The sequence below is a fragment of the Pseudomonas sp. P135 genome (assembly GCF_020312125.1).
GTDB classification, from domain to species: Bacteria; Pseudomonadota; Gammaproteobacteria; order Pseudomonadales; family Pseudomonadaceae; genus Aquipseudomonas; species Aquipseudomonas fragariae.
Map to the genome: position 1 here is coordinate 230687 of NZ_JAGPYR010000001.1, position 57317 is coordinate 288003.

Sequence of the window (57317 nt, forward strand, 5' to 3'; positions counted from 1 at the left end):
GCGTTGAGAAGACCGACGCTGATCGCGACGCTGGCCGAATAGATGGCTGCCGCCATTTCACCCTTGGCGATACGCGTCGACAGGCCCTTGAGCACCAGGCTGGTAACGCCGAACGCCAGCAGTTGCACGACGGCGGCGATCACTGCCCAGACGACCACGTCCAGAATGCTGATGCTGTAGCTGATAATGTTACTGGCCGGCAGCGCGAAACCGATCAGCGAGCCACCGAGGGCAACTGCCGCTGCGCTGTTATTCTCGCGAATCAGCGCAAATTCCTTGTGCGGCGTGATCCGGCTGTAGATGAGCTGGAACAGCGCGAACAGAATCGCCGCCACCAGGATGTACATGACGAAGCCGAATACAGCAGTGGCATTGAGCGACATACGCAGCGCGTCGATCATGAGGATTTCCTTGTCAAAGAACGTTGATATCAGTGGATTGCAGCGTTATGCCGACCGCCGTGGTGAGCGTGATGCTGCCCTCCTCGTCTTCCTCTACGGAAAACAGCAGAAACTCACGGCGGTTGATCAGTCCTGTTTCGCGGGCGTACAGCATGCTCAGGTGCTTGACACGATAAGTCGCGTCAGGACTGACGATGTTTTCATCGAGTGGCGTCAGCTCGGTCTGGCCGGGTGAAGTCCCCCATTGCCGCTCGAAGACCTCGCCATCGTGCTCGTAGGTCGGCAGGCCGATCTTCGACGACGGGCCGGTCAGGCGCAGCAACTCATCCTCGCTGGTGATCGGCTCGGCGCCGTAGTAGCCGAACAGGATGATGTCCTGTACGTCTTCCGGGTTGGGGCCAGTGCTGACCACTTGCAGAAAATAGTCCTCGTTATCGAGGTAGAAACGATGCAGCGCCATGGACTGGCCGAGATCGATATGCCCCACGGACCAGACCTTTTCATCGCCCGGAACGACCACTTCCGAGTGACCGTCGAGCAACAGTTTCAGCGAACTGTCCAGGCACAGCATCCGTCCGGACGCCAGCCCCAGCGGACTGACCGTGCTGACCGGTTGTGTGCCGTCCCGGCCTGATGCCTTGGGGGCTTCCAGGCCCATGGCCCGTTTGAACCAACTCATAATCCGTTTCCTTGCAGTGACGGGTGACGATATATAACGCTCTTCAAGCGCAACAGGCGCACTGCCTGCGAGCGCGAGACTGACTCATTTCTGCGCCAGCAATGCCCTGGAATGCATCAGCCAGGCCACACAAACGCCTGCAAGTGCACCCGCGATATGTGATTCGAACGACACACCGGCCACCGGAACGAAGCCGAACACCAGCCCGCTGTAAGCGGCCAGCACCAGCAGCGCGATCAGCACACTGGCGATACTGCGCTGATACCACGCCCGCGCCAGCAGATAAGCCCACAAACCAAAAATCAGACCGCTTGCGCCGACATGAATATTGCTGCGACCGAAGCTCCAGACCAGCAAACCGCCCAGCAGGCAGACCAGCCCGGCGACCCATGCATACCGCCTGACACCCTCGGTCGCCACCAGCCAGCTCAGCACAATGAACGGCAACAGATTGCTGAGCAAGTGCTGAATCGACCCGTGCAAAAAGGGGGCAAACACAATGCCGCGCAACCCGGTGAGGCTGCGCGGCATGATACCGAACTGCAGCAGACTGTTGCTGGTCATCGAGTTGATTGCCTGTACCGCAATCAACACGGCCGACAGGACGAGGATGACCTTGAGTCGTCGGGAAAACGCCATGCACCACCCTCGCCTGCCTTGTTGCAGCGCTTACTGAGCCGGCGTCTGACTTTTAGCTTTCAGGCGCGCCAGTACATCTTGCGCACCGCCGCTTTTGGCACCGATTCCGGCATCCTGCAGACGACGCTCCAGATCGCTGCCGCTGGACTGGGTGGCCAGCTCTTCAGCCGCTTCGAGCTTGGCGTCCTGTTCATCCTGGCGCTGCTTGAGACGTGCCAGCGAGCCGACTGCGGTTTCGACGGCGCCGCTGGCACCACCGGTTGCAGTAGCCGTTGCAACGCGGGCCTTTTGCACGGTTTCACGGGCCTTGGCCATCTCGACCTGCTGCTTGAGGCTCTTGATTCGCGATTCGGCCTTGATCACCTGATCCTGCAGCAGGTTGACCTGCTTGCTGAACTGGTCGGCCAGTTCCTGCTCCTGATCACGCAGGGCTTCGATTTCGGCGATCTTGTTCGCGCATTCTACGGCCAGGGCTTCTTCACCCTTGTTCAGGGCCTGCATGGCGCGGCCTTCCCAGTTGGCAATGCTGGTAGCGTGCTCTTCAAGACGCTGTGCCGAAAGTTTGTGCTTGGCCTTGATGGTGATCAGCCCGTCGCGGGCCTTGACCAGCGCGTTCTCGGCGTCGCGGATTTCCTGGTCCAGAATGCGGATGGCATTGGCGTCGGCAATCGACTCGCCCACTTCGGAAGCGCCGCCACGAACAGCGGTCACCAGTTTTTTCCAGATACTTGTAGTCATGAATGTTCTCCGCCTGACAGCGCTGTTCAGTAGATGAAATGATCTTCAAAAGCATCGGCCGCACGGATCACGTTGTCCGCGAGGGTGAGAATTTCCTGCACCACGACCGTGAGCGACGATGCCGCGCTCAATGCGCCGAACAGGCAGTAGACTTCCTGACCGCCGCCCAGCTTTTCGATGCCGACCGACGACAGCGGAAACAGGTCGCGGCTGCGCAGGACAACGTCGTTGAACGCTTGCACGTTCTTGATCTTGTTCACTTCGATCAAGGTCGCGTCGGCGAGAATCTGCTCGCCTTCTACGGCGATGTAGATCGGCAGGTCGCCGTAGTCAGCCATGGTCAGCCTGATCCCCGAGGCATCGCCCTCGGTCACGTCGAGCTCGATCTTGCCGTTCGTCACCAGTTCCAGTTCGCTGAGTGCCTTCTGCAGAGAGCTGATGGTCCAGTGGGTATTCTCGGTCATGAAGTCCTCCAGTTTTATTCTGTCGCCCAAAAAGGGCTGTCTTAAGGCTTTTTCGATACCCCGCAGGGCATCGACATTTTCCGGCCGGATCCAGAATTCGCGCTTCACCAGCCCCGCCTCCTTGAGCCGCAGGCGCATTTCACGCATGTAATCGGTGGAACTCTTGGAAACCTTGGCCGGGACCGCTGCGTTATCGCCCTGGGTTTTACGAGGCATTGGCGCTTCCCCTTGCTGCTGGCCGTGAATCAGGTAAGCAACGTAGCAGATGTTTCTGAAGATAGATATGCATCACATGTGAGATTTTTTATAGGAAGGACCGTCCTTTTTGAATAGCACTACGCCGCAGCACTCTGTACGTGCTGATTGATCGCGAGGAGGTAAAGCCCTGACCGTGCAACTGCTGACCGCAGGCACCCGTATTGGCAACTTATTTCAGCGCCAACGTCATTTGAAAACGCCCGAGCGGGCGGAAGGTTCGAACAAGGTTAGAGACAGGAAGGCGGGGAAGAAAAGACCTTCCTGTCGATGGTGTGACCCAGCCTGGTCGTTAACGGACTTGGGGTATCCAGTCGTTGATAGCGGCATTCTTATTGTGAACCTGCATACCTACCGATTCGCCACGAATAAGAAATGCCTCGGCCCCCATAAGCGAGACGATATTATTCTTGAACGTGTTCAGTGCCTGCTGCCTCTCGTTGATGGAAGTGTTGGCTTTATCAAGAAAACCGCCGAGGTACATTTCAATATTACTCACGTACATTCCGGATACGCCATGCGGGGCCAGCCCGGCCAACTCTGTTGCGCTGTCACTGGCCATATCTGCCTGGACGATGCTGACGCCTCCGCGATGCAGGCGCTGCTTTAACGAGTCGAATGACAGATGCTCCTGATTGCGTTGTATCAATAGTTCAAGATGATCTGCATAGCCGGACTTATGCTGGCGTTTCACCTCTCTCAACCATGCCTCTTGACTGCCAGATGATTGAGCAATTGCGAGGACTGATTGCACGCCGGCAAGGTGTGCCTTATCCAGGTCGGCGACAATAACATTACCGTGCCCTTGCCCCATTGCAGCAAGGACTGCCATTGAGTTTGCTACGGATATAACGTCGCCCTGGAACGTCGCGTTGCTTAGAAGGCAAGGAATCTGATTGGCGGCCTTGGTACCCACATAATCAGTGACCTTTGTGGTGTTGGCCCTTACATTTAAATTATCATGCAAACCATACGATTTTACGCCCTCAGAACCTTCATAGGATGCGGAACTTTGAACATTATATGACGACGATCCGGTATTGATCCTGAACACTTTTCACCTTATTTAAAGTCAGTTTAACGGGAGTGAGCGAAAGTACTTTTTCCGCACCAGGCACCGCTGAAAACAGACCTCCGTGATCTTGATTACTTTCAAGACAGGACGGCCTCTACAGCGCTGCCAACACTGTGTGGCCTTGTCCCGAAGACGGTTCCATTACCTAAATTTCATCTAAAAAGACTTATTTTTTGTCCATGAGCCATAAGAACTTTAGCGAGTGCTGAATAAGGCGTGATGCGCGGATAGCAGACAATCGCCCCCCCATCAACGGGACGCAAAAAAGGCGCTGTCCGCATCAGCAGACAGCGCCTTTATCACCCATGCAGTTCAGGCAATAGGCACAGCACAAACCCTCATTCAGCCAGGCTTTTGCTCACCACTTCATACACGTCCGCCGACAGTTTTCCGGAGGCGAGGATGCGTTCCAGCTCGGCTTTCATCCGCGCCTGACGGGCGCTGTCGTATTTGCGCCAGCGGGTCAGTGGTGCCAATTGACGAGAAGCGATCTGCGGGTTCAGCGCGTTCAGCTCGATCACCAGGTCTGCCAGGAAGCGATAGCCGGAGCCATCTGCCGCATGGAAGTTGACCAGGTTCTGCCCGGCAAAGGCACCGATCAAGGCACGCACCTTGTTCGGATTCTTGATGCTGAAGGCTGGGTGCTTCATGAGTTCCTGAACACGCTGCAGGCCGCCCGGCAACGTGCTCGCCGCCTGAACGCTGAACCACTGATCCATGACCAGCGCATTGCTCTTGAAGTTCTCGGCAAACACGTCAAGCGCCTTGTCGCGCTCGGCAGTGAACGGCGAATTGACCAGCACGGCCAGCGCGGTGAGGCGCTCGGTCATGTTGTCGCTGGTGTCGAACTGGTCGATAGTGGCTGCCAGTACCTCCGGCTTGCCGCTGAGCATCAGGTACGACAGCGCGATGTTCTGCAGGGCACGACGGGCGAAGTGCGCGGCTTCGGCCACATAAGGCGTGACCTTCGACACTTCGCGGTTGGCCTGATAGCGCGCCAGCAGCCCATCGAACAGCCCCTCTGCGAGCTGCTGACGGGCAAATTCGCGAGCGGCGTGAATCGCATCGACATCGGCCACTTCGCTGATTTCGGTCAGATAAGCCTCGCCCGGCAACGACAGCATTTCTGCGACCATCGCCTGATCCAGGCCATCATCCGCCAGCACGGTGCCCAGCGCAGTGATCAGGCGCTGATCCATGAGCAGCGCCTGGCCTTGCTGATGCTGGCCGATCAGTTCCTGTAACACCTGAACCGACAGTTGCTGGCCCGCATCCCAACGGTTGAAGCCGTCGCTGTCGTGCTGCATCAGGAACATCAACTGATCGCGGTCGTACGGGAAGCTCAGCTTGACCGGTGCCGAGAAGCCACGCAGCAAGGACGGCAGTGGCTTTTCAGCGACATCGACAAAGGTGAACGTCTGCTCGGCCTCAGTCACCGAAAGCACCCGCGTGCTGCCGGTTGCGGCGGTTTCGTTGGCCAGACGCAGGGCGATCTCGCCACCTTTGCTGTCTAGCAAGCCCAGCTCGACCGGAATCACGAAAGGCTGTTTCTGATCACCAGGCTGGCCCGGTGTGGTCGGGCAGCTCTGGCGGAAGGTCAGGCTGTAGGTCTTGGCCGCAGCGTCGTAAGACTCGCTGACCGCCAGACGCGGCGTGCCCGCCTGACTGTACCAGCGCTTGAACTGAGTCAGATCGACGCCATTGGCGTCTTCCATGGCCTTGATGAAGTCATCGCAGGTCACGGCCTGGCCGTCGTGGCGCTCGAAATACAGATCGCTGCCCTTGCGGAAGCCTTCGGCCCCCAGCAGGGTGTGAAGCATGCCGACCACTTCCGAGCCCTTTTCGTACACGGTCAGGGTGTAGAAGTTGGAGATTTCGATAAAGCTGTCCGGGCGCACAGCGTGAGCCATCGGCCCCGCATCTTCGGCGAACTGGTGAGTACGCAGATAGGCAACGTCCTGGATACGCTTGACCGTGGCCGAGTTCATGTCGGCCGAGAAACCGGCGTCGCGGTACACCGTGAAGCCTTCCTTGAGCGACAGCTGGAACCAGTCACGGCAGGTCACGCGGTTGCCCGACCAGTTGTGGAAGTATTCGTGGGCGACGATCGCTTCGACACGCTGGTGTGCGGCATCGGTCGCCGTCTCGGCACGCGCCAGCACGGCGCTGGAGTTGAAGATATTGAGGCCCTTGTTCTCCATCGCGCCCATGTTGAAATCGTTGACCGCGACAATCATGAAGATGTCCAGGTCGTACTCGCGACCGTAGGTCTCTTCGTCCCAGCGCATGGACTTCTTCAGGCTGGTCATGGCGTGCTGGCACTTGTCGATGTTTTCCGGCTCGACGTAGATACGCAGGGTCACGTTCCGCTCATTCATGGTGGTGAACGTGTCTTCGATACACCACAGATCGCCGGCCACCAGCGCAAACAGGTAGGCCGGTTTCATGAACGGATCTTCCCACGTCGCCCAGTGCCGGCCATCCTCTTCTTCGCCGCTGGCCACCGGGTTACCGTTGGACAGCAGGATCGGGAAGCCCTGCTTGTCGGCGCTGACGGTGGTGGTGAACTTGCTCATCACGTCAGGACGGTCGAGGTAATAGGTGATCTTGCGGAAGCCTTCGGCCTCGCACTGGGTGCAGAACATGCCGCTGGACTTGTACAGCCCTTCCAGTGCGGTGTTGGATTCCGGATGGATGCGCACGGTGCTGTCGACCGTAAAGCTGTCAGCCTGCGGGTGCAGGGTCAGGTGGTCGTCGGTCAGCTGATAATCGGCAGCGCCAAGCTCCACATCGCCCAGCTTGACCGAAAGCAGTTCCAGATGCTGCCCATCCAGCACCAGCGCTGGCAGGCCTGCACCGCGCTCCGGGTTGCGGCGCATGACCAGCTGCGCGTGGACCAGCGAGTGGTCGTCGAACAGTTCGAAGGTCAGGTTCGTCTCATCGATGAGGTACTCGGGAGCCTGGTAATCCTTCAGGTAAATCATTTTCGGTTGTTCGGTGCGCATGCTGGAATCCTTCTACTGATGCACGGCCAACTGATAGGCCGTGTATTTGCGAATATTGATCACGCCCGTGTCGAAAATCAGGTATTGGCCCTTGATCCCCAGCAGCGTGCCTTCGGCAATCGGGTTCTTGTCCAGATTGAAGCTGACAATCTTGGTCGGATACGCCTCGACCGGGTAACGAAACTCGACAGGCTCGGCGTCATGTAGCAATTGGATGGCCTGCAGCCCGAATCGTTCTTGCAATCCCAGCAGCCCTGCGCCGCAACTGTCGAACAGCTCCTGGCGAATGGCCTTGAGGTCGACGGGTTGAGCGTCGCCCTTGAGCAAGGCACGCCAGTTGGTGCGATCGGCCACCTGGCTGCGCAGCAGGTCTTCGACGAAGCCGGACTGTTGACGGGTTGCCACACGCAGGATCGGCAGTGCCTGGCTTGCGCCCTGATCCAGCCAGCGGGTCGGCAACTGCGTTGAGCGGGTAATACCGACTTTCACGCCTGACGAATTGGCCAGGTAAACGATGTGATCGGTCATGCAGAACTGCTCGCCCCACGCCGGATCACGGCAGGTACCCTGATCGTGATGGCATTTCTCCGGGCTCATGATGCACAGGTCGCACTGCGCCAGCTTGAGCATGCACGGGTAGCAGTAACCCTGGCTGTAGCTGGACTTGGTCTTGCGCCCGCAATGACTGCAATGAATGGCGCCGAGAAACTCCAGACGCAGCGTCTTGCCGATCAGCGGGTTGACCGCGATCTCGGTGTCGCCCAGGCGAAAAGCGTATTGCACACACGACGTGTCATCCTGACGCGCCGACATTTTGTTGACTGCTCCGCGACCAATTTCGATCAATGAATTGCATCCGATTTGAACAGGATATTGGGCACCGGGGCCGATTTGGAGGCGCATTCCTGCGGCCCCATGTAGCCGGTGCGCTGGTCTTCCGGCAGGTTCTGCGCTTCCCAGGCAATCAGCGCCTGCAGGGACAGCTCGCGTTGTTCCTGAGTGAGCTTGCGACCGTCGGACCATTTGCCGATTTCCACAGCCAGTTTCAGGCTCTCGTAGATATCCGGGGTGATGTTTTCGATCATTTCTATAAAAGACGACATGGCGCACTCCAGAAAATAGCGGGTAATTCTAGGCCTTGCGGCGCGCAATCGCACCACCCAGCAGCCCGGTGACACAACCGATGATCAGCCCGCCGACATGCGCACCGTTGGCGATTTCGCCGAAGCCGAGCATGCTCACCAGCCCGGACAGGCACAGTGCCAGCCAGACCAGCATCATGATCAACACGCCGCGCGGCAGGCGGTAGACCGGGTTGGGTGCCAGCATCTGGAAAATCCAGCAATGCCCGAGCAGGCCATACAGCACTCCGGACAGTCCGCCAAACAGGCTTGGGCCGCTGAACAGGTATTGCACGTAATTTGAAACCGACGAGAACAGCAAGGTCAGCAACAGCAGCGACAGGCTGCCCTGACGAATTTCAATCCGCCGCCCCAGCTCCCAGAACCACATGCCGTTCATGGCCAGGTGCAGGATGCCGAAGTGGATCAGCATGGGCGAGATGATCCGCCACCACTGCCCGGACGCCAGGTTTTCGGACAACGGCAGAAACGTTGCGTACTCGCCATTGATGCGGAAATCCTGAAAGGTCAGCCAGCGGACGGCTTCGAGGTTATCGCCCAGCAGCGTCAGGCCGGCCACCAGCAAGGTGACCAGCAATACCAAAGCCGTCACGGGGCTGTTGCGTAACTGCTCGATCAGGCCGGGCGGCTTGTAAGTGGAGCTCGCGCTGTCCTGCGCCAGTTGAACGTGCTCGTCGCCTTCGGGAAAGCGCGTGTACAACTCGCGCACTTCTTCGACCAGTCGCGGCGCGTCCGGCACCCACAGGACTTGCTCGCCAGCCTCTTCACTGACCCGGTGAGGAATCTGCAAGCGCAGCAACAGCCTGACAAAACCGCTCAGGTCGGTGGTCAGCGGCAAACGCAGGACAGCTACAGGACTCATTCTCAAACCTCGGGACGCTGCACGTCGACCCAGACGAATTTGTCCGGATCGATCTGTGTTTCCTGGTCCAGCCGATAGGCGACCAGTTTGCCGTAGAGCACGGCGCTGTAATCCAGACAGGCCAGGTTCGGCCGGATAGGCGCAGGGATGCCGCTGCGCCAGTAATGACCGACAAACAGCAGCGGCTCATTGATGCCATACCGCAGCAAGGCGTTCTTTTCCGACGTGGTCAATGGCGTCTTGGCAACCCCTTCGGGCAAGGCGTCCGGCTGAAAGACCACGTCGCCGTAAGTCTGCGGATCATCCTCCCAGAACTTGGTGCGGAAGAATTCGCGGGTCAGGCCATCACCGCCAGTCAGGGTCAGGCCGTGCGGCAGGCGCATGTCGGTGCCACGCAGCAGACGATTGAAGACATTACTGGCGAAGCTGCCGGGCACTGCCGATGCCTGGACGAAATGCTTGTCGATACACCCCGTACCATGCAGGCCACGCAGCGGATCGATCAGGGTCGCATCCCAGCAGGCGTGCACCACCCTGAAGCGACCGGCATCAAGGTACAGCGGTAACTCGTAGAACCAGTTGACGAACTCGCTCCACTCATCCGGATATTGCTCGAACTGCGCCAGGGTCTCGCCGATCAGCCGCGCATGACGCGGGGTGTGCTCGCGCACGAACTGATGACCGCTTTCGGAAAGGGCCGGGGTCACCCAGCCCAGCGCGTTGAACTCATGGTTGCCCATGATGCACAACGCCTGACCGGCCTGGACCATGTCGCGGACGATGTGCAGCGCTTCACGAATACGCGGGCCGCGGTCGATGATGTCGCCGAGGAAGATGACGATGCGCTCAGGATGGCGCCACACGCCAGCCTGCAGACGGTAACCGAGAAGCTCCAGCAAGTGCTCGAGGGTATGGGCGCACCCGTGCACGTCACCGATCAGATCATAGCCACGCGCCGGATCGAGCATTAATCGCCCCCGCCGCCGAGCTTGCTGCCCCAGCCGAGCTTGGTGCGGCAGACCTCGTAATAGTTGTGATCCAGCGGATGGATCAGACGCAGTTTCTGCGGTTTCTTGCTGACCGTAATGGTGTCACCCGGCGCGCAGGTGAAGTGATTCTGGCCGTCGCACGACACTTGCGGGTAAATGGTCATGTCCTTGGACACCACGATTTTCAGCTCGCTGTTGCCGTCGACCACGATGGGCCGCCCGGACAAGGTATGCGGGTACATCGGCACAATGACGATGGCATCGAGCTTGGGGTGCATGATCGGCCCGCCTGCCGACAGCGCGTAGGCGGTCGAACCGGTCGGTGTGGCGACGATCAGGCCGTCGGCCTTCTGACTGCACACGAACTGACCGTCGATGTAGATCTCGAACTCGATCATGCGCGTGGACTTGCCGGGGTGCAGCACCACGTCGTTGAGCGCATCGCCCTGACCGATGGCCTCGCCGTGGCGACGCACTTCGGCCTGGAGCAGAAAGCGGTTTTCCACCAGGTAATGCCCGTCGAGCACTTCGGCGCATTTGACCTCCAGCTCGTCGGGGCGGATGTCGGTCAGAAAGCCCAGGCTGCCACGGTTGATGCCCAGCACCGGAACGTTATGCCGGGCCAGTGCCCGCGCCGCGCCCAGCAGGCTGCCGTCGCCGCCGACCACAATGACCATGTCGCAGACCTCGCCGAGCATCTTGCGCGATGAGGTCTGCAGGCCATGACCGGGCAGGACCTCGGCGATCGTTTCTTCGAGAATGACGTGCAGGTGGCGGTCCAGCAGGAATCTCTTGAGTCGGCGAACGGTCTCGAGCACCTGAACACTGCCCAGGCGACCGATGATGCCGATATTGCGAAATTGCTCCATGAGGCTCCTGCTGCGGGTTCGATACGACTTTAAAAACGTGATTATGGGCGAAAGGGCCTGACAGCAGCAAACCGGGGTTAAAAAAGGGTTTCGCGGACCTTGCAACAGGGTACGGGCGGCGCGATGAAGTCCGATGGCCGCCTATCGTGTCAGGGCGCGGGTTTTGTCGCATTCCACACTCCCGTGCGCCTGCTGGCCGCCTATCTGCGCACCTCGCCAGAATGCCCGGTCCTTGCCGCCCCGCTTGGCCTGATACAAATTGATGTCGGCGGTCTTGAGCACTGCCGAGCTGTCCGCTGCCGCAGGGATGTCGGCCAGCCCGGCACTGCAGGTCAGCGGGCTGACAGCGAGGGATTTTCTGATGCACTCCAACAGGTCCAGCACATAATCACGAGCGTCGTCTTCACTGCACATTGGCAGGATCACGCCGAACTCCTCTCCGCCCATGCGTCCGAAGGCGAGACTGCCCACGGTCTTTTGCAGGCAGCCAGCCATCACCCGAAGCGCCTGATCACCGGCGTCGTGGCCGAATTGATCATTGATGGTTTTGAAGTCATCAATGTCGAGCATCAGAAAATAACCCGCGGAATTATTCAGCACATGATTATCCAGTGCCTGCATCAGTGCACGGCGATTCAATATAGCGGTCAGGTCATCGGTCATCGACAATTCGCGAAACTGATGCTCCAGACTCAATACCGTACGAAGTGTGCGCGTGTAAGTATGATTCAGCACACTGCCCAGACTGACCGACGTGATAAAGAACAGTGTCATGAACAGCGTCGCGACACTGTCGGTATCGATCCCCTGAGCGGGAGAAAGAATACACCAGGCGAGTACCGCCACCAGCAGATAATCCCGGGTATACACCACTAACAATGTCGAACACAGAATAATCATTACGGCGACCGAGAGTGACCAGTTGATGTCCGTTCCGGTGCGTAAATGGCCCGCCCTTGAAAAGCACAGTGCCACAATGATCACGAAGGCCATGCCCATACATCGCCAGACCCGGAAGTCGACTGCGCGATATTGCCAGGCGCACGCGCCCAGCAGGCCAAGGGTCAGCAGTACTTCCAGCAGACCGAATTGCAGATACGGCGTGACCGACAGAACAACCAGCCAACAAACGATGGCAATACATTGCACACGTGCAATGGCGGGTGAGAGCAGTTGTTTTATCCGGGTCTGCATGTCACCGTTCATAGAAAACTCCAGGCATCCGATTTGCCGAGTCGAATATCCGCCGCATGAAGACCACCTATATAAAGCAGCCCACGAGTCGACCGACTGATTGAATGACGTTCACCACACGGTGACCACCATTGAGAAACACCGGCCAATGAACATCCTTGACTGGCGCCTGAACTGTTTGACGCCAACAATATACTGGATATGAATGACAGTGTGCACAAAGAGAAGGCGCCTGATAATTATCAATAACCTTTTTATATTCGATGATCATCCTGTCGCACATCGTACGTCATACGTTGTCGTCGAAAGCAAAAACACCGGCGTGCATATGCTGTTTGCGCAACACGCTGTTTGTCGGCGGCGACTCACGCTATCCTCGACACATGACTCTATTCCCCGACCTGATCGATCTCCCCCGCCAATTGCGGCATTCCGAAGTGCGCGACCTTGCCTGGGTGATCCTCGCGCCGCCCATGCTTGAAACCGCGCCCTGGCCGCAGCGCCATCCACTGGCGGGCAGCGACTGGGTAAAAGCGCCACAGCAACTGGCGGACTTTCTCTGGCAACTGGACCGCGACAGCCGCCCGCTCGAAGACTGGCTGGCGCAGGCCACCACACGAAGACTGGGCCGCTATTACGAACGGCTCTGGCAATTCGCCCTGCAGCATGCGCCGGGGGTGGAAATAATCGCCGCCAACCTGCCGATCAGGCTTGGCAGCCAGACCCTGGGCGAGCTGGACATGCTGCTGCGTGATCGCGAAGGCGTGCACCACGTCGAACTGGCGATCAAGCTCTACCTGGGGCCACAGGACGGCGATGGCAGCGACCCGGCGCACTGGCTGGGGCCTGGCTGTCAGGACCGGCTGGACCGCAAACTGACGCATCTGAGCCAGCATCAGTTGCCGATGTCGGCACGCCCGGAAAGCCGGGCGACGCTGGCAGCGCTGGGGGTCGAAGCGTTCACTGCGCGGTTGTGGCTGGGCGGCTACCTGTTGTATCCGTGGCCAGGCTCATGCCAGTCCCCTGCCGGCGTTCATCCGCAGCACCTCAAGGGTCGCTGGCTACATCAACGTGACTGGAAGTCGTTCCTGGCGCAAAGCCAACCGGGACGCTGGCAGCCCCTGCCGCGCCATGCCTGGCTGGCGCCGGCACTCTATAACGAGGCATGGAGCGATCAACAATTGCACGAATGGCTGAGTGAACTCGACCCGCTGGCCCCGGCGCAGCTATTGGTGCGCCTCAGGGAGAATGCCGAGGGCCACTGGGGAGAAGCCGAACGGCTGTTTCTGGTGTCGGACATGTGGCCGAACCTCGCCGATACCAGTCATCCGCTCAACTCAACCGCAATGCCAGCGCAGCCAGTGTGACCAGCAGCACAGGCACGGTCAGCACGATACCGACCTTGAAGTAGTAGCCCCAGCTGATAGTGATGCCCTTGCGCTGCAGCACATGCAGCCAGAGCAGCGTGGCCAGGCTGCCGATGGGGGTGATTTTCGGGCCGAGGTCGCTACCGATCACGTTGGCGTAGATCATGGCTTCCTGGATCGCACCGCTGGCATGACTTGCGTCGATGGACAGCAGCCCGATGAGTACCGTGGGCATGTTGTTCATGATCGAAGACAGGAACGCAGTCATCACGCCGGTGCCCATCGCCGCGCCCCAGATGCCATAGCCCGCGAACCAGTCCAGCAGATTGGCCAGGTAATCGGTCAGCCCGGCGTTACGCAGGCCATAGACCACCAGGTACATGCCCAGCGAAAAGACCACGATGTGCCACGGTGCTTCTTTCATCACCTTGCGGGTCTTGATCGTATGCCCTTTGGCGGCGATGCCCAGCAGCAACACTGCACACACCGACGAGATCGCGCTGATCGGGATGCCCAGCGGTTCAAGGGCGAAACAGCCCACCAGCAGAATCACCAGCACCGCCCAACCGGCCAGAAACGTGGCGCGGTCATGGATGACCGTTTCCGGCTTGTCCAGCTGTTCGGGCTCGAACTCGGCGGGAATATCCCGACGGAAATACCACATCAGCACGGCCAGGGTGGCGGCGACACTGGCCAGATTCACCGGCACCATGACGGCTGCGTAACGGTTGAAACCGATCTTGAAGTAATCCGCCGACACGATGTTCACCAGGTTCGAGACCACCAGCGGCAGGCTGGCCGTATCGGCGATGAAACCGGCCGCCATGACGAACGCCAGCGTCGACGCAGGCGAGAAACGCAACGCCAGCATCATGGCAATGACGATCGGGGTGAGGATCAGCACCGCGCCATCGTTGGCGAACAAGGCGGACACCAGCGCACCGAATAGCACGAACAGGGCAAACAAACGGCGCCCGTTGCCCTTGCCCCAGCGCGCCACATGCAGCGCTGCCCAGGCGAAGAAACCGGCCTCATCGAGCAGCAGCGTGATGATGATCAGCGAAATGAACGTCGCCGTGGCATTCCAGATGATGCCCCACACCACAGCGATGTCACTGATGTGCACGACGCCTGTCAGCAACGCCAGAATTGCCCCCAATACGGCACTCCAGCCTACGCCAAGGCCCTTGGGTTGCCAGATGACCAGCGTGATGGTGAACAGGAAAATCAGCGTTGCTATCAGCATTATTTGGTCCGAGGCAGAAGAATCGCGAGGATGCCGAGCAGCGGCAGGTACGAGCACAGCGTGTAGACGAACAGGATGCCGTGGCTGTCAGCCAGATAGCCGAGCAAGGCAGCGCCGATGCCGCCGAAGCCGAACATCAGGCCGAAGAACAGCCCGGCGATCATGCCCACGTTGCCAGGCACCAGCTCCTGGGCGTAGACCACGATGGCGGAAAACGCCGAGGCCAGGACGAAGCCAATGATCACACTGAGTACGCTGGTCCAGAACAGATCGGCATAGGGCAGCGCCAGGGTGAACGGCGCGGCACCAAGAATCGAGAACCAGATCACCGCCTTGCGGCCAATGCGGTCACCGATCGGCCCGCCGAAAAAGGTCCCCGCCGCCACGGCGCCCAGAAACAGGAACAGGTGCAACTGCGAGCTGGCGACCGACAGGCCAAATTTCTCGATCAGGTAGAAGGTGAAATAGCTGGTCAGGCTGGTCATGTAGAAGAACTTGGAAAACACCAGGAACGCCAGCACTGCCAACGAGGCGATCACGCGTTTTCTGGACAGGCCATGAGTGGCTGCCTGACCGGCCTTGAGCTTGAACAGGTTGAGGTGCGCGCGATACCAGCGGCTGATCGCATACAGCAGCCCCAGCGAGAACAACGCAAATAGCCCGATCCAGGCGACATTGCCCTGGCCGAACGGGATGATGATCGCCGCCGCCAGCAACGGTCCGAATGCCGTGCCTGTGTTGCCACCGACCTGAAAGGTCGATTGCGCGAGCCCGTAACGACCACCGGAGGCCAGCCGCGCGATACGCGAGGCTTCCGGGTGGAACGTTGACGAGCCGATGCCGATCAGCGCGGCGGCCAGCAGGATCAAGGGGAAGCTGCCGACCATCGACATCATGACGATGCCGATCAGCGTGCAGATCGATCCGACGGGCAGTACCAGCGGGTTGGGATGGCGGTCAGTGTAATAACCGACCCAGGGCTGCAGCAGCGAGGCTGTGATCTGAAATGTCAGGGTAATCAGGCCGATCTGGGTGAAGCTCAGGTCGTAGCTGGCCTTGAGCATCGGGTAGATCGACGGGAGGATGGCTTGAATCAGGTCGTTGACCAGGTGCGCGAGGGCAACAGCACCGATGATGCGCATCACCAGCGGGCTGGCTTGAGGGGTGGTCGAGGCCTTCGCCGTCGCGGGCGGAGCACTGGTCGCCATGGTATTTATCCGTAAAAGGGTTCGCGGGCCGCCCGGTACGAATGATTACAAGATGTGTCACGCGTACCGGGGCGCGCCAATGTGCCATTTTTCGGGGCGACTGTGCCACGTTTTGTTGCATTTTTGCTGACGGAAATGCCTTTCGTGACGCTCTGCGTCACACGGCGGTTCTGCGACATCAGCTGGATTGAGGTTCGACTCAGATTCTCGTTCCCACGCTCCGCGTGGTAATGCCTTTCGTGACGCTCTGCGTCACACAGCAGTTCTGCGACATCAGCTGGATTGACGTTCGGCTCAGGTCACCTTTTCGCCCCTCGGCGACCTACTTTGATGGGGCCAAAGTAGGCAAACCCCCTCGCTCCGGTTTCCGGCCCGACTTCGTCGGGTTCCTTCGCCCTGTCACTGATCCGGGGGTCGCCGCAACGGACCATCCATGGTCCGGTGCGGCTAGCCTGGCGTCCTGCCAGGCTACCCCCGGATCAGCGCCAGGACTCAGCCGTCACTAACGTCGCACTCTGCGTCGTCAGTGACATCGCGGTTGAAAAGCGCTTTTGCGCCAGTGGCTGCGGGTAAGACATGGGATTCTGTTGACTATCGTTCCAACGCTCCGCGTTGGAATGCAGTTCGTGACGCTCTGCGTCACACAGCGCTCTGCGATGCGAGCCATGTTCGTTTCCGGCCTTTGCCCTCAGGCAATTGACCCCACCACCGGTTCCTCGCCTGTAACAGGTACATCATGCAACGATATTTTCGAGGTTTCCGGCAGGGCCATGCCGCCGGCCATTGCCAGTGCTGCCACGGCGATGAGGTAGAACGCGGGCGACAGGTTGCTGCCGGTCATGCTGATCAGCCAGGTTGCCATCAGCGGCGCGGTGCCGCCGAACAGGGTGTAGGCCATGTTGTAGGTGATCGCCGAGGCGGTGTAGCGGGTACGGGTGGGAAAGGTTTCCGACAGCAGTGCGGCTGTTACCACGCCGCACAGCACTGCGCCCACGGCGAGCAGCATGACGCCGATGATCGAGGCGATGAACGAGCCGGAGCTGGCCATCAGGAATGATGGAACCACCACGACCATCAACAGAATGCAGGCCGTTGCCATGGTGACCCGGCGCCCTACCCGATCCGAATAGGCACCGGCCAGTGGGCAGAGGGCGGCGGCGAAGGCCAGCGCGATCAACGAGACCAGCAGCGCCGTTGCCCTGCTCAGTCCACCGGCCACTTGCAGGTAGGTCGCGAAGTAGGTGGTGAACATGTAGAACGACAACGCCGTCAGTGACACGAATGCGCCCAGACAGCACATCGCCGCGGCGTGATGGCGCAAGGTATCCTTGAGCGGCGAGTGAGCCACGGCGTGTTCTTGAGCAACCGCCTGAAACGCCGGGGTTTCATCGAGCTTCCAGCGCAGGTACAGCCCGACCAGCCCCAGCGGCGCAGCAATCAGAAACGGCAGACGCCAGCCCCAGTTGCCCATGGCCTCGGTCGACAGCAACGACTCAAGCGCGTAGGCCACTACTGCTGCGGCAGCGAATGCGGAGAACGTCGAGACCGGAACGAAGCTGCCGTACCAGGCACGTTGCGTGCGCGGCGCGTGCTCCATGAGGTACGCGCAGGCACCGGCATACTCGCCGCCGGCCGAGAAACCCTGCCCACAGCGAATGATGGTCAGCAGCACCGGTGCCATCACACCGATCGCGGCATAGGTCGGCAACAGGCCGATCAGTGTGGTGGCGCCGGCCATCAGCAGGATGGTCATGGCCAGGGTTTTCTTGCGCCCGATCCGGTCACCCAGCATGCCGAAGAAAATCCCGCCCAGCGGTCTGAATGCAAAGGCCACGGCGAACACGGCAAAGGTTTTCAACAACGCTGCACTGCTGTCGCCGCTGGGGAAAAACTGCAGCGCGATCGTCGTCGCCAGAAATCCATAGACGGCAAAATCGAACCACTCGACGAAGTTGCCGATGGCCGCAGCGACGATGACTTTTTTCAGCGTGGCAGGGTCGACTTGCTCTACGGTAGTAGTGGTCATGGCGGGCCTCGGCGTGTTGATCTGGAATGGATCGATTATCGAGACAGCGACCCGGATGCCCCTCTCCAGAAGTGTCATCCACGTAGTCAGGGCCGACGTCTCGCATCGTTCTGCGCAGAATTCATGCCAAAGGCTCTGCCACGTGGCTTACAGGCCCATCGCACGCCGCCCCTGAAGGCCGCCGGTGTGGACGAAGACCAGCCGGGTGCCGGGCGCGAAACGACCGGCCAGCACTTCATCATGCAGGGCCAGCAACGCCTTGCCGGTGTACAGCGGCTCCAGAGGTACACCGCTCTGTGCCTCGCTGTCGGCAATGAAACCGAGCAGCGCCGCGTCGGTTCTGGCGAAACCGCCGCGGCTGGCATCGAGCAGAACACAAGTGGGTGGCAGGCGCGGCGCGACATCGGTTTGCGCACCGGCCGCCTTATTCAGCACCGCGATGATGTTTTGTGCGACCCCGTGATCCTCGGGCACAGCCATCGCCCCATACACCGGACGAGCGCCCGCCTCTGCCAATAGCAAGCCGGCCAGCGTGGTGCCGGTGCCTGCCGCCAACCACCATCCGTGGTAATCGTCCCAGCCCAGATGCCCGAGCTGCGCGTCGAGCATTGCCCGCAACCGACCGCAACCCAATGCACCGGCAAGCCCGCCACCGCCTTCGGCAATCGGATAAAGACCGGGATAGCGGGCCTGCCACGGCGACCAGAAGCCCGCAGCATGCCGCTCACGATAGCCGGCATAACCCAGCCAGTGCAGTTGCATGCCGAAAGCCTGCAGATCGAGCACCGTTGGCGTCTGCTGGGTATGACCGCGCAACAGGCCGACCGTCGGGAAACCGAAGCGTTTGCCTGCAGCGGCCAGGGCATGCAGATGATTGGAATGTGCGCCGCCGAGGCTGATCAACCCCTCGGCACCCGAATCAACAGCCAGACTGAGGTGCTCGCTGAGCTTGAACCATTTGTTACCGCTGATCAGCGCGTCGATAAGGTCCAGGCGCAGGATCGCAACCTCGACCCCGGCGTCTTGCAGCCAGGGCAGGTTCAAGCGTTCCAGGGGAGCAGTGGGTTGCCAGCCGAGGGCGTCGAGCATCATGCGCCGCAGTTTACAGACAAGCCGTTTCAGGGTCTTCGCCGGTCAGCAGGCGGCGTTGCAAAACCCTTGATCAGGCATTGTCTGTCACAGAGTGGCGGCCAGCCGTGAGCCCTGGTCGATGGCCCGCTTGGCGTCCAGCTCTGCGGCAACATCCGCGCCGCCGATCAGGTGCACGCTTTGCCCGGCATTGAGCAGATCGTCATACAGCTCACGCAACGGGTCCTGCCCGGCACAGATCACCACGTTATCCACCGCCAGCAGCTTTTCCTCGCCGTCTTCGCCGATGCGAATATGCAGCCCTGCATCGTCGATTTTCAGGTACTGAACGGCATTGAGCATCTGCACCTGTTTGTTCTTGAGCCCCGTGCGGTGAATCCAGCCGGTGGTTTTGCCCAGGCCGTCGCCCACCTTGGAGCTCTTGCGCTGCAACAGAAACACCTGGCGTGCCGGCGCGTGGACTTCGGGTTTGACCCCGGCGACACCGCCGCGAGCCTGCAACGTCGTATCGATGCCCCACTCTTTCCAGAAAGCCTCGCGATCCAGACTGGTGGCCACACCCTGATGCACGAGAAATTCCGACACATCGAAACCGATACCACCCGCGCCTATCACCGCCACGCGGCGTCCGACCGGCTTGCGCTGCAATATGACGTCCAGATAGCTCAACACCATGGGGTTATCGATGCCGGGGATGGCCGGTGTGCGCGGCGCGATGCCGGTCGCCAGAATCACCTCGTCAAAGCCTGCGTCCAGCAGGTCTGCAGCCTTTACCCGATTGCCAAGACGTAACTGAACACCCGTCTCCTGCACTTTGTTGCGGAAGTAACGCAGCGTTTCGGCGAACTCCTCCTTGCCCGGCACGCGCTTGGCGATATTGAACTGGCCGCCGATTTCGCTGGCCGAATCGAACAGCGTCACCTCATGCCCGCGCTGTGCGGCGACGGTCGCCGCGGCCAGACCGGCAGGCCCGGCACCCACTACGGCAATTTTCCTGATCTGCAGGGTGGGCAGGTAATTGAGCTCGGTCTCGTGGCAGGCACGCGGATTGACCAGACAGCTGGTCAGCTTGCCGCCGAAGGTGTGGTCGAGGCAGGCCTGGTTGCAGCCGATGCAGGTGTTGATGCGTTCGGCATGGCCCGCAGCGGCCTTGTTGACGAACTCGGGATCGGCCAGAAACGGACGAGCCATCGAGACCATGTCCGCATCACCTTCGCTGAGAATGCGCTCGGCAACTTCCGGGGTATTGATCCGGTTGGTGGTAATCAGCGGGATGCTCACCGAGCCGCGCAGTTTGGCAGTGACCTTGCTGAACGCGGCGCGCGGCACCTTGGTGGCGATGGTCGGAATGCGCGCCTCATGCCAGCCGATGCCGGTGTTGATCAGGGTTGCACCGGCCTGCTCGACCGCCTTGGCCAGCTCGACGATTTCTTCCCAACTGCTGCCGCCTTCCACAAGATCGAGCATCGACAGGCGAAAGATGATGATGAACTGCGCCCCGACCGCCTCACGCACGCGCCTGACGATCTCGACCGCCAGCCGCATGCGGTTTTCATAGCTGCCGCCCCAGCGGTCGGTCCGGTGGTTGGTATGCGCGGCCAGGAACTGATTGATGAAGTAGCCTTCCGAGCCCATGATTTCGACACCGTCATAACCGGCACTGCGGGCCAGTGTCGAGCAGGTCACGAAATCAGCGATCTGCTTTTCGATGCCCTCTTCATCCAGCTCTCGCGGCGTAAACGGGTTGATCGGCGCCTGAATGGCGCTGGGCGCGACCTGCTTGCGGCTGTAGGCGTAGCGACCGGCATGGAGGATCTGCAGGCAGATCTTGCCGCCAGCGTCGTGGACCGCCTGGGTCACGATACGATGGCGCTCCGCTTCTTCGGCGTTGGTGAGTTTTGCCGCGCCGTCATACACCCCGCCCTCTTCGTTGGGCGCGATGCCGCCAGTGACCATCAGCCCGACCCCGCCACGGGCGCGTTCGGCAAAATAGGTCGCCATGCGCTCGAAGCCGCCCGGCCGCTCTTCGAGACCGGTGTGCATCGAGCCCATCAGGGTGCGGTTGCGCAAGGTCGTGAAGCCCAGGTCCAGCGGGGCCAGCAGGTGCGGATAATGAGCAGCAGTCATGGCGAAGCTCCATCGAGTCAATCACGGAATAGCAAGGACCTCTGCGGGTCCTCTGGTTCATGGGCACCAGTAAAGACGCATCCCGCCACACACTCAATGACCGAAAGTGACAAGTTATTGATCCAAACGCGCAGTGGCACTTGGCAAGCGCCTGACGCCGCCCTACCCTAGTCGACAATTTCCCGATGGCCGTCATTCGATCTTTTTATGCGCAAACTCTTCGCCATCTGCCTGGTTCTGCTGAGCGTTGCCAGCCTCGTCAGCTACGCGATCTGGACCGATCAACGTCCGGCGGGTCACTACCTGTCCGATCTGCGCATTCGTCTGGCCATCAATGAAGGCCAGCCCGGTGAGCGCGGCAACCTGCTGGGGATCGAGCCCGAGCTGTTTCCGACTGATTACCAGAACACCGAGCGACTGCACCGCAAGCTCGCCGCTTATTTGCAACAGGCCCGTGACAAGGGGCTGATCAACTCACGCACGGTGGTGGTACTGCCGGAACATATCGGCACCTGGCTGTTCGCCAGTGGCGAGAAGGATCAGCTCTATCAAGCCGCCACGCTGGATGACGCCATGGAATGGCTGTCGTGGAGCAATCCGTTGCAATTTATCACGGCGATCCTGGGGGCCGAAGGCAGGGACCGTCTGGATGACGCCCACCTGCGGATCAAGGCCCGATCGATGGCGCGGGACTATCAGACACTGTTTGGCGGCCTGGCCAGAGAGTTCGGCGTCACACTGGTGGCAGGCTCGATTGTGCTGCCCGATCCCAGCGTTGAAGATGGCCAGCTGAAGGTCGGCAGTGGCGCGCTGTATAACAGCAGCCTGACGTTTGGCAGCGATGGGCTGCCGCTCGGTCAGCCGCAGCGTCAGTTGTACCCCGAGCGCTATCAGAAGCGTTATGTGCGCACGGCAAGCGACGCACCGTTGAATGTGATCGACACCCCGGCCGGGCGCTTGGGTGTGCTGATCGGCAGCGACAGCTGGTACCCGGATAATTACGCGCGCCTGAACCAGAACGGTGCGCAACTGATTGCAGTGCCGGCCCTCGTCATCGGCAAGGCCGCCTGGTCCGAACCGTGGCGCAAGCCAAGGCATACAGACATCGACGTGCCGACCGACACGCCCAGCGAGGGCGAAGCCTGGCATCACCTGACGTTGACCGGGCGTGTTCCGCAAAGCACTGCGCAAGCCGGGATCAGCGTGTTCATGCGCGGGCAGTTCTGGAATCAGGGCGTGGCCGGGCAAAGTTTTGCCAGCCACGCTGGGCAGACGATCGCCGAGCCGCAGCAGGAAAATGCTGCCGCTGGCGGTGCGCGCCTGATCAACCTCTGGCTTTGACGATGCCGACCCTGACCCTGCGCCTGGGTGATCTGTCAGTGGGTTTCATCCAGAGCCTGAGCGATGCGGTCAACAGTTTCGACAGGAACCCTGACGCGCTGCTGGAGCAGTACGGTCTTGACCCGATTCGCCTGAGCCAGGCGCGGGCGCGGCTGTCGATCCCGCGCTACATGCGCCTGGGACACGCTGCCATCCAGCTGACCGGCCAGCCCGGGCTGGGCTTGCGCATGGGCCAGCTGAGTCGTTTCGCGCAGGCAGGTCTGGCCGGTATCACCGCGGCCCAGGCACCCAACGTGCGCGAGGCGGCACGCACCCTGATCCGCTTTGAACCCTTGTATGGCTCCAATTATCGCGGTCAGTCGAGCTTCCATGAGGACGCGGGCGGCGCCTGGATGCGCTTCTATTCAATCAGCCCCTATAACGCTTACAACAGGTTTGTGGTGGACTCGATTTTAGCTGGCTGGCTGGCTCAGCTTTCCACGCTGGCAGGCACCGAACTGCGCGCACAACGCGTCGAGATCGAATTCGAAGCGCCTGACTATGCCGCGCAATACGCCGTACTGAGTGATAACCCGGTGGTGTTTGGCGCGGCGACCAACCAACTGCGTCTGGACCAGACCAGCCTGGCATTGCGCAACCCCGACCATTGCCCAAGCACCTGGCGGCACCTGTTGCAGTTGTGCGAAAGCGAACTGGAACAACAGACCCGCACCCGCAGCCTGCGTGAACGCATCATTCAATTGCTGGGGCCGTTATTGAACGGCGGAAGTGAACCGGATCTGGAGGAAGTGGCAGCAAGGCTCAAACTGCCGACCTGGACGCTGCGTCGCAAGCTGGCCGAGGAAGGTACCTGCTTTCGCGCAGTGCTCAATGGCACGCGGCGCGACCTGGCAATGACGTACATTCGCGACACTGAACTGGCGTTCGGGGAGATCGCCTACCTGCTGGGATTCGCTTCTGCCGAAGCCTTTCAACGCGCCTTCAAACGCTGGAACGGGCAGACTCCGGGAGAGTTCCGCCGCAGCCAGCGTCAAAGCGCATGAAGCCGTTCACAGTTCGGTAGCGTCGTCGGCAGGCTCTACCGGGTCCAGTTCCGATGCACGGTATTCGAGTAGTTCTTCCTGGTATTCGTCCATTTCTTCGTCCTCTTGGCTGAGTGAGTGGGGGTGATAATCAAAGCTGAAATAACTGACCGCAAGATCAACATTAAAGTGCCAATGTGAAATAAAAATGTTGATTCCTGTCAAACAGACGAAAAAGACCGTGGTCGATTCAGTATTCACGTCACCCCCGTAGCTGACGGGCGCTATTGACTTGCATGCCAGTGTCGACCTAACCTCCTGCTCATGAACCTCATCAAGCACAACCTCGGCCAGATTATTACCGTCATTCCAGTCATGGCGGGTTAGCCGACGTTTGCCAAAAACCCGCCCTGGAGGCGGGTTTCTTCTGTCTCCCGGGCAACAATTGCCGAATCAGGAGTCAGACATGATCGCCATCCCTCGCTCTATCGCCCTTCTCGCTTCTCTGGACCTGATTATCGGTCTGCCGCGCGCGTTCGCCGGGTATCCAGGCACGACGTATGAAGAGGCGATGCGATGAGCCAGGCCCCGCACGCTCTGCTCAACTATTACGCGCGCAAAATCCTCACCTCGCGCGTCTACGACGTTGCCATCGAAACGCCGCTGCAAGGCGCTCGCCAGCTGTCCGAACGGCTGGGCAATCAGGTGCTGCTCAAGCGCGAAGACCTGCAGCCGGTGTTCTCGTTCAAAATTCGCGGTGCGTACAACAAGCTCGCACAATTGCCCGCAGAGCAGACCGCACGGGGCGTGGTGACGGCCTCGGCAGGCAATCATGCCCAGGGCCTGGCGCTGGCGGCGCGTGAGCTGGGGATCAAGGCGACCATCGTCATGCCGCGCACCACGCCGGAGATCAAGGTCGAGGGCGTGCGCTCGCGGGGGGCCACCGTGGTGCTGCACGGCGATTCGTTCCCGGAAGCGCTGGCCTACTCGCTGAAGCTGGTCGACGAACAAGGTTTCGTCTACATCCATCCGTATGACGACCCTGACACCATCGCCGGGCAAGGCACTGTGGCGATGGAGATCCTTCGTCAGCAACCGGGTCAGCTGGATGCGATCTTTGTTCCGGTCGGGGGTGGCGGTCTGATTGCCGGTATCGCGGCTTACGTGAAATACCTGCGCCCGGAGATCAAGGTGATCGGCGTCGAGCCGGACGATTCCAACTGCCTGCAGGCGGCGATGGCCGCCGGGGAGCGCGTGGTGTTGAGCCAGGTCGGGCTGTTTGCCGATGGCGTGGCGGTCGCGCAGATCGGCCATCACACCTTTGAAGTGTGCCGCCATTATGTCGATGAAGTGATCACCGTCAGCACCGACGAGATCTGCGCGGCGATCAAGGATATTTACGACGATACTCGCTCGATCACCGAGCCGTCCGGCGCGCTGGGCGTGGCCGGGATCAAGAAATATGTCGAGCAGCGCGGCGTCAGCGGCCAGACGCTGGTGGCGATTGATTCCGGGGCCAACGTCAACTTCGACCGCTTGCGGCACGTGGCCGAACGCGCCGAACTGGGCGAAGGCCGCGAGGCGATCATTGCCGTGACCATCCCCGAGCAACCGGGCAGCTTCAAGGCGTTCTGCGAGGCCATCGGCAAGCGGCAGATCACCGAATTCAACTACCGCTACCACACCGATCGCGAGGCGCACATCTTCGTCGGCGTGCAGACCCATCCCGAGAACGACCCACGCAGCGCCCTGATCGCCAGCCTGACCGGGCAAGGCTTCCCGGTGCTGGACCTGACCGACAACGAACTGGCCAAACTGCACATTCGCCACATGGTCGGCGGGCATGCCGAGCGGGTCGACGATGAAGTGGTGCTGCGCTTCGAGTTCCCGGAGCGACCGGGCGCGCTGTTCAACTTCCTCAACCGCCTGGGCGGGCGCTGGACCATCTCGATGTTCCACTACCGCAACCACGGCGCAGCCGATGGCCGAGTGGTTGCCGGGCTGGTAGTGCCGGAGGAAGAGCGGCATCTGGTCGGCGCTGCGCTGGACGAGATTGGTTACCGGTACTGGGATGAAAGCGAGAACCCGGCGTACCGGTTGTTTCTGGGCTGAGGACTGGGATATCTCTCGTTCCTCACGCTCCAGCGTGGGAATGCAGTTCACGACGCTCCGCGTCGCAAGAGGACGCAGAGCGTCCGGACCGGCGTACCCACGCGGAGCATGGGCACGATGGTGTTATCCCTGACGACTATCGTTCCTCACGCTCCAGCGTGGGAATGCAGTTCGTGACGCTCTGCGTCACAAGGGCAGGACGCGGAGCGTGGGCAAGACAGGCTTCGTTACCGACGCTCCGCACCAAACTTTACTGCGCCGGGGCGGGCTCGACTGGCGTGGGAGTGGTACTTTCTGCAGGTTCTGCGGCCGGTGTTTCGACCGTTTCTGTCTTGAACGAAGCCGGTTCAGACGGCGCAGGCACAGGTTCGCTTGCAGCAGGCGTAACCGGTTCGGCAGCATGCTCGGCCTTCGGCGCGTTTTCTGACGACGCAGGCGCCAGCTTCGCAGGCGCGGCAGCCTTGGCGGGAGCCGCCGGGGCTGCGGGAGCGGTGTCAGGCACACCCAGGTCGGCCTTGGGCTTCTCGACAATATGCGCAGCCTTTTTCACTTCAGGCGGCAGGAAGTTTTCCACCAGACCGAAAAAGCGCTCGTAGAACTTCGCTGACGAGACGGTCTCGCTGGCGACCTTGACCATCGAGTCGTCAGTCGAGCCTATCGGCATCGACACGGAGCCCAGCACGCCTACACCGAGGCTGGCCGAGTTGTTGGTTTTCTTCAGCGCGTAACGGTCCTGCAGGGCGTTGGCAAACATGGTGGAATTGCCATCCTTCGCATCGGCGGCACACACCAGATTGAAGCTGATCTCGATATGCGTATCGCCGGTCTGCTGGAAGCTCTTGCGGCCGGCAATCATCTTCGGATCGCTGCTGGTGATGATATAGCCCTGACTCAGCAAGGCACGCCGCCCTGCCTCGCAGTAAGCCATGTCGGTCGCAGGATAGCTTCGGGAGAAGGTTCCAGCGTCGTCGAAGTGTTCATGATCGTAAACCGCCTGCTTGGGCGATGAACAGCCGGCTGCCATCAACACGGCAGAAATCCAGAAGGCGGTACGAACGTTCAGTAGCTTAAACATCGAAAATCCTGAGGAAGGAAAAGACTGCCAGCAAGACTGCGAACTGGTAAATGGCGGTAAGTCTGCAACAAGGTCGACGCTGGATCAACGTACAGTTCAAAAGGATTTGGATACAACCCATGCCCAGGCGCACGAACCCCGGCTCGCAGACACACAAAACGCAGACAACAAAAAAGCGACCCTAGGGCCGCTTTCTTGTTTGCTTCAAGGAGTTCAAGGGCCTTGAAGCGGTGTATGGCGCAGCGGACGGGACTCGAACCCGCGACCCCCGGCGTGACAGGCCGGTATTCTAACCGACTGAACTACCGCTGCGTATCGCTGTAAACCTGTTTGAAACAAACCTTGGGTAGGCTGCTTCCTGTACACGTGACTGAAAGACCCTTGGGCTTTTCAATCGCAGACCCGGCGAACCCGATCTTTACAAATATGGCGCAGCGGACGGGACTCGAACCCGCGACCCCCGGCGTGACAGGCCGGTATTCTAACCGACTGAACTACCGCTGCGCATTGTGGACTTGCGTCCGTATAAGCTTTGTAAAATCACTTTTGAAAGCCCTCGTACTTCAGCTTTCAAACTCAACGATGGTGGGTGATGACGGGATCGAACCGCCGACCCGCTGCTTGTAAGGCAGCTGCTCTCCCAGCTGAGCTAATCACCCTTTGCTTCGTTGAGGCCGCGAAATTTACGCACCTAACGAACCTAAGTCAATAGCCTGATTGAAGTTTTTTTAAAAACCGCCTCAACCACAAAACCCTCACCACACACCAAAAGCACAAGCAATAGCTCAATCGAAGCTCGCCCGCACAAACTACTCGGCGTACACCATCTTGCGCGTCATGCCGCCGTCGACCACGAACTCCTGCCCGGTCACGAAACCGGCGTTTCTGGACAACAGCCAGGCAACCATCGCCGCAACATCCTCCACCGTCCCTACCCTGCCGGCCGGGTGCTGGGCATGATCGGTCTCGGACAACGGCTCGGCTCTGCGCAACGAGGGGTCACGCGCGTCGATCCAGCCAGGGCTGACAGCGTTGACACGAATCTCCGGCCCCAGGCTGATCGCCAGCGCATGTGTCAGCGCCATAAGACCGCCCTTGCTGGCTGCATAAGCTTCGGTATCGGCCTCCGACTGGCGAGAGCGTGTGGAGGTCAGGTTGACGATGCTGCCGCAATGCGCACGCAGGTATGGCGCACAATGCTTGGCCAGCAGCATCGGACCGCCGAGGTTGACTGCCAGCACACGGTTCCAGTGCGACAGCTCAAGGCTTTCCAGCGTCGTGTTATGCGGGTCGGCGATCGCAGCGTTGCACACCAGCGCATCGAGACGACCGAACTGCCGAAGCACCTCGGCCACGCCCGCTGCGACCTGCTCTTCACTGGCAACGTCCATGGCAATGAACAGGGCATTTTCACCCAGCGCACCAGCCACTTTCGAGCCACGCGCACGATCCAGATCGGTCAGCACCACTTGCCAGCCTTCGGCAATCAGCCACGCTGCAATGCCGAGCCCGATACCGCGAGCGGCACCGGTCACCAGAGCGACACGACCGTTGTGGACGCTGGCAAATTTCAACGCCCACTCCTCGCCCGGCTTGCCACTGGCCGGATTGCTGGCCTCGCTACTCACAACGCCGCCAGACCACGAGCCAGGTCAGCCTGCAGGTCAGCCACGTCTTCCAGCCCCACTGCAACCCGAATCAGGCTGTCGCGAATACCTGCGGCTTCACGCTCCTGAGGTGCCAGACGACCATGGGAGGTGGTGCTCGGGTGAGTGATCGTGGTTTTGCTGTCACCCAGGTTGGCCGTGATCGAAATCAGTCGCGTGGCATCGATAAAACGCCATGCGCCGTCCTTGCCGCCCTTGACCTCGAAGCTCACCACCGCGCCGAAACCCTTTTGCTGACGCTGGGCCAGCTCGTGCTGCGGGTGACTCTTCAGTCCGGCGTAATGGACTTTTTCGATGCCGTCCTGCTGCTCGAGCCACTCGGCCAGCGCCTGGGCATTGGCACAGTGAGCGCGCATGCGCAGGTTCAGGGTTTCGAGGCCCTTGAGGAAGATCCACGCGTTGAACGGGCTGAGGGTTGGCCCGGCAGTACGCAGGAAGCCGACCACTTCTTTCATATGCTCGCTGCGCCCGGCAACCACACCGCCCATGCAACGGCCCTGGCCATCGATGAACTTGGTGGCCGAATGCACGACAATATCAGCGCCCAGCAACAGCGGCTGCTGCAAGGCCGGCGTGCAGAAACAGTTGTCGACGATCAGCATCGCGCCCTTGGCGTGGGCGATCTCGGCCAGCGCCGCGATGTCGACCAGTTCAGCCAGGGGATTGGACGGCGATTCGACGAAGAGCATTTTGGTGTTGGGCTTGATCGCCGCGTCCCAGCCGCTCAGCTCTGCGAGAGGAACGTAATCCACCTCGACACCAAAGCGCTTGAAGTACTTGTCGAACAGGCTGATGGTCGAGCCGAAAACGCTGCGTGACACCAGCACATGATCACCGGCGCTGCACAGGCTCATCACCACGGCCAGGGTTGCCGCCATGCCGGTCGCCGTAGCGACGGCCTGCTCGGCACCTTCCAGTGCGGCAATGCGCTCTTCGAACGAACGCACCGTCGGGTTGGTGTAACGCGAGTAGACGTTGCCCGGCACCTCACCGGAGAAACGCGCAGCCGCGTCGGCGGCGGTGCGAAATACGTAACTGGAGGTGAAGAACATGGGCTCGCCATGCTCTCCTTCCGGTGTGCGGTGATGCCCGGCACGTACGGCTAGGGTATCGAAACCTACGCCTTCAAGGTCGCTGTCCAGCCGACCTGCATCCCATTCCTGAGTCATGCCGCCCACTCCTTGCCCAATTAGTTGTTGTACAGATCGATGATCGCGCTCACTGCCTGAGTCTTGATCTTGGAGGCGTCATTACGCGCGCTCTCGATCCGGTTCAAATAATGCTCGTCGATGTCGCCGGTCACGTACTTGCCGTCGAAAACCGAGCAATCGAAGTTGTCGATCTTGATTTTCTTGCTGCCGCTGACCGCTTCGATCAGGTCATTCAGATCCTGATAGACCAGCCAGTCGGCACCGATGAGGTCGGCCACGTCCTGCGTGGTGCGGTTGTGGGCAATCAGCTCGTGAGCACTCGGCATGTCGATGCCGTAGACGTTGGGGTAGCGCACAGCCGGGGCTGCAGAACAGAAGTAGACATTCTTGGCACCGGCTTCGCGGGCCATCTGGATGATCTGCTTGCAGGTCGTGCCGCGTACGATGGAGTCATCCACCAGCATCACGTTCTTGCCGCGGAACTCCAGCTCGATGGCGTTGAGCTTCTGGCGTACGGATTTCTTGCGCGCAGCCTGGCCCGGCATGATGAAGGTCCGGCCGATGTAACGGTTCTTGACGAAGCCTTCGCGGAACTTGACGCCCAGATGGTTGGCCAGCTCCAGCGCCGCAGTACGGCTGGTGTCCGGAATCGGGATGACCACGTCGATATCGTGATCCGGACGCTCGCGCAGGATCTTGTCGGCCAGCTTCTCGCCCATGCGCAGGCGCGCCTTGTAGACCGAGATGCCGTCGATGATCGAATCCGGGCGCGCCAGATAGACGTGCTCGAAGATGCACGGTGCGTACTTGGGGTTGGCCGCGCATTGACGGGTGTGCAGCTTGCCGTCTTCGGTGATGTAGACCGCTTCGCCCGGTGCAAGGTCGCGAATCAGGGTAAAGCCCAGCACGTCCAGCGATACGCTTTCCGAGGCGATCATGTACTCGACACCTTCGTCGGTGTGACGCTGGCCGAACACGATAGGCCGAATGGCGTCCGGGTCACGGAAGCCGACGATACCGTAGCCGGTGATCATGGCCACGACCGCATAACCACCGCGGCAGCGATTGTGCACGTCGGTCACGGCCGCGAAGATATCCTCTTCGGTTGGCTGCAACTTGCCACGCACGGCCAGTTCATGGGCGAACACGTTGAGCAGCACTTCCGAATCGGAATTGGTGTTCACATGGCGCAGGTCGGACTCGTAAATTTCCTTGGCCAACTGCTCGACGTTGGTGAGGTTGCCGTTGTGCGCCAGCGTGATGCCGTAAGGCGAGTTGACGTAGAACGGCTGAGCCTCGGCCGACGTCGAGCTGCCCGCGGTGGGGTAACGCACATGACCGATGCCCATATGCCCGACCAGACGCTGCATATGACGTTGATGAAACACATCGCGCACCAATCCGTTGTCCTTGCGCAGGAATAACCGGCCATCATGGCTGGTTACGATACCGGCAGCGTCCTGGCCGCGGTGCTGGAGGACGGTAAGCGCGTCATACAGCGCCTGATTGACGTTCGACTTGCCGACGATACCGACGATGCCACACATGCGACACAACCCCTACTTAGTGGAACTGGATTTACCGAGCACATCCTGCGGCATTGTAGACGGCAGGATCTGTTCCTTGAACGGCATGTCAGCGGGTACGCTGATGCCGCTGGCGAGCCACTTGCTGGACATCCCGAGAATCAGGTTTTTCGACCAGTCAGCGACCATGAGAAATTGCGGCACCAGCCTGGACTGCTGCCACCATTGATCCTGTTGCACCGGCCCCAGGCTCAACAGCCCTACCGCCACAACGACAAGCAGGCCTCCGCGCGCTGCGCCGAAGACCATGCCGAGAAAACGATCGGTCCCGGAAAGCCCGGTGACGCGAATCAGCTCGCCTATCAGAAAATTGACCATGGCGCCTACCAGCAGGGTGGCGACAAAAAGAATGGTACAGCTCGCGATCACGCGGGCCGAAGGTGTTTCTATGTAATTGACCAGATACTGCGACAGCCCTGCGCCAAACATCCAGGCCACAACACCTGCAATGATCCACGTCGTCAACGACAGTGCTTCTTTTACGAAGCCGCGCTTCAGACTGATCAGGGCGGAGATGGCGACAATTCCGAGAATTGCCCAGTCAACCGGAGTAAATGGCACGTTGCAGCCTGCAGACGGATAAGGCGGCGCATTTTAGCAGAGCGCCCGCCTGCCGGTAAGCAGCGATTACCGGCGCGAGGCATTTTCCTTTGTGCCAGGGGCACCAGGTGCCGAACGGTCAACCGCGCTCGGGCTGAAAGCGCACCACAATACCCTTGAGCTTTTGCTGCTTGTCGAGCTGATCACGCAGACGATCGGCCTCGGCGCGCTCGATGAGCGGGCCGACAAACACCCGGTTCACACCATCAGCGGTGCGAATGTAGGCATTGTAGCCCTGGGTGCGCAGCGTTTTTTGCAGATTGTCGGCATTCGCACGATTGGACATGCTCGCCAACTGCACCGACCAGCTGATCGACAGGCCGTTGGCGTCGACGCCAGCAGGTGCCGCAGGTTTGGCGGGGGCCGCGGGGGCCGCAGGTGCAGCCGCTGTCGCCGGTGCAGGTGCAGGTGCAGGTGCCGGTTTGGCAGCTGCTTTGGAGGCCGGAGCGGCAGGTGCGGTCTGGGCGGTCGGCGCAGGCGCGATCGGCATGGAAGGCGGCTGGCTGCTGCTCATGTCATCGTCACCCGGCACAGGCTCCTGAGGCAGAACCTGAGGCTCAGGAACAGGCACCGGATCGACCCGCACCTGCGAAGCCGCGGGCGCCTGGGGCGCGGCTGGGGCCTCGACCTGCACCTGACGTGTTTCATCTTCACGCGTGAAAAGCATGGGCAGGAAAATGACCGCCACGGCGATCAGCACCAGTGCTCCCACCATTCGCTGCTTGAATACGTTATCCAGCAAAGCCATTTGCAGCGTCCTCATCGGTGTACCGGGCCAACCATTCAAGGGCCTCGGCAACACAGTAAAATGAACCGAACAGCAGAATCTCGTCATCGGGCGTGGCATGCGCGCACTGAGCTTCCAGCGCCAACGCGATACTCTGATAGGACGTCACGCGGGCCCCAAGGTTCTGCAAGGCCGTCTGCAACTCCTCTGCCGGCCGGCTGCGCGAGGTCGGAAGCGGCGCAACGGCCCACTCTTCAATGACCGGCGCCAGGTGCGCGACCACACCGTCGAGATCCTTGTCGCTGAGCAGGCCAAACACCGCACGACGCTTGCCGCCAACCGGCTGCCGCGCCAGGAGCTGCCCCAAAAACTGTGCCGCGTGGGGGTTATGGCCTACATCCAGCAGCAGGTTGAGCGACTTGCCGTGCCACTTGACGACCCTGCGATCGAGACGACCGGCGAGCCGGGTCTCGGCAAGTACCTTGCCTGTCGCATCCGGTTGCAATGGATACCCCAGCAGGGCGAAGGCCTGAAGCGCCAGCGCTGCATTCTGCATGGGCAGGTCGAGCAGCGGCAGACCGCGCAGCTCGATCTGTTCGCCGTGAGCGACACCGCGCCAGTCCCAGCTGTCATCGCCTATGGAAAGATCGAAATCCCGGCCACGCAACAACAACACACAGCCCAGCTCCCGGGCTTTGGCCAGCAGCGGCTCGGGTGGCGCCGGATCACCGCACAGCGCAGGACAACCTGCGCGAAAGATCCCGGCTTTCTCGAAGGCGACCGACTCACGGGTGTCGCCCAGGTACTCGGCATGATCGACCCCGATACTGGTGACCAGCGCCATATCCGCATCGACGAGATTGACCGCATCCAGGCGACCGCCCAGACCGACTTCCAGAACGACCGCATCGAGCCGGGCCTGCTCGAACAGCCAGAATGCCGCCAGCGTGCCCATTTCGAAATAAGTCAGGGTGACGTCGCCGCGTGCCGCTTCGACCGCAGCGAAGGCATCGCATAACTCCAGGTCGGTTGCCTCGACGCCCTGCACCTTTACCCGCTCGTTATAGCGAATCAGATGCGGGGAACTGTAGACACCGACCTTCAGGCCCTGAGCCTGCAACAAGGCGGCGACAAAGGCGCAGGTTGAACCCTTGCCGTTGGTGCCCGTCACCGTGATCACCCGGCGCGCCGGGCGGGTAAGCCCCAGCTGCAGCGCCACCTGTCGAGACCGGTCCAGCCCCATGTCGATGGCAGACGGATGCAGTTGCTCCAGGTAAGCGAGCCAGTCGCTCAGGGACGTAGAAGTCATATCGTCGCAGGGGCCGGCGGGACGACGATTGGCTCGATAACGGGGGCGACAAAACGAGGGGTCGGCAGGTTCATCATCTGTGCCAGCAGGTTACCCAGGCGCGGACGAAGCTCGCTGCGCGAGACGATCATGTCGATAGCGCCGTGATCCAGCAGGAATTCGCTGCGCTGGAAGCCTTCAGGCAGCTTCTCGCGAACAGTTTGCTCGATGACCCGCGGACCGGCAAAACCGATCAGCGCCTTGGGCTCGGCGACGATAACGTCACCCAGCATGGCCAGGCTGGCGGAAACGCCACCGTAGACCGGGTCGGTCAGCACCGAGATGAACGGCAGCCCTTCTTCGCGAAGGCGCGCCAGAACGGCAGACGTCTTGGCCATCTGCATCAGCGAGATCAGCGCTTCCTGCATCCGCGCACCGCCGGAAGCGGCGAAGCAGACGAACGGACAGCGATTTTCCAGCGCGTAGTTGGCGGCACGTACGAAACGCTCGCCGACAATGGCCCCCATCGAACCGCCCATGAACGAGAATTCGAATGCCGAAGCCACCACCGGCATGCCCAGCAAGGTGCCACTCATGGAAATCAGCGCGTCCTTTTCACCGGTCTGCTTCTGCGCAGCGGTCAGGCGATCCTTGTACTTCTTGCCGTCGCGGAATTTCAGACGGTCGACCGGCTCAAGATCGGCACCCAGCTCTTCGCGCCCTTCGACGTCCAGAAAAATGTTCAGTCGTGGACGTGCGCCGATACGCATGTGGTGGTTGCACTTGGGGCAGACGTCCAGGGTCTTTTCCAGCTCAGGGCGATACAGCACCGCCTCACAGGACGGGCATTTGTGCCAGAGGCCTTCGGGAACCGAGCTCTTCTTGACCTCGGAACGCATGATCGATGGGATCAGTTTGTCTACCAACCAGTTGCTCATGCTTTATATCTCCAGTACCGGTGTGGCTCGAACGACTGACAAATCAAACGCCAGTCGCATGCCCTCGGATAAATTCGTATATGGACGACGATGAAAGGATAGCGATCGACTCACGGCCGGACCTGCGCACCCCTCACCCCGATTTTTCACAACGACGGCGTTGCTCAGTGGCACCACCGCTTACTCGATTCGACCCGCGTGCCTCTTGGCGCGGACAGGCTTATGGACGGCGGCCGATCAATAGCCGTCACATCAGGTGCCGTGCACCGCACTCATGAACGCCAGGATCTTCTCCCGATCCTTGATGCCCTTGCTCTTTTCAACGCCGCCGCTGACATCCACTGCATAGGGCCGGACCTGAGCGATGGCCTGCGCCACATTGGCCGACGTCAGCCCGCCTGCCAGAATGACCGGCTTGTCCAGGTCGTCCGGAATCAATGCCCAATCGAAGGTTTCTCCGGTACCGCCCGGCACACCTTCGACGTAGGTATCGAGCAGCACGCCGCGTGCATTGCGATAGGTCCGGCATACCCCGGCAATGTCATCACCGGCCTTGACCCGCAGCGCCTTGACGTACGGGCGATGATACCCATCGCATTCCTCGGGTGTCTCATCGCCATGAAACTGCAGCATGTCCAGCGCAACCGCATCCAGTGTCTCGTTGAGTTCGCAGCGACTGGCATTGACGAACAGGCCCACCGTGGTGATGAACGGCGGCAGCGCGGCAATAATGGCACGCGCCTGCAATACCGTCACCGCACGCGGGCTTTTCGGGTAGAACACCAGGCCGATCGCGTCGGCACCTGCCTCGGCGGCAGCCAGTGCATCTTCTATGCGGGTAATCCCGCAGATCTTGCTGCGAACGGCTGACATGTCGTGAGTAACCTCAGGCCTTTCGGAAAGTCCCGGATGTTAGCAAATGCGGCCCGGATCGTCAGCCGTCCAATTCCGCAAAGCCCGTAAGAAAATGGGGGCCGATATAGCGCTCGGGCAGCGGGAATTCATCACGGTACTCAACCCCGACCAGATACAACCCGTAAGGATGGGCCGTGACACCACCGGTGCGCCGAATCCGGCTTTCCAGCACCTCCCGCGCCCACTCGATCGGTCGCTCTCCGGTACCGATGGTCATCAGTACACCGGCGATATTGCGCACCATATGATGAAGAAAGGCATTGGCGCGCACATCAATGACGATCATCTTGCCGTGACGGGTCACGCGCAGATGGTGCAACTGCTTGACCGGCGACTTGGCCTGACACTGACCGGCGCGAAAGGCGCTGAAATCGTGAGTACCCACCAGATATTCGGCAGCCTGCGCCATGCGCTCGACATCCAGCGGGCGGTGGTTCCAGGTAATTTCCTGGTTCAGGTGCGCCGGACGGATCTGATCGTTGTAGATCACGTAACGATAACGCCGGGCAATGGCCTTGAAGCGCGCATGAAAGGTGGCGGGCATGACTCTGGCCCAGGTGACACTGACATCATGGGGCAGATTGATATTGGCGCCCATGACCCAGGCCTTCATGCTGCGCTCGGCCTGGGTGTCGAAATGCACCACCTGACCGCAGGCATGCACGCCCGCGTCCGTGCGACCGGCACACATCAGTGAAACCGGTGACGCGGCCACTTTTGACAACGCGTCTTCAAGGGTTTCCTGCACGGTCAGCACGCCGGACGCCTGACGCTGCCAGCCGCAATAGCGCGAGCCCTTGTATTCAACGCCCAGCGCGATTCGGGAAAAGCCCTCGGCCGCCATCTCGGCGGCCGGGTTATCTATATTCGCCAAAGTGGTACAGCCTGTCGGTTCGCGAAAAGTCGGCCATTATACGGCCGCAAAAAAAACACGCTACTCAAGCGGGACATCTGAAATGCAAACGGCCGCATAAGCGGCCGTGTGCAGGTTGCCGGGGTTGAATCAGGCCAGCCGCGAAAGCATCTCCCGCGCTTCGCTTTTCTGACCGTCATCGCCCTCGGTGACGACCTCATCAAGAATATCCCGAGCGCCGTCCGCATCGCCCATGTCGATGTAGGCACGCGCCAGATCGAGTTTGGTCGCCGCTTCGTCAGTACCGGCCATGAAGTCGAAGTCCGGCTCGTCATCCAGCGCTGCCGCATCCTCGGCAGTGAATCTCGGCTCATCGAGCGGCGGATGCTCAAGATTCTGCGAAAGACGCTCAAGCTCGGCATTGACGTCATCGATTTCAGTCGCGAACGCCTGACTTGCCTGATCGGTCTCAATCTCGTCCGCCAGCGACAGGTCGAAATCCTCTGGAAGCTCCAGGTCATCACTGACCGGCGGTACAGGCGAGGTTTCACCCAAATCCAGTGGATCCTCGCCAAGACCGAGCAGGAAATCATCTTCGCTCTTGAGGGCCGGGTCTTCCTCGGACAGATCGAGGTCGAAGTCGGCAAGGTCTTGCGGCGTTGTCGCTGCACGGGCCTCTTCCTGCTGCTGCATGACCGACTCGAAGCTCAGCTCTTCGTCATCGGCTACCGCCGATACCTTGGGCTCGTCGAGCATCAGGTCATCGATGTCATTCACAGTAGAGACTTCAGGCACAGACGGTTCTTCGAACTCGTCCAGGCTCAAGTCAAAATCGTTATCGAACGGGTCTGCCTCTTCAACAGGCTCTGCGGCCAGCGGCGCGACTACTGCCGGCTCAGGTTCAGGTGTAGCAACAATTTCGGGCTCGGGCTCAGGCTCAGGCTCGGCATCCTGCTCTGCCGCATCATCGGCCAGCAGTTCTTCGAGATATTTGGCATCAAGCTCTGCAACCAGTGCGGCTGTTGTAGCCGCCGCGGCGGCTGCAGCGACGGCAGGAGCAGCCGATGAGGCTTCAGAAGCCAGCGGCGCAGCAACAGGTGCCACCGGCTTCATGGTCGAGTTAAGTTCTTCCCGCTGCTCGACCTCAGCTTCAAGCTTTCCCGCAGCCACCAGTTTACGTTCGTGGGCGGCATAGGCTTTGTTGTTACCCTGCTCGGCGTAGATTTCCATCAGTTTCAGACGGATATCGTCGCGCTTGGGGTCTTCGTTGACGGCTTCTTCCAGCAACTCGATCGCCTGATTCATACGCCCGTAAGCGATATGGATCTCGGCCTGAACCAGCGGATCGGCAGGACGTTCACGACCGGCAGCGGCGGCTGCGGCGCCGCCCATACGCACGTTGGGCGGCGGCACATCAAGCCCGTCGAAGCTGGCGGGCGGTGCATTCATGTCCATGTCAGAGACGAAATCAGACTCCTCGGCCAGCGCACGCGCCATGCGCTTGTGCTTCTCGGCCTCGGCCTTCGCCGCGCGACGACGCGCCAGGAACAACAGCAGCAAGGCCAGAATCAGCAACACCGCACCGCCGATCAGGCCAAGCAGCACAGGGTTGTTGATGATTTTCTGCAGTGCATCCTCATCCTCGTCAGTTGCAGCAACCGGCTCCACCGCCAGCGGCTGCTCTGGCGCCGGCGTCGCAACTTCGGCAGCACCGGCAGGCAGCGCATCTTCAGGCGCGATCTCGCCAGCCGGTTTGACCGGCGCACCGTTAGCGTCGACCAGCGAGGCAGGCACTGCCGCATTGGCAGGCGTCGCGGCATCAGGAGTGGCGGCAGGAGGAGGCACGGCGGCGCCAGCGGCCTGCATCTTGGCCAACTGACCGTTTTTCAACTCGACCAGACGCTGCAACTTGTCGAGCTGGCTTTGCAGGTCGTTCATGCGGCTTTTCAGCTCGGCATTGTCGCGACGTGTGGTATCCAGCGCTTCCTGAGCCACGGCCAGCTTGTTGCCAAGGTCACCGTCGCCCGCCGCACCTTTCGCCGCAGGCTTGCCGCTTGCCGAAACCAGGCTGAGGTTGTCGGAGGTATCAACTTTAGAAGGCGCCGCACCCGCACGGTCACGACGGGTAGCATCGACCTGACGGGTACCGGCCGGCAGACGGCGACCTTCACGCCAGGCGCTGTATTGGCGGGAAACTTCTGCCACTGCCTGTGATTGCGGCAGCGCGGTGGTCTGTTGCGGCGTTGGAAGACGCAGCACCTGCCCCTTTTTCAGACGGTTGATGTTGCCACCAATGAACGCATCCGGGTTCAACGCCTGAATCGCCAGCATGGTTTGCTGGACAGTCCCGCCCGTACGCACCTTCGCAGCAATTTCCCACAAGGTGTCGTTATTGGCGGTGACGTACTGCGACTGCTTGTCGGCGGCTGGCGGCGGCACTGCGGCTGGGTTGGCAGCCGGTGCCGGCGCTGGTGCCTCGGCTGCCGGCGCTTCTGCCGAAGGGGCTACCGTTGCCAGTTGCGCAGGCGCGGCGGGCGCGGCAGCGGGGGCCGGGGCAGCGGCCGCAGCGGCTGCCTCGGGAGAGAATTTCGGCGGATCGAGCAGAAGGCTGTATTCACGCAGCAACCGGCCATTGGGCCAGAGCACCTGAACCAGAAACTTCACATAAGGCTCGCGCACCGGCTTGCTGGATGTAATGCGCAGGACACTTTTACCGCTGGCATTGATAACCGGGGTAAAGGTGAGATCGTTGAGAAATGCCTGACGGGTCACACCCGCCTGCGCGAAGTCGGCCGTGGTGGCCAGGCTGGGCACAACTTGCGTTGCGTTGAGCCCCTGCGCCTCGGTCAACTCGATTTCCGCTACCAATGGCTGATTCAGGGTCGACTTGACCGACAATTCCCCGAGCCCCAGCGCCTGCGCCATACCCGATGACAGCGCTGATGCCGCAGCGATTGCTAATACCAGTTTACGAACCTGAACCATAGCCCATCCCTTGTTTAAAGATTCCCCGAGATCCGGGGAGGTAGTCCTGCATTTGGGTGTAAGGCGTATCGCCGCTAAAACAATTATTCAAATTGTTGCCAAGTATCTTTTACACATAGTCTTTTATCAACAATTCGCCAACCTGCACAGCGTTGAGCGCAGCGCCTTTGCGCACATTATCCGAGGTCAGCCACAGATTGAGCTGCTCGGAATCGTCGGTTCCCGTCCTGACGCGTCCCACATAAACCACGTCCTGGCCCACCGCATCGCCCACCGGCGTAGGGTAATCCCCCGCATCGACCAGTTCGACCCCGTCTGCAGACTCGAGTGCAGCGTTGACCGCCGCCACGTCGACCGCTCCGGCCGTGCGCAGCGCTACAGTGAAGCTGTCACCAAAGAACACCGGTACCTGAATGCAGGTCGCAGACACTTTGAGCGATGGCAGCGCCAGCAGTTCGCGCAATTCTTCGACCAGACGCCTTTCCAGCGGCAGGTGCCCCGACGCATCTGGAGTCCCCACTTGAGCCAGCAGGTTGAACGCCATCTGGCGATCAAAAAACCGGGTTTCCAGCGGACGGACATTCAACAGCTCGGTGGTCTGACGTGCCAGCTCACTGACGCCTTCACGCCCCAGTGCCGATACCGCCAGACACGCCGTTACCGTCACCGACTGGATATCGATCAGGCAGCGCAACGGCGCCAGAGCCAGGGCAACCGCAGTGGCAGAAGCACTTGGGCTGGCAACCAGACAAGGAGCGACGCCACGGCTGTGCAAAAGCGTAGCATTTATTTCCGGCACCACATTCGGCGCCTGGGTTGAGGTAAATGTCCCCGACAGGTCGATGACCGTGCACCCCGCCGCTACCGCCTTTTCGGCGTGACTGCGACTGACCGCAGGCCCCGCAGCGAAAAACGCCATGCGCACCGTGCTGAAATCGAATTCGTCGACTTCACGTACGCGCACATTCTTGCCTCGAAACGGCACCGAGTGGCCTGCGGACTCGATGCTGGCCAGCAGGTACAGATTGCCCACCGGAAAATTGCGCTCCTCCAGAACCTGCACAACGGTTTCGCCGACAGTACCGGTTGCGCCGACTACGGCGATATCAAAGGACTGGCTCATGCAAAAACCTCAGGAAAATCAGGGAGCGGCACTTTAACCGCCGCATTGCCGACAGGCAATTCAAGCCGGCAATCAGGTGTGTATTTCAAGGCTCGAGCCCTATCGGGAAGAACACGCCATGGCTCCAGACGCCCAGCCAGCGCTGTCCGTCCATATCGCGGGAAACGGCCAGCTCGACCAACTGATAGAAAACATTGCGGTGAATCAGCGCTTCCAGATTGCTCCGCACGTGAATGTACGGCGCCGGTTCCTGGGTATCAGGGTCGGTGACAACCCGCAAAGGGTGTTCCGGTCCCGCTTCGCTCTGATCCTCTACATTGGTCAGAAAGCGCAACACCTGGCACTCGCCCTCCCCCAGCACCTCAAGGCTGACGGCGACAAAAGGCGCGTCATCCACCGTGATGCCGACCTTTTCGACGGGAGTGATCAGGAAATAGTCATCGCCGTCACGGCGCATGATGGTCGAGAACAACCGAACCATCGGTTTGCGGCCGATCGGCGTGCCCAGGTAATACCAGGTACCGTCGCGGGCGATACGCATGTCGATATCGCCGCAGAAGTCCGGATTCCACAAATGAACAGGCGGCAACCCTTTGGTTTTGGGGATCTGCGCGAACAGATCACCCGCCTTGTTTGAATCGGTCACTCCATTCTCCTGATGCGGGCCCTAGCGTTCGACACCCAATAAGGTACGAGCGTAGTCCTCAAGCGGCGGACCCAGCAAATCCTCGGGGCTTTTGTCGTAAAGCGTCAGCAATCCGCCACGGCTGCGAATGCGTGCGCTGTCGATCAGGTAACGGGTCCCGGTCTCGATCAGCATCAGCTGAATGACACCGCTGTCGACACCCAGACGGTCCACCGCTTCCTGATCGGCCCATTGATCGACATTGCCGATGCGGTCGTCAGCCTTGGCGAAACGTGCATAGAGCAAATAATGCGCGCCCGCAGCACGCGCCTCGACCATGGCTTCATCCAGCCCGAGCGGGCCGCGGGCACGACGGACCATCGGGAAGTACTCGATAAAGCCCTTGAAGGCTTCTTCAGCCACCACGTTAGGCCGCGGATAGGCGTTGCCCGGCGGTACGAAGGCGCCCTGAGCGATGTAAATGAACGAGTCAGGCTGCACGCGCCAGTTGGCAGTACGACGGGTTTCGCTATGGTCAAGCAGACCCGCATCGCTGAATTGCTCGCGAACACCTTCGCCCATGTCACTGACTTTCATGCAGCCACTCAACGCCAGAAGCGCGAGCAGCATAACCAGGCTACGCATTATCCCCTCCCAAATACCGGTGACGGAAAACCGGCGAATGGTCGTCGGATGCAGCTTCCGCGCCATCTCTGGCGCAGCCGACGCCAAAGCCTTTAAGCTGATGCTCAAGACCGGGGCGGCGCGTTATTCGGCGGCGGGATCTGGCGTGGGTTCGGCGCTGACGTCGCCGTCGCGCTTGCGCTTGTTGCCCATGCGTACGCCGATGTCCATGAGAAAGTGGAAGAAGCCTTCCTGGTCTTCCAGCACGTTGCTCCAGAACGGCGAGTGATACAGCGCAACGGCGCCATGTACCAGCGCCCAGGCAGCGCAGTAATGGTAGTAAGGCGGGACATCTTCGAGCTTGCCTTCGCTGATGCGGCCTTTGATCAGCAGCGTCAGGTGTTCGAAGTTGGAGGCGCGGATCTTGTGCAGCTCTTCGACCAGCTCAGGCACCTGATTGCCCTTGACCACCTTCTCTTCCAGACGGTCGAACAGACGATAGCGCTGCGGGTCACGCATACGGAATTCAAAGTAGGCGCGCGAGAGCGATTCCTTGTCCTTGTCGACGTCGGCCGAATGCAGCAGCTCGTTCAGGTCCCGCTCGTAGTCGAGCATCAGGCGCAGGTAGATTTCCGCCTTGGACTTGAAGTGCTTGTAGATGGTGCCTTTGCCAATGCCGACGGCGTCCGCGATCATCTCGACAGTGACGCTGTCTTCGCCTTGCTCGAGAAACAGCTTTAGCGCGGTGTCGAGAATTTCCTGCTCACGGCGGCGAAATTCACGGACCTTACGAGGTTCTTTCTGCATAGAGAGGTCTGTCAGGATCGAAATCGAAGCCGGGTATTATGCCCAATCGGCGCTAAATTGCACGGTTCATCCATACTTGTCGACCTGCATGAACGATTCGCACCGGTCAGCCCGGGCGCCCGATACCGTTCCAGTGCGGTGGCAACCTAGTGCGCTGGCAACGCTGGAGAGGCAACGACAAACTCCAGATAACCCGTGATCACCACATACAACGTGAAGTAGGCAAAGATCAGCGCCGAGGCAATGTATGACCAGCGCAACATTCGTTCGCCCATGAATCGCCCACCCTGATGAGCCAGCGCACACAGCGAGATCGACCAGACCACGCCCGCAGCGACGAACCCGGCGAGAAAGGTCGAAGCGCTGACAAGATCAGAGCCTTGCCGGGCAATCAGCGCCCCGCCGACTGCGGCGAACCAGAGGATGGCGCTGGGCGAGGACATCGCCAGAAAGATCCCGCGCAGGAACAGCGCCAGGCTGGATTTTTCCGATTCAACCTTCTGACTGTCGAGACCGGTGCTGACGGTAGTGGCACTCATGATCATCCTGAAGCAGAACCAGGCCAGCACTGCTGTGCCGCCAATCCACAGCACGTAGCGCACGGCTTCATATTGCAGCAGCACGGCCATGCCGAGCATCGCCAGGATTGCGTAGGCCAGATCACCGACGCAGGTTCCCAGCCCCAGCCATAGCCCCCTGGAAAAACCGCGCTGCATGGACAGCGTGATCATGGCGATGTTGGCCAGACCAATGTCCAGACACAAGGACAGACTCAGCAGAAAACCGTTGGAAAACTCCACCCCACCACTCCATGACTGCAGCGCCCCCGCATTTCGCCCGATACAAAGTGTTCATCGAGCACTCAAGGAGGGCTTTAGTATTCCAAAACTGTTTAAAAAACGATCAAAAGACACTGGACGCTACGCCGTCCTGAACAATACTTAAGCTGCTGACGCGTCATCATTCCCCAAATGACTCGGCAGTAGAGGTGCCAAAGGACTCGCGCGCCTTTGTTTTACTCCTAATGGTCTTGACCCGGCTTCACCCCCCAGAATCCGGGTTTTTTTTGCCTGCGATTTGTCTGCCCGCGGATTTGAGCATCCGTCAGCGCTGAACGTGCGCCAGCGGAAACAGGCGGGCAAAGTTGGCGGTGGTCTGCTCGGCAAAGTGCTCGTAGGACTCGCCTCGCAGCATTGCCAGAAACTCGGCAACCTCACGTACGTACTGGGGCAGGTTCGGCTTGCCCCGGTAAGGGATCGGCGCGAGGTACGGGGAATCGGTCTCGACCAGCAGACGATCGGCGGGCACCTGCCTTGCAACGTCGCGCAGGGCATCGGCATTACGAAACGTCACGATGCCGGACAGCGAAATGTAGTACCCCAGGTCCAGCGCGGCCTTGGCCATCTCCCAGTCCTCGGTGAAACAGTGCAGGACACCGGCGTGGGGCAAGGCAGCCTCACGCAGCAGGCTGAGCGTATCGGCACGTGCGCCCCGAGTGTGGATGACCACCGGTTTTTCAGTGATTCTGGCCGCCTCGAGGTGAACACGGAAAGACGCTTGTTGAATCTCGGCCGCTTCAGGTTCGTAGTGATAATCCAGACCGGTCTCGCCAATGGCCACCACCCGCGGGTGATCGAGTTCCTTGAGCAACCAGTCCAGGGGCGGCATTTCGCCGGGCTTCACGTCCAGCGGATGAATGCCCACCGAGCAATCGACATCCGCGTAGCGTTCGGCGAGTGCCTTGACCGCCCCCGCATTGTCGGCGCTGACACCGATGCAGAGAAAATGCCCGACCCCTCTGCCGCGCGCGGCGTCGAGGGCTGCATCCAGAGAGCCGTCGTGCTGGGCAAGGTCAAGGCGATCGAGGTGACAATGGGAATCTACAAGCATGGCTTAAAACACAACTACATCGTATGGGTTGGACGATCGGACTTGAGAGCGCCGACCAGGTGAGTTTCGATCAGATTGCGGGCGGTGTTGTCGCCGTCATTGAACTGCACGCCAACGCCAGCGGTGCGATTGCCCTGTGCGCCTTTTGGCGTGATCCAGGCCACGCGGCCGGCAACCGGAACCTTCTCCGGTTCGTCCATCAGATTGAGCAGCATGAACACTTCATCGCCCAGCTTGTAGCTTTTGCTGGTCGGAATGAACAGCCCGCCGTTTCTAATGAACGGCATATAAGCAGCGTAAAGAACGGATTTGTCCTTGATGGTCAGGGACAGAATGCCATTACGTGGACCTGTGCTCGGCGGCAGACTCATGACAACACCTCAACGGTTCCGGATAACGCAGAGTCTACGCCTGTCCCGGCAGGCCTGCCCACTGCACCAATAACGCTTCAAGCAGCAACACCCGATTGAGGTTGGCCTTGGACATGACTTTCTGGCGCTGCGCCAGAATCCAGTCCTGAATTTCCAGCACTTTGGCGCAAGAAGATTTTTGCGCCAGGTATTGAATGACCTTGCGCATGTCACCCAGGCCAAGGCCTTCCTCGTCCTGGGTCATCTGATAGCGCAGGATCAGGTGCGACCAGTCACAGAACCAGTCGAACAGCAGTAACAGCGGAATATCCTTCCAGCCCTCGGCCAGCTGGGTAGCCGACTGTTGTTGCTTGAGCAGCTTCTTGACGCCGTCGACCACCAGCGCGCGCTGTTCGCGAACGCCCTGCGTGTGCAGCGCCACCGCAGCCAGCGGCGATCCGGCGGCCAGCGTCAGCAACTCGAAGCGTTCGTCCTGCGTGCAATCGGGCAATGCGCCGCTCAGCCAGTCGAGGCTCATCTGTTCGCCGGGCAACGGGCACGCCTGCTGCACACAACGGCTCTTGACCGTTGGCAGCAAGCGGCTCGGTTGATGACTGACCAGCAACAGAACGGTATTGCCTGAAGGCTCTTCCAGACTTTTCAGCAACGCATTGGCCGCGTTGGTATTCATCGCTTCCACAGGCTCGACGAGCACCACCTTGCGCCCGCCCATCTGAGCGGTCTGCACCACAAAACTGACCAGATCACGCACCTGATCGACCTTGATCGGCTTGTCCGCCTCTTCCGGCTCGAGCACATAATTGTCAGGGTGGCTGCCAGCCGCCAGCAGCAGACAGGACTTGCAGTGTCCGCAGGCATCAAGCCCTTCAGGGGTCTTGCACAACAGGCTGGCCATCAGTCGTTCAGCCAGAGCGCGCTTGCCGATACCCGCCGGCCCGTGCAGCAGATAGGCGTGAGCGTGCTGGGCGCGACCGGCCATCTGCTGCCAGAGCGACGCCTGCCAGGGGTAGGCTTCAGCCACGTTGCAGCTCCAGCAACTGAGGCAGCAAGGTGTCGAGGCAAGCCTGAACGTCGGCCAGAGTCTGTGCGGCGTCTACCAGGCGATAGCGCGCAGGCTCGGCCCTGGCCCGTTCCAGATAGGTGCTGCGCACAGCGTCGAAGAAAGCTCTGCCTTCCTGCTCGAAGCGATCCAGCCGACCGCGTGCAGCGGCGCGTGACAGACCGATCTCCACCGGCAGGTCGAAGACCAGCGTCAGGTCAGGGCGCAGGTCGCCTTGAACGAACTGTTCCAGCGCTGCAATACGCTGATGGGACAGGCCGCGGCCGCCGCCCTGATAGGCGTAGGTCGCATCGGTAAACCGATCACAGAGCACCACCTCGCCACGCGCCAGCGCTGGACGAATGACTTCGGCCAAATGCTGTGCACGCGCCGCAAACACCAGCAGCAGCTCGGTGTCGGCGCTCATGGCCTCGTCGCTGGGCGCCAGCAACAGCTCGCGAATACGCTCGGCCAGCGGAGTACCACCCGGCTCGCGGGTCAGCAGTACCTGAACACCCTGCGCACGCAATTGCGCCGCCAGGTAGTCACGGTTGGTACTTTTGCCTGCACCTTCCGGGCCTTCAAGAGTGATAAACAAGCCAGTCACAGGTCATCCTTAATCGTCATCATTGTGCATTCGGCTCGGACTGCGGCGCATCCGGAGTATCCGCAGGCACGCTTTCAGAAGGGGGCGAGTCAGTTACGGGTGCCGGTGTGGCAGGTGCGGCAGGTGCCGGGCTGGAGCGATAATCCGCACGGCGCTTGAGCTGATAATCACGCACGGCCGCGTTATGGGCATCCAGATCGTCCGAGAACACATGGCTGCCATCGCCCTTGGCCACGAAATACAGACTGCTGCCGTCCACCGGGTTAAGAGCAGCATGAATCGCTTCACGCCCTACCAGCGAAATGGGCGTCGGCGGCAGGCCAGCGATCACGTAGGTGTTGTAGGGCGTGGCTTCCTTGAGGTTGGCGCGGGTCAACTTGCCGTTGTAGCGCTCGCCCATGCCGTAGATCACGGTCGGGTCGGTCTGCAACTGCATGCCCAGCTTCAGGCGACGCACGAACACGCCGGCTATCTGGCCGCGCTCCTGAGGTACGCCAGTCTCCTTCTCGACCAGCGACGCCATGATCAGCGCCTGGTAAGGGTTTGAATAGGGCGCCTCTGGCGACCGCGCATTCCATTCCTCGTCGAGTACTTCTTCCAGACGGCTATAAGCCTGCTTGAGCAATTCGGCATCGGTCATGCCGCGCACGTAGCGATAGGTGTCCGGAAAGAAACGGCCTTCAGGGAACACATCGGGATGGCCTATTTTCGCCATCAGCTCACTGTCGGACAGACCTGCCAGCGTTTGATCGAGCTTGGCCTGTTTGGCCAGCGCAGCACGCACCTGGCGGAAATTCCAGCCTTCGACCAGCGTCAGGCTGTATTGCACGACTTCCTTGCGCTTCCAGACGTCGAACAGGCCTTTGACGTTCATCCCCGGCACCATTCGGTATTCACCGCTGTGCAGGGCCTGCCCGGACAGGTTGAAACGCCAGTAGAGACGCAGCCAGAAAGCGTCCTTGATTACGCCATCGGCCTGCAATCGATTGAGTACGCCGGTCGGCGTCGAACCGGCCGGAACGTCCAGCAGTTGTTCCTGAGCCACCTCGAGCGGTTGGTTCAGCGCCTGGTACTGCTGCCAGAACGCAAAGCCGAACAGCAAACCTGCCAGGACAACCGCTGTTTCCAGCAACACCAATATTTTTCGGATCAAAATCAGATATCCAGAAGGGTGCGAGCAATACCTTGCAGTTTACGGGTGAGCGGCCCGACCGGCCAGTTCAACGCTGCAAAGCTGCAAACCGGCCAGACGCCGTACACGCTGTTGCATAGAAACACTTCGTCTGCCGATTCAAGGTCAGACATGTGCAGGTCACGGATATCGACAGCCACTCCCAGCTTTGGTGCCTGATCCAGCAATTCGGCACGCATCACACCTGCGACCCCGCAGCGGCTGAGATCAGCAGTCAGCAAACGGCCCTGACTGACCAGAAACAGGTTGCTGTAGACACCCTCTATCAGTCGTCCTGACGTGTCACGCATCAAGCCCTCGGCGTGCTCGCTGTCACGCCACTCGGAGCGGGCCAGTACCTGCTCCAGACGATTGAGGTGCTTGAGGCCGGCCAGAAGCGGTTGTTCCGCCAGACGCGTCTGGCAGGCAAACAGGCGCACGCCCTGCTCGGCATGCACACCCGGATAGGCTGGCGCAGGGCCGCCCTGCAGGATTCGACGCGATTGGGCATTGGGGGCAGGAGCGTAGCCGCGCTGGCTGTCGCCACGGGTCAGGATGAGCTTCATGACCCCATCACCAAGCTCTGCAGCGAAGCGGGTCATTTCAGCACGGATCAGCGCGTGATCGGTTGCGATCGACAAGCGCGCGCAGCCGCTTTCGAGACGCTGCAGATGACGCTCCAGAAGCAATGGCTGCCCGGCCTTGACGACGATGGTTTCAAACAGTCCATCGCCGTAGGCCAGCCCTCGGTCCTTGAGGGACAAGGCGTCTGCGGGGCAGCCATCGACCCAGTCGGGCATTACTCGGCGAACCGACGGAATACCAGCGAGCCGTTGGTGCCACCAAAGCCGAAGGAGTTCGACAGAACGACGTCGATCGGCATGCGGCGCGCTTCGTGAGGTACGAAGTCCAGATCGCAGCCTTCGCTTGGCTCATCCAGGTTGATGGTCGGCGGAGCCACCTGATCAACCATTGCCAGGACGCTGAAGATCGCTTCGACAGCACCGGCAGCGCCCAGCAGGTGGCCGGTCATCGACTTGGTCGAACTGACTGCCAGCTTGTAGGCGTGATCACCGAATACCGACTTGATCGCAGAAGCTTCGGCCAGATCGCCTGCAGGCGTCGACGTACCGTGTGCGTTGATGTACTGCACCTGATCGGGATTGACCCTGGCATCACGCAACGCATTGACGATGCAGCGTGCAGCACCGGCGCCGTCATCAGGTGGCGAGGTCATGTGATAAGCGTCGCCGCTCATGCCGAACCCGACCAGCTCTGCATAAATGGTCGCGCCACGCGCCTTGGCGTGCTCGAGCTCTTCGAGCACCATGGCACCGGCACCGTCGGACAGGACGAAGCCATCACGGCCCTTGTCCCAGGGGCGACTGGCGCGGGTCGGGTCGTCGTTGCGGGTCGACAGCGCACGCGCTGCACCGAAGCCGCCCAGACCGAGTCCACAGGCGGCCATTTCAGCGCCACCGGCGATCATCACGTCCGCTTCGTCATAGGCGATGTTGCGAGCCGCCATGCCGATGCAGTGGGTTGCAGTCGTGCAAGCCGTCGCGATGGAGTAGTTGGGTCCCTGTGCGCCCAGGTGGATCGACAGGAAACCGGAAATCATATTGATGATCGAGCCAGGAACGAAGAACGGCGAAATCCGTCCCGGACCCTGCTCGTGCAGCAGACGACTGCTGTTTTCGATATTGGTCAGACCACCGATGCCCGACCCCATGGCAACGCCGATGCGCTCACGGTTTGCATCAGTGACTTCGAGGCCTGCATTACGCACGGCCTGAAAGCTGGCCGCGAGGCCATACTGAATAAAGAGATCGAGGCGGCGCGCTTCTTTGGGCGCGAGGTACTCTTCGACGTTGAAACCCTTGACCGAGCCGCCGAAGCGGGTGGTGAAGGCTGACAAGTCCGTGTGCTCGATAAGGCCAATGCCACTGCGGCCCGCCAGAATGCCTTGCCAACTGCTGGGCACGTCATTGCCCAGTGGCGAAAGCATGCCCATCCCGGTGACCACGACGCGTCTACGCGACACAGGACTCTCCTTCTCTCTTGTTTACGGAACAATCACAGCGTTTTTTAAAGAAAAAACCGCACGCCGGTTAAAGCAGTGCGGTTTTCCCGTGACAGCAGTCAGCGATTACAAATCTTAAGCCTGATGGCTAGTGACGTAGTCGATTGCTGCTTGAACGGTAGTGATCTTTTCCGCTTCTTCGTCAGGGATTTCGGTCTCGAATTCCTCTTCCAGAGCCATTACCAGCTCGACGGTGTCCAGGGAGTCAGCGCCCAGGTCCTCAACGAAAGAAGCAGTGTTGACAACCTCTTCTTGTTTGACGCCAAGTTGCTCTGCAACGATTTTCTTGACGCGCTCTTCGATGGATGTGGTGCTCATACCTAGTTTTAACTCCTAGTGGAAATGTTCAGGCATCTGGCCAGTGGGTAAGTGTATAGAAGAGGTTTTGCGAATTTCAAGCTTAACGCTCTCCCCTTTTATGCCCAACCGTACCTTTGCCCATTCATAGATTGCAGCTTTATAACGGATTTTAGACAGCTCGTATGACATTTTTTTGAAACAGGTCGTCACATTAGCTCATGTACATGCCGCCGTTAACAGGGATTGTGGCCCCGGTAACGTAGCCTGCGCCTTCGGACGCAAGAAAAGCGACTACGTGCGCAATCTCTTCGGCTTGCCCCAAACGGCCCAGGGGTATCTGGGTAATCAGTGACTCACGCTGAGCCTCAGGCAGCTCACGCGTCATGTCGGTATCGATAAAACCCGGTGCCACCGAATTCACGGTGACCGCCCGCGAGCCCACTTCACGGGCCAGAGCCCGACTGAAGCCTTCCAGACCGGCCTTCGCGGAAGCATAGTTTACTTGACCGGCGTTGCCCATGGCACCCACAACCGAACCAATGCTGATAATACGCCCCCAACGCGCCTTGGTCATACCACGCAAAACGCCCTTGGAAAGACGGAAAAGGCTGTTCAGATTGGTGTTGACGACGTCATACCATTCGTCATCTTTCATGCGCATCATCAGGTTATCACGGGTGATACCGGCGTTATTGACCAGAATCAACGGTGCGCCGACGCGCTCCTGAATGGTGGACAGAACCGAATTCACAGACTCGGCATCGCAGACATCCAGCATCAGGCCAAAGCCTTCGATGCCGTTTTCCTTGAACGTCGCACTTATGCGCTCGGCGCCGGACTCTGACGTCGCGGTACCCACGACAACAGCACCGTTGCGTCCCAATTCCAGAGCAATGGCTTGGCCAATGCCGCGACTTGCACCGGTTACCAGTGCCACTTTACCTTGAAGGCTCATGCAGGCTTCTCCTAATCAGGCCAGTGCCGCGCGCGCGGCGGCAAAGGCGTCCGGGGTATCAAGGTTGTAGGTCATCACGCCGTCGGCGCAACGTTTGTTCAGACCGGCCAGCACTTTGCCCGGACCGCATTCCACGAGCTGGGTCGCACCGCGGCTCGCCAGGCATTGAATGGACTCGACCCAACGCACCGGCTTGTACAACTGCTCCAGCAAATCACGCTTGAGCGTCGCCAGATCACTGACGGCACTGGCGCTGACGTTCTGTACCAGCGCAATTTCCGGCGCTTGCCATTCGATGGCTTCAACGGCCTCGGCGAAACGCTCGGCGGCCGGGCGCATCAGTTCGCAGTGCGATGGCACGCTGACCGGCAATGGCAAGGCGCGCTTGGCGCCACGGGCCTTGCACAGCTCCATGGCACGCTTGACGGCCTCGGCGGAACCGGCGATCACCACCTGACCCGGCGAGTTGAAATTCACCGCGCTGACGACTTCACCCTGTGCCGCTTCGGCGCAGGCTGCAATAACGTCGGCATCATCCAGACCCAGAATGGCGGCCATGCCGCCCTGACCCGCCGGCACCGCTTCCTGCATCAACTGGCCGCGACGCTCGACAAGCTTTACGGCGTCGGTCAGGCTCAGGCTTTGCGCGGCTACCAGTGCGCTGTATTCACCCAGACTGTGACCGGCGACGAATGCAGGAACCGCACCGCCCTCGGCCAGCCACACGTGCCACAAGGCAACGGATGCGGTCAGAATGGCCGGCTGGGTCTTGTCGGTCTGGTTGAGCAGCTCGGCAGGACCGTTCTGAGTCAATGCCCACAGGTCGTAGCCGAGGGCTTCGGAAGCCTGCTCGAAAGTGTCGAGGATCAGCGGATGGTGCGCGCCTTGCTCGGCGAGCATACCGAGCGATTGCGATCCTTGACCCGGAAAGACGAATGCGAGGGATGCAGACATTTGACAAGCCTCTGAATTATTGTCGCCAAAATGGGCGTCCGGACAGGCCGAACGCGGGAATTCTAATGTACATGACTGATCGGTTGGATGACTGACCAGTCTGATGCGTCACATTTTCAGGTTCGGCCGTCCTGAAACATCGTCTCAAGCCGCCCCTTCAAACGCTGTGGCAGGTTTTCACGGGATTCGACGACCGCTCGCTGAATCGCACTCTGAAAACCTGAAACACTTGCAGAACCGTGGCTTTTCACCACGACCCCCTGCAATCCGAGCAGGCTCGCACCATTATGACGGGCGGGCGCCAGATCGGTCTGCAAACGCCTCAACAAGGGCAACGCCAGCGCGCCGACCGCTCTGCTGAGCAGATTGCGCTGGAACAGCGTCTCGATTCTGGCCGCAATCATGGTCGCCAGACCCTCACTCGACTTGAGCAACACGTTGCCGACGAAACCATCACACACCACCACGTCAGCCTCTCCCCTGTACAACCCGTCGCCTTCGACATAGCCAATGTAGTTAAGCCCCGAGGCAGCCTGTAAAAGACCGGCAGCACGCTTGACCTGCTGATTGCCCTTGATGTCTTCAGTGCCCACATTGAGCAAGGCCACTCTGGGCGTTGCGACACCAAGGATCTCGGCAAGCACCGAGCCCATTACCGCAAACTGATAGAGCGCCTCGGCGCTGCAATCGACGTTCGCCCCCAGGTCCAGCAACTGGCAATGACCCGAGCGAGTAGGAATAGCTGCGATCATTGCCGGGCGGTCGATCCCTGGCAAGGTCTTGAGCACAAACCGCGAAAGCGCCATCAGCGCACCGGTATTGCCGGCACTGACACATGCCTGGGCCTGACCGCTGGCCACCAGCTCGAGAGCAACGCGCATGGAAGAGTCAGGCTTGCCACGCAACGCCTGAGACGGACGCTCGTCCATCGCAATCGCTTCACTGGCATGAATGACACGCAGGCGCGAACGATCCACGGCTTCATGAGCAGAGACGAGTTCTTCAATAAGGGAGGCTTGGCCGACAAGGGCCAGGTGAAGCGAGGGAGTAGCTGTCAGGCACGCGAGGCTTGCCTGAACAATGTTGCGGGGACCGAAGTCCCCGCCCATTGCGTCGATCGCGATGATCGGAGCGGACAAGAAATTACTCGTCAGCGCCCTTGTCGATCACTTTACGACCACGGTATACGCCTTCTGGCGATACGTGGTGACGCAGGTGAATTTCACCAGTGGTCTTTTCTACCGACAGAGTGCTTGCCTCAAGAGCGTCGTGCGAACGACGCATGTCACGGGCAGAGCGGGATTTTTTGTTCTGCTGAACAGCCATAATTGATTAACTCCTAAACGTTTGGGTCACGCTTTAACTGCGCCAATACACTGAACGGGTTGGACCGCGTTACCTCGTCCACGCTCGGTTCGGGCTCATCGAGACCCGCCGGTTGCTGGCATTCTTCAGGATGATGAGCAGGCACAATGGGCAAGGCGAGCAATAGCTCCTCCTCGATCAATGCCAGCAGATCCAAAGGATCTTCGCCCAGTTCCAGCACGTCATAACCTTTCGGTAACGACTGGGTATTCGCACCCTCCTTCACCACAACGTAACTGCATTCGCTGTGGATCGGCAGGGTCACCAGCTCAAGACAACGCTGGCAAACCATCTTGACCGGGACGTCTATCGAACTGTGGATAACCACAGAACGGCGTTCGTCACGCTCAAAAACGAATTTCGCCTGCACCGTACCGACAGTGTCGGCAAGCGGGTCGCAGAGTCTCTTCAGATCGCCCAGCAGCACTTCACCCTGAAGGGTAGTGCCGCGATCGGACAATTTGCGCGGGTCAACGTGAGATGGAATCGGGTCATTCAACATAGGCGCAGCATTCTAGGGATGCCCCCCGGGCATGTCAAAGGAAATTCAGGCCTGTTCGTCACTCCGACCACTCTTTAGAATCAACGCTCAGCCTACGGAGAACCGCATGCCATCCCTGCTCCTCGCTTCCAGCTCCTCATACCGCCGCGAACTGCTCGCCCGCCTGCGCCTGCCATTCACCTGCAGGTCTCCGGATATCGATGAAAGCCGGCGACCGGACGAGGCCGCATTCGACCTCGTACAGCGCCTTGCCCGGGAGAAAGCCGAAGCACTCACTGCAGAGCATCATCACCACCTGATCATCGGCTCCGACCAGGTCGCCGTCCTTGACGAACAGGTCCTGGGCAAGCCGCACAGCTTCGAACGCGCACTGGAACAGCTGACGGCGGCGAGCGGCAAAAGCGTGACCTTCCTGACCGGCCTGGCCCTGTTCAACAGCTCGACCGGCGAGTGCCAGGTCGACTGCGTGCCTTTTACAGTGCACATGCGCGAACTCGACCGGGCCAGCATCGAACGCTACCTGCATGCCGAACAGCCCTATGACTGCGCGGGCAGCTTCAAGGCAGAAGGCCTTGGCGTCAGCCTGTTTCGCAGCACCGAAGGCAGCGACGCGACCAGCCTGATCGGTCTCCCCCTGATACGTCTGGTGGACATGCTAATAAAGGAAGGCGTCAGCGTACCCTGACACTCAGACAAAGAACCCGGCCAGTGGCCGGGTTCTTTATATCTGCATCAAGCCATCAACGCAGGCTTGGGCCGTTGAAACCGACCAGCATGGCAATTCGCTCGGCGATGCTGGTGCCCAGCTTTTTCGAAAAGCGATCAAAAGGCGACTCTTCGACGGTGTACTCGACGATGTCCTTCTCCTTGATCACATCCCGCGCGACATAGCTCGCACTGCCCAACCCATCCACCAGACCGAGCGCAACAGCCTGCTCGCCGGTCCAGATCAGCCCGGAGAACAGCTCTGGGTGGTCCTTGTCCTTCAAGCGGTCGCCACGACCCTGTTTGACACTGGCAATGAACTGGCGATGAGTCGTGTCCAGCACACCCTGCCAGAACTGCGTTTCGTCAGCCTTCTGTGGCTGGAACGGGTCAAGGAACGCCTTGTGCTCGCCGGAGGTATAGGTACGACGATCAACGCCGAGCTTGTCCATGGCTCCGACAAAGCCGAAACCTGCTGCCGTCACACCGATCGACCCCACCAGACTGGCCTTATCGGCATAGATCTGGTCAGCGGCGCTGGCGATGTAATAAGCGCCCGAAGCACCGAGATCGGTAATGACCGCATACACCTTGATGTCCGGCTTCGCCGCGCGCAGGCGACGGATTTCGTCGTAGACATAGCCCGACTGCACAGGACTGCCGCCCGGGCTGTTGATACGCAGAATCACACCCTTGGTCTTTTCATCCTCGAAGGCCTTCTGCAGCGCAGTGACGATGTTCTCGGCACTGGCCGCCTCCTTGTCGGCAATCACGCCCTGCACATCGATCAGCGCAGTGTGGCTGGAACGGCGCGAAGTGCCGCCCTCGAAATCCAGCATCGGAACGATCACTGCAACAAACAGGAACGCGAACGTCAGCAGCTTGAAAAAGATCCCCCAGCGACGCGCGCGGCGCTGTTCCTGAACACTGGCCAGCAGCGTCTTTTCAAGAAGCTTCCAGCTTTTAGCCTCTTCCCTGCCATTGATGCCCTCGTCCGCGCTTTGCGAAACGGGTGCCTTCCATTCGTCAGACATGTTCCAATCACTCCAACCCGAAAACTAGACGCTGCGCCCGTTCAACCAGGTGCGCAGCTCGGAAAAATGCTCGATAGCCAGCCGCGGCTCGAACTGGCGCAGCGACTCCAGCGGCTGAGCGCCATAACCCACCGCAACCGAATCCATACCCGCGTTGCGAGCCATCAGCAGATCGAACGAAGCATCGCCGATCATCAGCGAACGCTGCGGCGTAACCCCGCAGTGCGCCATGATCTCGTTCAACATCAGCGGATCAGGCTTGCTGGCGGTCTCGTCGGCCGCGCGGGTAGCATCGAAGTAATCCAGCCAGCCATTGGCCTTCAGCACCCGATCGAGCCCGCGACGCGCCTTGCCGGTAGCGACCGCCAGACGATAGCCGTCCTCGCGAAACGCCTGCATCGACTCCACCACACCCTCGAACAGCGGCGAAGGCACGTTATCCATTGCCATGTAACTGTCCGCGTAGTGCTGCCGAAATTCGATCAGCTGATTGCCACTGATCTGCGGATACAAGGTTCGAATCGCCTCGGGCAACCCCAGGCCGATAATCCCCTTGATCGCCGTATCGTCGCGCACTTCAAGATCGGTCTCGATGGCCGCCGTGCGCATCGACAGGATGATGCGCCCGACCGAGTCGGCCAGTGTGCCGTCCCAGTCGAAAATCAACAGATCGTAATCACGGCGCACTCAGACGCTCCACTGTTTTGGCCCACATGTCATCGACAGGCGCCTGCACATTAAGTTTGCTGCCATCGGGCATCGGCACCGTCAGCATGTAAGCGTGCAGAAACAGACGCTTGCCGCCCAGATCGCGAATTTCGCGACTGAAATTCTCGTCACCGTACTTGGTGTCACCTGCTATGGCATGCCCCGCATGCAAGGTGTGCACACGGATCTGGTGAGTCCGCCCGGTGACCGGCTTGGCTTCGACCATGGTGGCAAAGTCGCCGAAACGACGCAGCACCTTGAAAATCGTCAGGGCTTCCTTGCCCTCTTCGTTCACTTCGACCATGCGCTCGCCGGAGCGCAGGTTGCTTTTCATCAGCGGCGCACGCACCTGCTTCAACGCCGTTGCCCAGTTACCGCGGACCAGCGCCATGTAGCGCTTGTCGACGCCGTCGCCGCGCAGGGCTTCGTGCAGATGACGCAGCATGCTGCGTTTCTTGGCGATCATCAGCAGACCGGACGTGTCGCGATCGAGACGGTGCACCAGCTCGAGCTCCTTGGCATCCGGGCGCAACTGGCGGAACGCTTCGATCACGCCAAAGCTCAGGCCGCTGCCGCCATGCACGGCGATACCTGCCGGCTTGTTGAGCACGATAAGCGCCTTGTCTTCGTAGACGATCGCAGCTTCGAGACGCTGCAAAAGCGCCTGCGCGACCGGCACAGGCTCGTCGCGCTCAGGCACGCGCACAGGAGGAATGCGCACGATATCGCCTGCCTGCAACTTGTACTCCGGCTTGATCCGCCCCTTGTTCACACGCACTTCGCCTTTGCGCAAAATGCGGTAAATCAAGGTTTTGGGCA

At 60.3% G+C, this 57317-nt stretch carries 56 protein-coding genes and 3 tRNA genes (2 of these 59 running past the window's edge); 5 read left to right on the plus strand and 54 right to left on the minus strand.

Features of this window, described 5'->3' with window-relative positions; genetic code table 11:
* From KBY08_RS00900 to KBY08_RS00960, 13 genes are all read right to left on the minus strand, one after another.
* On the minus strand, positions 1-401 hold the 5' portion of the coding sequence (locus KBY08_RS00900; protein WP_024660145.1) for a DUF350 domain-containing protein. 25 nt of this gene lie to the left of the window's left edge; 401 of the gene's 426 nt are visible here — the first part of the coding sequence; its start codon is at positions 399-401; its stop codon lies off the left edge, out of view.
* 13 nt (positions 402-414) lie between these two features.
* Entirely contained in the window at positions 415-1080 is a 666-nt protein-coding gene (locus tag KBY08_RS00905; protein ID WP_011267179.1) for a DUF2491 family protein, read from the minus strand.
* An 84-nt stretch (positions 1081-1164) separates the two neighbouring features.
* Complete coding sequence (locus KBY08_RS00910; RefSeq protein ID WP_024660143.1) at positions 1165-1719, minus strand: rhomboid family intramembrane serine protease; 555 nt, start codon at positions 1717-1719, stop codon at positions 1165-1167.
* Between the two features lie 30 nt (positions 1720-1749).
* Positions 1750-2457 carry a PspA/IM30 family protein gene (locus tag KBY08_RS00915; RefSeq protein WP_003406498.1) on the minus strand — a complete coding sequence of 236 codons (708 nt, stop codon included), beginning with the start codon at positions 2455-2457 and terminating at the stop codon, positions 1750-1752.
* Between the two features lie 26 nt (positions 2458-2483).
* The gene (locus tag KBY08_RS00920; protein WP_003346660.1) at positions 2484-3137 is read right to left on the minus strand and encodes a YjfI family protein; all 654 of its coding nucleotides are present in this window, start codon (positions 3135-3137) and stop codon (positions 2484-2486) included.
* Positions 3138-3468: 331 nt separating this feature from the next.
* Positions 3469-4230, minus strand: coding sequence for a hypothetical protein (locus KBY08_RS00925; RefSeq protein ID WP_225650784.1), 762 nt, complete (start codon positions 4228-4230; stop codon positions 3469-3471).
* A 359-nt stretch (positions 4231-4589) separates the two neighbouring features.
* Complete coding sequence (gene pepN, locus KBY08_RS00930) at positions 4590-7256, minus strand: aminopeptidase N (RefSeq protein WP_111522407.1); 2667 nt, start codon at positions 7254-7256, stop codon at positions 4590-4592.
* 12 nt (positions 7257-7268) lie between these two features.
* The gene (locus KBY08_RS00935; RefSeq protein WP_004414155.1) at positions 7269-8102 is read right to left on the minus strand and encodes a DUF2797 domain-containing protein; all 834 of its coding nucleotides are present in this window, start codon (positions 8100-8102) and stop codon (positions 7269-7271) included.
* On the minus strand, positions 8099-8359 hold the full coding sequence (locus KBY08_RS00940) for a YeaC family protein (RefSeq protein ID WP_003368468.1): 261 nt from the start codon (positions 8357-8359) through the stop codon (positions 8099-8101). Before KBY08_RS00940 ends, KBY08_RS00935 begins: the two co-directional genes overlap by 4 nt.
* Before the next feature lie 28 nt (positions 8360-8387).
* Positions 8388-9260 carry a rhomboid family intramembrane serine protease gene (locus KBY08_RS00945; RefSeq protein WP_057457397.1) on the minus strand — a complete coding sequence of 291 codons (873 nt, stop codon included), beginning with the start codon at positions 9258-9260 and terminating at the stop codon, positions 8388-8390.
* Positions 9261-9262: 2 nt separating this feature from the next.
* The gene (locus KBY08_RS00950; RefSeq protein ID WP_024639081.1) at positions 9263-10228 is read right to left on the minus strand and encodes a metallophosphoesterase; all 966 of its coding nucleotides are present in this window, start codon (positions 10226-10228) and stop codon (positions 9263-9265) included.
* Positions 10228-11118: an NAD(+) kinase gene (locus tag KBY08_RS00955; protein ID WP_003409651.1), complete on the minus strand. Its 891-nt coding sequence runs from the start codon at positions 11116-11118 to the stop codon at positions 10228-10230. The genes KBY08_RS00950 and KBY08_RS00955 overlap by 1 nt, the downstream gene beginning before the upstream one ends.
* A gap of 141 nt (positions 11119-11259) precedes the next feature.
* Positions 11260-12324, minus strand: a complete 1065-nt coding sequence (locus KBY08_RS00960; RefSeq protein WP_024641250.1) for a GGDEF domain-containing protein — start codon at positions 12322-12324, stop codon at positions 11260-11262.
* A gap of 371 nt (positions 12325-12695) precedes the next feature.
* On the opposite strand from KBY08_RS00960, the gene KBY08_RS00965 reads away from it, so the two are divergent.
* On the plus strand, positions 12696-13679 hold the full coding sequence (locus KBY08_RS00965) for a DUF1853 family protein (RefSeq protein WP_060400683.1): 984 nt from the start codon (positions 12696-12698) through the stop codon (positions 13677-13679).
* Here KBY08_RS00965 and KBY08_RS00970 read toward each other — a convergent pair.
* The 5 genes from KBY08_RS00970 to KBY08_RS00990 form a co-directional block, all read right to left on the minus strand.
* On the minus strand, positions 13645-14925 hold the full coding sequence (locus KBY08_RS00970) for an arsenic transporter (protein ID WP_111522406.1): 1281 nt from the start codon (positions 14923-14925) through the stop codon (positions 13645-13647). The genes KBY08_RS00965 and KBY08_RS00970 overlap by 35 nt on opposite strands.
* Positions 14925-16133, minus strand: coding sequence for an MFS transporter (locus KBY08_RS00975; protein WP_003406479.1), 1209 nt, complete (start codon positions 16131-16133; stop codon positions 14925-14927). Before KBY08_RS00975 ends, KBY08_RS00970 begins: the two co-directional genes overlap by 1 nt.
* A gap of 688 nt (positions 16134-16821) precedes the next feature.
* Positions 16822-18159 carry an MFS transporter gene (locus tag KBY08_RS00980; RefSeq protein ID WP_111522405.1) on the minus strand — a complete coding sequence of 446 codons (1338 nt, stop codon included), beginning with the start codon at positions 18157-18159 and terminating at the stop codon, positions 16822-16824.
* A 147-nt stretch (positions 18160-18306) separates the two neighbouring features.
* Positions 18307-19251, minus strand: coding sequence for a 1-aminocyclopropane-1-carboxylate deaminase/D-cysteine desulfhydrase (locus KBY08_RS00985; protein WP_111522404.1), 945 nt, complete (start codon positions 19249-19251; stop codon positions 18307-18309).
* A gap of 84 nt (positions 19252-19335) precedes the next feature.
* On the minus strand, positions 19336-21375 hold the full coding sequence (locus KBY08_RS00990) for an NADPH-dependent 2,4-dienoyl-CoA reductase (RefSeq protein ID WP_024650821.1): 2040 nt from the start codon (positions 21373-21375) through the stop codon (positions 19336-19338).
* A gap of 207 nt (positions 21376-21582) precedes the next feature.
* Here KBY08_RS00990 and KBY08_RS00995 point away from each other — a divergent pair, with 207 nt between their 5' ends.
* Together KBY08_RS00995 and KBY08_RS01000 are read left to right on the plus strand one after the other, a co-directional pair.
* The gene (locus KBY08_RS00995) at positions 21583-22716 is read left to right on the plus strand and encodes a carbon-nitrogen hydrolase family protein (protein ID WP_111522403.1); all 1134 of its coding nucleotides are present in this window, start codon (positions 21583-21585) and stop codon (positions 22714-22716) included.
* A 2-nt stretch (positions 22717-22718) separates the two neighbouring features.
* On the plus strand, positions 22719-23759 hold the full coding sequence (locus KBY08_RS01000) for an AraC family transcriptional regulator (RefSeq protein ID WP_024650822.1): 1041 nt from the start codon (positions 22719-22721) through the stop codon (positions 23757-23759).
* Between the two features lie 6 nt (positions 23760-23765).
* Here KBY08_RS01000 and KBY08_RS01005 read toward each other — a convergent pair whose 3' ends face one another.
* On the minus strand, positions 23766-23999 hold the full coding sequence (locus tag KBY08_RS01005) for a hypothetical protein (protein ID WP_225650612.1): 234 nt from the start codon (positions 23997-23999) through the stop codon (positions 23766-23768).
* 315 nt (positions 24000-24314) lie between these two features.
* On the opposite strand from KBY08_RS01005, the gene ilvA reads away from it, so the two are divergent.
* Positions 24315-25850, plus strand: coding sequence for a threonine ammonia-lyase, biosynthetic (gene ilvA, locus KBY08_RS01010; protein WP_080432858.1), 1536 nt, complete (start codon positions 24315-24317; stop codon positions 25848-25850).
* Positions 25851-26100: 250 nt separating this feature from the next.
* On the opposite strand, the gene KBY08_RS01015 is transcribed toward ilvA, so the two are convergent.
* The 32 genes from KBY08_RS01015 to KBY08_RS01170 form a co-directional block, all read right to left on the minus strand.
* Positions 26101-26925 carry a DUF2242 domain-containing protein gene (locus KBY08_RS01015; protein WP_054092366.1) on the minus strand — a complete coding sequence of 275 codons (825 nt, stop codon included), beginning with the start codon at positions 26923-26925 and terminating at the stop codon, positions 26101-26103.
* Positions 26926-27160: 235 nt separating this feature from the next.
* Positions 27161-27237 (minus strand) — tRNA-Asp (locus tag KBY08_RS01020).
* 115 nt (positions 27238-27352) lie between these two features.
* Positions 27353-27429, minus strand: a tRNA-Asp gene (locus KBY08_RS01025).
* Positions 27430-27508: 79 nt separating this feature from the next.
* Positions 27509-27584: transfer RNA gene (locus KBY08_RS01030), tRNA-Val, on the minus strand.
* 150 nt (positions 27585-27734) lie between these two features.
* Positions 27735-28499, minus strand: coding sequence for an SDR family oxidoreductase (locus KBY08_RS01035; protein WP_153221455.1), 765 nt, complete (start codon positions 28497-28499; stop codon positions 27735-27737).
* A 50-nt stretch (positions 28500-28549) separates the two neighbouring features.
* Positions 28550-29761 carry an O-succinylhomoserine sulfhydrylase gene (locus tag KBY08_RS01040; RefSeq protein ID WP_024651322.1) on the minus strand — a complete coding sequence of 404 codons (1212 nt, stop codon included), beginning with the start codon at positions 29759-29761 and terminating at the stop codon, positions 28550-28552.
* A 20-nt stretch (positions 29762-29781) separates the two neighbouring features.
* Positions 29782-31290 carry an amidophosphoribosyltransferase gene (purF, locus tag KBY08_RS01045; RefSeq protein WP_003347797.1) on the minus strand — a complete coding sequence of 503 codons (1509 nt, stop codon included), beginning with the start codon at positions 31288-31290 and terminating at the stop codon, positions 29782-29784.
* A 12-nt stretch (positions 31291-31302) separates the two neighbouring features.
* Entirely contained in the window at positions 31303-31890 is a 588-nt protein-coding gene (locus tag KBY08_RS01050; RefSeq protein WP_003318487.1) for a CvpA family protein, read from the minus strand.
* 118 nt (positions 31891-32008) lie between these two features.
* Positions 32009-32677, minus strand: coding sequence for an SPOR domain-containing protein (locus KBY08_RS01055; RefSeq protein ID WP_104723805.1), 669 nt, complete (start codon positions 32675-32677; stop codon positions 32009-32011).
* Positions 32661-33965 (minus strand): bifunctional tetrahydrofolate synthase/dihydrofolate synthase, encoded by a 1305-nt coding sequence (gene folC / locus KBY08_RS01060; protein WP_060400739.1) that lies wholly within the window; start codon positions 33963-33965, stop codon positions 32661-32663. The genes KBY08_RS01055 and folC overlap by 17 nt, the downstream gene beginning before the upstream one ends.
* Positions 33962-34882 carry an acetyl-CoA carboxylase, carboxyltransferase subunit beta gene (accD, locus tag KBY08_RS01065; RefSeq protein ID WP_060400740.1) on the minus strand — a complete coding sequence of 307 codons (921 nt, stop codon included), beginning with the start codon at positions 34880-34882 and terminating at the stop codon, positions 33962-33964. The genes folC and accD overlap by 4 nt, the downstream gene beginning before the upstream one ends.
* 252 nt (positions 34883-35134) lie before the next feature.
* A complete protein-coding gene (locus KBY08_RS01070) occupies positions 35135-35755 on the minus strand; it encodes a phosphoribosylanthranilate isomerase (protein WP_004408280.1) in 621 nt (206 codons plus the stop codon).
* A gap of 61 nt (positions 35756-35816) precedes the next feature.
* On the minus strand, positions 35817-36641 hold the full coding sequence (gene truA / locus KBY08_RS01075) for a tRNA pseudouridine(38-40) synthase TruA (RefSeq protein ID WP_004408281.1): 825 nt from the start codon (positions 36639-36641) through the stop codon (positions 35817-35819).
* A 159-nt stretch (positions 36642-36800) separates the two neighbouring features.
* Positions 36801-39635: a FimV/HubP family polar landmark protein gene (locus tag KBY08_RS01080; protein WP_104653233.1), complete on the minus strand. Its 2835-nt coding sequence runs from the start codon at positions 39633-39635 to the stop codon at positions 36801-36803.
* A gap of 109 nt (positions 39636-39744) precedes the next feature.
* Entirely contained in the window at positions 39745-40758 is a 1014-nt protein-coding gene (locus KBY08_RS01085; protein ID WP_024643095.1) for an aspartate-semialdehyde dehydrogenase, read from the minus strand.
* Between the two features lie 85 nt (positions 40759-40843).
* Entirely contained in the window at positions 40844-41404 is a 561-nt protein-coding gene (locus KBY08_RS01090; RefSeq protein ID WP_024639330.1) for a DUF1285 domain-containing protein, read from the minus strand.
* A 21-nt stretch (positions 41405-41425) separates the two neighbouring features.
* Positions 41426-42028 (minus strand): DUF4823 domain-containing protein, encoded by a 603-nt coding sequence (locus tag KBY08_RS01095; protein ID WP_024643096.1) that lies wholly within the window; start codon positions 42026-42028, stop codon positions 41426-41428.
* Between the two features lie 123 nt (positions 42029-42151).
* The gene (locus KBY08_RS01100; protein ID WP_003368424.1) at positions 42152-42814 is read right to left on the minus strand and encodes a TetR/AcrR family transcriptional regulator; all 663 of its coding nucleotides are present in this window, start codon (positions 42812-42814) and stop codon (positions 42152-42154) included.
* 146 nt (positions 42815-42960) lie between these two features.
* Positions 42961-43614, minus strand: coding sequence for a LysE family translocator (locus KBY08_RS01105; RefSeq protein ID WP_024643097.1), 654 nt, complete (start codon positions 43612-43614; stop codon positions 42961-42963).
* A gap of 304 nt (positions 43615-43918) precedes the next feature.
* Positions 43919-44704 (minus strand): TatD family hydrolase, encoded by a 786-nt coding sequence (locus tag KBY08_RS01110; RefSeq protein WP_004408301.1) that lies wholly within the window; start codon positions 44702-44704, stop codon positions 43919-43921.
* A gap of 14 nt (positions 44705-44718) precedes the next feature.
* Positions 44719-45075: a PilZ domain-containing protein gene (locus tag KBY08_RS01115; RefSeq protein ID WP_003409617.1), complete on the minus strand. Its 357-nt coding sequence runs from the start codon at positions 45073-45075 to the stop codon at positions 44719-44721.
* Between the two features lie 34 nt (positions 45076-45109).
* Complete coding sequence (locus KBY08_RS01120; protein WP_024643099.1) at positions 45110-46096, minus strand: DNA polymerase III subunit delta'; 987 nt, start codon at positions 46094-46096, stop codon at positions 45110-45112.
* Complete coding sequence (tmk, locus tag KBY08_RS01125; RefSeq protein ID WP_024639326.1) at positions 46089-46721, minus strand: dTMP kinase; 633 nt, start codon at positions 46719-46721, stop codon at positions 46089-46091. Before tmk ends, KBY08_RS01120 begins: the two co-directional genes overlap by 8 nt.
* Before the next feature lie 19 nt (positions 46722-46740).
* The gene (gene mltG, locus KBY08_RS01130) at positions 46741-47874 is read right to left on the minus strand and encodes an endolytic transglycosylase MltG (RefSeq protein WP_024639325.1); all 1134 of its coding nucleotides are present in this window, start codon (positions 47872-47874) and stop codon (positions 46741-46743) included.
* Positions 47875-47876: 2 nt separating this feature from the next.
* On the minus strand, positions 47877-48692 hold the full coding sequence (gene pabC / locus KBY08_RS01135; RefSeq protein WP_096103660.1) for an aminodeoxychorismate lyase: 816 nt from the start codon (positions 48690-48692) through the stop codon (positions 47877-47879).
* Positions 48692-49936, minus strand: a complete 1245-nt coding sequence (gene fabF / locus KBY08_RS01140; RefSeq protein WP_004408311.1) for a beta-ketoacyl-ACP synthase II — start codon at positions 49934-49936, stop codon at positions 48692-48694. The genes pabC and fabF overlap by 1 nt, the downstream gene beginning before the upstream one ends.
* 114 nt (positions 49937-50050) lie before the next feature.
* Positions 50051-50293 carry an acyl carrier protein gene (acpP, locus tag KBY08_RS01145; protein WP_004408315.1) on the minus strand — a complete coding sequence of 81 codons (243 nt, stop codon included), beginning with the start codon at positions 50291-50293 and terminating at the stop codon, positions 50051-50053.
* A gap of 193 nt (positions 50294-50486) precedes the next feature.
* A complete protein-coding gene (fabG, locus tag KBY08_RS01150; RefSeq protein WP_003318510.1) occupies positions 50487-51230 on the minus strand; it encodes a 3-oxoacyl-ACP reductase FabG in 744 nt (247 codons plus the stop codon).
* 15 nt (positions 51231-51245) lie between these two features.
* On the minus strand, positions 51246-52184 hold the full coding sequence (fabD, locus tag KBY08_RS01155; RefSeq protein ID WP_225651074.1) for an ACP S-malonyltransferase: 939 nt from the start codon (positions 52182-52184) through the stop codon (positions 51246-51248).
* Positions 52185-52300: 116 nt separating this feature from the next.
* Positions 52301-53323, minus strand: a complete 1023-nt coding sequence (gene plsX / locus KBY08_RS01160) for a phosphate acyltransferase PlsX (RefSeq protein WP_024643102.1) — start codon at positions 53321-53323, stop codon at positions 52301-52303.
* Positions 53324-53327: 4 nt separating this feature from the next.
* Positions 53328-53510, minus strand: a complete 183-nt coding sequence (rpmF, locus tag KBY08_RS01165) for a 50S ribosomal protein L32 (protein ID WP_002552688.1) — start codon at positions 53508-53510, stop codon at positions 53328-53330.
* Between the two features lie 13 nt (positions 53511-53523).
* Entirely contained in the window at positions 53524-54051 is a 528-nt protein-coding gene (locus tag KBY08_RS01170; protein WP_003390869.1) for a YceD family protein, read from the minus strand.
* Positions 54052-54157: 106 nt separating this feature from the next.
* Here KBY08_RS01170 and KBY08_RS01175 point away from each other — a divergent pair, with 106 nt between their 5' ends.
* Positions 54158-54736 (plus strand): Maf family protein, encoded by a 579-nt coding sequence (locus KBY08_RS01175; protein ID WP_024661285.1) that lies wholly within the window; start codon positions 54158-54160, stop codon positions 54734-54736.
* Positions 54737-54791: 55 nt separating this feature from the next.
* Here the strand turns inward: KBY08_RS01175 and sppA are convergent, their stop codons facing one another.
* The 3 genes in view from sppA to rluC are tightly spaced (at most 24 nt apart) and all read right to left on the minus strand, a layout consistent with a single transcriptional unit that may run on beyond the window.
* Positions 54792-55790: a signal peptide peptidase SppA gene (sppA, locus tag KBY08_RS01180; protein ID WP_011267147.1), complete on the minus strand. Its 999-nt coding sequence runs from the start codon at positions 55788-55790 to the stop codon at positions 54792-54794.
* A 24-nt stretch (positions 55791-55814) separates the two neighbouring features.
* Complete coding sequence (locus tag KBY08_RS01185; protein WP_024661286.1) at positions 55815-56477, minus strand: HAD-IA family hydrolase; 663 nt, start codon at positions 56475-56477, stop codon at positions 55815-55817.
* On the minus strand, positions 56467-57317 hold the 3' portion of the coding sequence (gene rluC, locus KBY08_RS01190; RefSeq protein WP_003317474.1) for a 23S rRNA pseudouridine(955/2504/2580) synthase RluC. 106 nt of this gene lie beyond the right edge of the window; the window shows 851 of its 957 coding nt (coding positions 107-957); its start codon lies off the right edge, out of view; it ends in the stop codon at positions 56467-56469. The genes KBY08_RS01185 and rluC overlap by 11 nt, the downstream gene beginning before the upstream one ends.

What these genes read in the sequence shown, in the direction of transcription:
- KBY08_RS01085 (WP_024643095.1), bottom strand. Translation starts at nt 40,758, where the DNA reads ATGAGCCAGTCCTTTGATATCGCCGTAGTCGGCGCAACCGGTACTGTC.
- KBY08_RS00905 (WP_011267179.1), bottom strand. Translation starts at nt 1,080, where the DNA reads ATGAGTTGGTTCAAACGGGCCATGGGCCTGGAAGCCCCCAAGGCATCA.
- truA (WP_004408281.1), bottom strand. Translation starts at nt 36,641, where the DNA reads ATGGCGGCCGAGGGCTTTTCCCGAATCGCGCTGGGCGTTGAATACAAG.
- KBY08_RS01095 (WP_024643096.1), bottom strand. Translation starts at nt 42,028, where the DNA reads ATGCGTAGCCTGGTTATGCTGCTCGCGCTTCTGGCGTTGAGTGGCTGC.
- KBY08_RS01115 (WP_003409617.1), bottom strand. Translation starts at nt 45,075, where the DNA reads ATGAGTCTGCCGCCGAGCACAGGTCCACGTAATGGCATTCTGTCCCTG.
- acpP (WP_004408315.1), bottom strand. Translation starts at nt 50,293, where the DNA reads ATGAGCACCACATCCATCGAAGAGCGCGTCAAGAAAATCGTTGCAGAG.
- KBY08_RS01000 (WP_024650822.1), top strand. Translation starts at nt 22,719, where the DNA reads ATGCCGACCCTGACCCTGCGCCTGGGTGATCTGTCAGTGGGTTTCATC.
- pepN (WP_111522407.1), bottom strand. Translation starts at nt 7,256, where the DNA reads ATGCGCACCGAACAACCGAAAATGATTTACCTGAAGGATTACCAGGCT.
- KBY08_RS01055 (WP_104723805.1), bottom strand. Translation starts at nt 32,677, where the DNA reads ATGGCTTTGCTGGATAACGTATTCAAGCAGCGAATGGTGGGAGCACTG.
- KBY08_RS01070 (WP_004408280.1), bottom strand. Translation starts at nt 35,755, where the DNA reads ATGTCAGCCGTTCGCAGCAAGATCTGCGGGATTACCCGCATAGAAGAT.
- fabD (WP_225651074.1), bottom strand. Translation starts at nt 52,184, where the DNA reads ATGTCTGCATCCCTCGCATTCGTCTTTCCGGGTCAAGGATCGCAATCG.
- folC (WP_060400739.1), bottom strand. Translation starts at nt 33,965, where the DNA reads ATGACTTCTACGTCCCTGAGCGACTGGCTCGCTTACCTGGAGCAACTG.
- KBY08_RS00955 (WP_003409651.1), bottom strand. Translation starts at nt 11,118, where the DNA reads ATGGAGCAATTTCGCAATATCGGCATCATCGGTCGCCTGGGCAGTGTT.
- KBY08_RS01170 (WP_003390869.1), bottom strand. Translation starts at nt 54,051, where the DNA reads ATGTTGAATGACCCGATTCCATCTCACGTTGACCCGCGCAAATTGTCC.
- KBY08_RS01080 (WP_104653233.1), bottom strand. Translation starts at nt 39,635, where the DNA reads ATGGTTCAGGTTCGTAAACTGGTATTAGCAATCGCTGCGGCATCAGCG.
- fabG (WP_003318510.1), bottom strand. Translation starts at nt 51,230, where the DNA reads ATGAGCCTTCAAGGTAAAGTGGCACTGGTAACCGGTGCAAGTCGCGGC.
- KBY08_RS00995 (WP_111522403.1), top strand. Translation starts at nt 21,583, where the DNA reads ATGCGCAAACTCTTCGCCATCTGCCTGGTTCTGCTGAGCGTTGCCAGC.
- KBY08_RS00915 (WP_003406498.1), bottom strand. Translation starts at nt 2,457, where the DNA reads ATGACTACAAGTATCTGGAAAAAACTGGTGACCGCTGTTCGTGGCGGC.
- KBY08_RS01110 (WP_004408301.1), bottom strand. Translation starts at nt 44,704, where the DNA reads ATGCTTGTAGATTCCCATTGTCACCTCGATCGCCTTGACCTTGCCCAG.
- KBY08_RS00965 (WP_060400683.1), top strand. Translation starts at nt 12,696, where the DNA reads ATGACTCTATTCCCCGACCTGATCGATCTCCCCCGCCAATTGCGGCAT.
- rpmF (WP_002552688.1), bottom strand. Translation starts at nt 53,510, where the DNA reads ATGGCTGTTCAGCAGAACAAAAAATCCCGCTCTGCCCGTGACATGCGT.
- KBY08_RS00990 (WP_024650821.1), bottom strand. Translation starts at nt 21,375, where the DNA reads ATGACTGCTGCTCATTATCCGCACCTGCTGGCCCCGCTGGACCTGGGC.
- KBY08_RS00945 (WP_057457397.1), bottom strand. Translation starts at nt 9,260, where the DNA reads ATGAGTCCTGTAGCTGTCCTGCGTTTGCCGCTGACCACCGACCTGAGC.
- KBY08_RS00970 (WP_111522406.1), bottom strand. Translation starts at nt 14,925, where the DNA reads ATGCTGATAGCAACGCTGATTTTCCTGTTCACCATCACGCTGGTCATC.
- KBY08_RS01100 (WP_003368424.1), bottom strand. Translation starts at nt 42,814, where the DNA reads ATGCAGAAAGAACCTCGTAAGGTCCGTGAATTTCGCCGCCGTGAGCAG.
- KBY08_RS00960 (WP_024641250.1), bottom strand. Translation starts at nt 12,324, where the DNA reads ATGAACGGTGACATGCAGACCCGGATAAAACAACTGCTCTCACCCGCC.
- KBY08_RS01015 (WP_054092366.1), bottom strand. Translation starts at nt 26,925, where the DNA reads ATGTTTAAGCTACTGAACGTTCGTACCGCCTTCTGGATTTCTGCCGTG.
- KBY08_RS01040 (WP_024651322.1), bottom strand. Translation starts at nt 29,761, where the DNA reads ATGACTCAGGAATGGGATGCAGGTCGGCTGGACAGCGACCTTGAAGGC.
- KBY08_RS00950 (WP_024639081.1), bottom strand. Translation starts at nt 10,228, where the DNA reads ATGCTCGATCCGGCGCGTGGCTATGATCTGATCGGTGACGTGCACGGG.
- pabC (WP_096103660.1), bottom strand. Translation starts at nt 48,692, where the DNA reads ATGCCCGACTGGGTCGATGGCTGCCCCGCAGACGCCTTGTCCCTCAAG.
- KBY08_RS00975 (WP_003406479.1), bottom strand. Translation starts at nt 16,133, where the DNA reads ATGGCGACCAGTGCTCCGCCCGCGACGGCGAAGGCCTCGACCACCCCT.
- KBY08_RS01175 (WP_024661285.1), top strand. Translation starts at nt 54,158, where the DNA reads ATGCCATCCCTGCTCCTCGCTTCCAGCTCCTCATACCGCCGCGAACTG.
- ilvA (WP_080432858.1), top strand. Translation starts at nt 24,315, where the DNA reads ATGAGCCAGGCCCCGCACGCTCTGCTCAACTATTACGCGCGCAAAATC.
- KBY08_RS00940 (WP_003368468.1), bottom strand. Translation starts at nt 8,359, where the DNA reads ATGTCGTCTTTTATAGAAATGATCGAAAACATCACCCCGGATATCTAC.
- sppA (WP_011267147.1), bottom strand. Translation starts at nt 55,790, where the DNA reads ATGTCTGACGAATGGAAGGCACCCGTTTCGCAAAGCGCGGACGAGGGC.
- accD (WP_060400740.1), bottom strand. Translation starts at nt 34,882, where the DNA reads ATGAGCAACTGGTTGGTAGACAAACTGATCCCATCGATCATGCGTTCC.
- KBY08_RS00980 (WP_111522405.1), bottom strand. Translation starts at nt 18,159, where the DNA reads ATGACCACTACTACCGTAGAGCAAGTCGACCCTGCCACGCTGAAAAAA.
- purF (WP_003347797.1), bottom strand. Translation starts at nt 31,290, where the DNA reads ATGTGTGGCATCGTCGGTATCGTCGGCAAGTCGAACGTCAATCAGGCG.
- KBY08_RS00920 (WP_003346660.1), bottom strand. Translation starts at nt 3,137, where the DNA reads ATGCCTCGTAAAACCCAGGGCGATAACGCAGCGGTCCCGGCCAAGGTT.
- KBY08_RS00910 (WP_024660143.1), bottom strand. Translation starts at nt 1,719, where the DNA reads ATGGCGTTTTCCCGACGACTCAAGGTCATCCTCGTCCTGTCGGCCGTG.
- KBY08_RS00985 (WP_111522404.1), bottom strand. Translation starts at nt 19,251, where the DNA reads ATGATGCTCGACGCCCTCGGCTGGCAACCCACTGCTCCCCTGGAACGC.